The organism is Photobacterium sp. GSS17, assembly GCF_028621875.1.
Classification (GTDB): domain Bacteria; phylum Pseudomonadota; class Gammaproteobacteria; order Enterobacterales; family Vibrionaceae; genus Photobacterium; species Photobacterium ganghwense.
The window spans coordinates 518,770-576,440 of record NZ_CP117518.1; the positions used below are offsets into that span (position 1 = coordinate 518,770).

Consider the following 57,671-nt stretch of genomic DNA (forward strand, 5'->3'; position numbering starts at 1 on the left):
AAAATTCAGCGCCTCTGAAGAGAGGATTTGTTGGTATCGACTGTCGGCGGTACATCCTCGTACTTCCAAGCAGGCACTCAAGGCTCTGTCCGTATTTTCTGTAAGCATGTTTTTATCGTCTCCTTTAAACAATATCTTACGATTTTGTGTACAAAAAATAAGATACGTAAATACTTATATTGGAATTTATGTAAACAATCAAAGGTTATTTTAACAATCTTGTTTCATTTTAAAAAGGGCAAAAAATATTTTTATCAACGAGATGTAAAATTAATCGCTGCAAAGACAGGGGCTTACCGCTGTTGGGGTGAAAAAGAAATGGCGTTGTTGTTAAGAAAATGTTTTTTCGAGGGTTGCGAAATTCTGTATATCATCCATAGTACACAAAATGATTGAAAATTGTATACAATGAAATGGAGGTCTGAATGGCAAAGATGAAAGCAATCGAAGCCGCGGTTGAAGTACTGAAACGTGAAGGGGTAGATATCGCCTTTGGTGTTCCCGGTGCGGCAATTAACCCTATGTATGCGGCAATGAAAAAATTGGGGGGCATTGATCATGTTCTGGCCCGTCACGTAGAAGGGGCATCCCACATGGCGGAAGGGTATACCCGTACGTCAGCAGGCAACATCGGTGTATGTATAGGTACGTCAGGTCCGGCGGGGACAGACATGATCACCGGTCTGTATTCGGCCACGGCAGATTCTATTCCGATTTTGTGTATTACCGGCCAGGCACCACGTGCCCGACTGCACAAAGAAGATTTTCAGGCCGTGGACATTGAGTCTATCGCTCAGCCTGTCACTAAGTGGGCGACCACAGTACTGGAACCGGCTCAGGTACCGCGAGCTTTCCAGAAAGCATTCCACCTGATGCGTTCAGGCCGTCCTGGCCCGGTGCTGATTGACCTGCCGATTGATGTGCAGTTGGCGGAAATTGAGTTTGATATTGACAGTTACGAACCACTAGAAGCCTATAAGCCGCAGGCTACCCGTGCGCAGGTTGAGAAAGCCCTGACGATGTTGAGTGCTGCGGATAAACCAGTGATTGTCGCCGGTGGCGGGATCATCAACGCGGACGCATCTGATCTTTTGCAGCAATTTGCTGAAATTACAGGTGTTCCTGTTATTCCGACCCTGATGGGTTGGGGCTCGATTCCGGACGATCACGAGTTAATGGTCGGTATGGTGGGCCTGCAAACGGCACACCGTTACGGTAACGAAACACTGCTCAATGCTGATTTTGTCATGGGCATTGGCAACCGATGGGCAAACCGTCATACCGGCTCTTTGGATGTGTACACCGAAGGCCGCAAGTTTGTTCACATTGATATTGAACCCACTCAGATTGGTCGGGTGTTCTGTCCGGATCTGGGGATTGTTTCTGATGCGAAGGCCGCACTTGAATTGCTGGTGGACGTTGCTCGCGAATGGCGTGCTGCCGGGAAACTGGCTGACCGCAGTCAGTGGGTTGGGGAATGTCAGGCGCGTAAATCCACGATGCTGCGCAAAACCCATTTTACTGATACCCCGATTAAACCAATGCGCGTCTATGAGGAGATGAACAAAGTCTTTGGCCGTGATACCTGCTACGTCAGCACAATCGGTCTGTCGCAAATTGCCGCAGCCCAATTCCTGCATGTGTACAAACCGCGCCATTGGATTAACTGTGGTCAGGCTGGCCCGCTGGGCTGGACAACACCTGCAGCCTTGGGAGTGAAAGCAGCGGATCCGAGCCGTGATGTGGTGGCTATCTCCGGTGACTATGACTTCCAGTTCATGATTGAAGAACTGGCGGTAGGGGCGCAGTTCAATCTGCCGTACATCCATGTGCTGGTGAATAACTCCTACCTGGGGCTGATTCGTCAGGCTCAACGTCAGTTCGACATCGATTACTGTGTTCAGCTGGCCTTTGAGAACCAGAACGCACCAGAACTTAATGGCTATGGGGTCGATCACGTCACGGTGGTGGAAGGTCTGGGCTGTAAAGCCATTCGTGTCACCGATCCCGATCAGTTGCCGACGGCGTTTGCTGAAGCCCGTGAGCTGATGAACAAGCACCAAGTGCCGGTTGTGGTGGAAGTCATTCTGGAGCGTGTGACCAATATCGCGATGGGTGTTGAGATTAACGCCATCAATGAGTTTGAAGCGCTGGCTGATAGCATTGCAGATGCTCCAACTGCGCTGGCTCATCAGGCCGGGACGTCTGACCCATCTTGAGCAGCCTGAATATGAGTTGGATTGCAAGTTTAGAAAGTTAGAAAGGTAAGTGGCTGCGGACTCTTTGTTTGGGCAGCCGCTGCCAGGAACGGTTGTCTTAACGTTGACTGGCCAACTCAGGAAATAGCGTTCCCACGCTGACAATACCGTACTTTGCTGGTCACGATAACCGGCAAAGTACCGGACTTGCTTACACGCAGTGGCTCAGTGGTAGAGCCACAGAAATGGATACACATTTTAAGGACAGAACCATGCCAAAATTTGCTGCAAACTTATCCATGCTGTTTACCGAATATGCTTTTCTGGATCGTTTTGAAGCCGCCGCAAAAGCCGGGTTTGACGGGGTTGAATACCTGTTTCCTTACGATTTCCCGGCGGAAGAAATTAAAGCTCGACTGTCAGAATACCACTTGCAACAAGTGCTTTTTAATCTGCCTGCAGGTGACTGGGATGCCGGCGAGCGCGGGATAGCGGTTGACCCGTCTCGGGTACAAGCATTTCGCGATGGTGTACCAAAAGCGATCGCGTATGCCAAAGCGCTGGGCTGCACTCAGGTCAACTGTCTGGCCGGTATTGTGCCACAAGGTGTCAGTGCACAGGAGGCACATCGTACTTTTGTCGACAACCTGCGTTTTGCTTCTCAGGCGCTGGAAGCCGAAGGTATTCGTCTGGTGATTGAAGCCATTAATACCCGTGATATTCCGGGGTTTTTCCTGAACACAACTGAGCAGGGGAAAGCCGTGATTGCAGAGGTGGGCAGCACTAATCTTTCACTACAGTACGACATATATCACATGCAGATCATGGAAGGGGATCTGGCAACCACCCTGACTGATAACTTGGTGCAGATTGGACACGTACAGCTGGCAGATAACCCTGGTCGCCATGAACCGGGTACCGGTGAAATCAACTACCCGTTCGTGCTGAGCCACTTGGACTCGCTGGGGTATGAAGGGTGGGTCGGCTGCGAATACAAACCGAAAACGACCACGCTGGAAGGACTCAACTGGCTGAATCAGTACCGCTAGTCTGGCAATACAGCCACAGTACATCATCGGATTTCAGTGAGTTCGGAATACATTCAAGATTAAGGAGAATTAGGGATGAAAATCGCATTTATCGGTACCGGTATCATGGGTAAACCTATGGCGGAAAATCTGCAAAAAGCCGGTCATACACTGGTACTGTCGGATCACTACAGTAAGCCACCACAGGATCTGGTCGACGCGGGTGCACTGGTTTGCCGGACACCGAGCGAAGCCGCCAAGATTGCCGACGTGGTCGTTCTGATGGTGCCAAACACACCACAGGTGGAAGCGGTGCTGTTTGGTGAAAACGGCATTGAGCAGGGTATTCAGGCCAGTGGTGATGCGACCAGCAAGCTGGTCATCGACATGAGTTCGATTTCCCCAATTGCCACCAAAGAATTTGCTGCTCGCATCAAAGAAAGCGGGGCCCAGTATCTGGATGCGCCGGTATCCGGTGGCGAAGTGGGCGCGATTAACGGTACGCTGAGTATCATGGTCGGCGGTGCTCAAGCGGCGTTTGACAAAGCAGCACCTCTGTTTGACATCATGGGCCAGAACATCACGCTGGTGGGGGATAACGGCGCCGGTCAAACGTGTAAAGTCGCGAACCAGATTATTGTCGCACTGAATATTGAAGCGGTTTCGGAAGCACTGGTGTTTGCCTCTAAGGCAGGAGCGGATCCGGCTCGAGTGCGTGAAGCTCTGCTGGGTGGGTTTGCCAGTTCGAAAATTCTGGAAGTGCATGGTGATCGTATGGTTAAAGGCACCTTTAACCCAGGGTTCAAAATCGCACTGCACCAGAAAGACTTGCGCCTGGCACTGAGCGGAGCTGAAGCATTGGGTGTGTCTTTGCCGAATACAGAGACCGCACAAGTCTTGTTCGACGAGTGTGTGGCACTGGGTGGTGAAAACTGGGACCACTCAGCATTGATTAAGGCTATTGAAAAGCGTGCGGGTCATTCGATTCGCGGCTGATAGCCTGACTATGCTAAAAGGCAGTTAAGCAGGGGCATGCTAAGCTGCCTATCTCGGTGATATCAGAATTCTTACTAAACCGCGCGCTTTTGTCTCCTTTATCGCGCGTTCCCGCTGTCCTGAACGGTACGGGGTCAGGTGTCGGTGAAAACTGGCAGGACTCTGGCATGCAGGCCTGCCGCTGACTGGCAGCGGGATCTTTTCCTCACTCTCTCACGTTTTATCTGTCGACAAGGAGTTGCAGATGGATATCGATGCAAAACAGTTTTTGCGCACACTTTATGACAGTGCAGTAAAGCAGGCTTTGCCGAAAGGCAATATGGCTGCGTATCTGCCGGATACACTTTTTACGCAAGTTGGTAACAAACGCGGGCGAACCGTGGTGATTGGTGCCGGTAAAGCGGCGGCTTCTATGGCACAGGAGTTGGAACTGATCTGGCGGCAGAAGGTGCCAGCAAATCTGTCGTCTGAGGCGTCATCAAAAGCAGTGTCAAAGTTTTCAGCCGCTGCAAAGCAGAGCCATGATTCAGAGACCGTGGTCGAGTCAACGGGTGGCAAGCTGGAAGGGCTGGTTGTGACACGATATGGGCACACAGCTGCGTGTGGCATGATTGAAGTCATTGAAGCCTCACACCCGGTGCCGGATGCCATGGGGATGGCAGTCGGTGAGCGTGTGCTTGAGCTGGTGTCTGGTCTGAACGAAGAAGATACCCTGATCTGCCTGATTTCAGGTGGCGGCTCTGCCTTGTTGAGTTTACCGGCTCCGGGCATTACGCTGGCCGAAAAGCAGGCGATCAACAAATCGTTACTTCGTTCCGGTGCGGCGATTGATGAAATGAACTGTGTGCGTAAGCACTTGTCTGCCCTGAAAGGCGGTCGGGTGGCGAAGCTGGCGTATCCTGCTCAGGTGATCACGCTGGCGATTTCGGATGTTCCGGGTGATGACCTGAGCGTGATCGCTTCAGGCCCGACAGTGCCCGACAATACCACTCGCTTTGATGCACTGGCCATTCTGGAACGTTACAAGATCGACATTCCGGCTTCAGCGTTTCAGTGGCTTAATCAACCGGAGTCTGAAACGGTGAAACCGAATGACCCGTGTTGGTCACGGTGTCAGAACCATCTGATTGCGACCCCACAGCTGGCGCTGGAAGCGGCGGCGGCAGATGCTGAAGGCATGGGGATTCCGGCTTATATTCTCAGTGACAGTATGGAAGGTGAAGCCCGGGATGTCGCCAAAGTGCATGCTGCGTTAGCGCGTCAGATTGTCTCACACCAGCAACCCTTTCAGACACCGTGTGTGCTGATCTCTGGCGGCGAGACTACTGTGACCGTAAAAGGTGAAGGGCGAGGGGGACGCAACTGTGAATTTTTGCTCAGCTTACTTAACGAGTTAAAAGGGTTACATCGGGTTTATGCCATTGCCGCCGATACTGACGGTATCGATGGCGTTGAAGATAACGCTGGTGCGTGGGTAACCCCCGAAACTTGGGCGAGGGCACAGGCGCTGGAATTGAACCCGGACAGTTACCTCGACAATAACAACAGCTACGCGTTTTTCGAAAAGACGCAGAGCCTTATCTTTACCGGGCCTACGTTAACCAATGTGAACGATTTCCGTGCCATTCTGATTGTGTAACCCGTCCTTGTTGGTGAGGGAGCCACGCCAGTTAAGGGGCTATGCCAGAGTAACCTCATCCTCAGTCACTGAGTTTACGCCTGTCAAACTGGCCTGGCCCCTTCCTTCTGCCAAGTGTTTATGTCGGTGTGTTTGTCACGCAGACATCATTGATTAAAGACAGAGGCAAAGTTGACCTGAGCACCATTTTTACTTCCCTCTCGTTGGTGTTTATCGTTGATTTCTTTAGACTAAATGAATCAAGTTTCAGCCAGGACATGGCAATGACCCGGATCAGGCAAAAAAATCAGGCGCTCATCATTCAGGTCGCTAGTGAGCAGTTTGCAACACACGGTTACTCAGCGACCAAAATGGTGGATATCGCCAGGGCAGCGGATATCCCGAAAGCCAATGTTTTCTATTATTTCAGTTCGAAAGATAAGCTGTATTTTGCCGTGCTGGAAACCGTGACAAAACCTTTGCTGGCAGCGTCGCGCCCCATTGAAGAGCTGGATGACCCGGTTGAAGCTCTGACCCGTTACATTCAGACGAAGCTGATGATTTCCCGTGATCATCCCCATGCATCCCGCGTGTTTGCCAGCGAGGTGATGTCAGGCGGTCAGGCATTGCCGGATGATATTCGTGAAGAGCTGTTTCTGCAGTCTCAGATGATCATCGGAAAGTTCACCAGTTGGAGCGAACAGGGGCTGATGGATAAAGTGTCTGCTCATCACCTGATGTTTATGATCTGGTCAGCCACTCAGACATATGCTGATTTCAGCTGGCAGATTTGTAATGTGATGAACAAAAATGCACTCACTCACGACGATTACGATGACGCAGCGCAGTTTCTGACCCAATTAGTCATCAAAGGCTGCGGAGTGAAAAGCCACACTCAGGTATGAGTGCGGCTCAGTCATGCCGAGCCACAAAGAGTCTGGCTGCAAAAAATCTGGCAATACAGGAATTCAGCCATCTCTCAAGCTGAATTTTAAGTCCAGTCCGTTCTTCAGCGTTTAAAGCGACATTTGAAAACGTGACAATGGTTTCCGTGCTATCTGCGGTTTAACGTACCATGGAATACTGGTTAAAACGATAAACCGAGTGCCCTCAATGCTTGTTCACACTGCGCCGCGTTCTCAAATTGAATGGCTGTGATACCGACTGATTCTGCTCCTCTGACATTATGTGGCATATCGTCGATAAAAACGGTCTCCGACGCTGACAAGGCGTGCTGATCTAACAAGGAATGGTAGATTTCAGGCTGAGGTTTTAACAGTCCCAGCTCGGCTGAGACTGTGGCTCCGTCAAAATGTTCCCAGAAGGAATAAGTTGACTGGAGATATTCCACAATCTCGGTCACGTTATCTGTGAGCGCGTAAATACCATAGCCTGCCGCTTTAACTCGCTGGAGTAAGTCTACGGAGCCAAAAAGCAGTATCTGGGTTTGTTTTACGTAGTAAAAGAAGCGTTCACATTCTAATTCAGATAAACCAATCGTTTGTTGGTATTGCTGTTTGGCTTCAGCTTCAGTCAGCAGACCTTTATTCAGGTCTAGCCACGTATCGCTTCTGAAAATCGTGCTACCTAATTGTTCGGGAGATTCTACGTCACCAAAAGTGAGTCGCACAATCTCTTGCGGTGCCCAGCGGACAATGACATTGCCTACATCAAAGACCACGTTCTTAATGCTACTACGTTCCATTTTTACTCCTGTCTCTTAGCCTGCTTGAAAATAAGTTACCGTATTTAATGGGCCTGCATCAGATAGGTATGTCTTGATGCCGCTTTTAGGATGTATCTGGCAAATAGTATGTATCAGCCAAAGAGGGACTTGGAAGGTATGCCGTGGCATCAAAGTCATACATTGATGGTATATGCGACCAGTCTCACTAATTTCGACTTACTTTCCGATAAAGCGATAAAGCGATAAAGCGATAAACAGAATGGTTTTTTCTCTTGCTGCATCGGCGCGGTAAATTCAGGATTGGTCTCTCAGGAAAAGCAACGCTATCGTACTTTCAGCGACAATAAAAAAACCGCCCTGCAGGTTGAAGCTGTCAGGGCGGAAAGGACAAAGTCTTTATCGTGACATGGTCTTTTAATTAGACATGCTCTTTTATTGTGTTAGTAAACGCTATTGGTGAGTGCTGTTCGCCTCGGGACGGTTTTCCAATGGGCGATATACAGCAGTCATATTTGCGATTAAGAACCTTTATCGGCGAATGGTCTGTTGCGCTTTTTGCGCTAGGCGTTTGGCCGCTGCACGGTGTCGGTGCAGCAACAACTCCATGTCGACACCTCGCACAGTACCGTCCAGCACGCGCCATTCTCCTGCAACCATGACTCTGTCAGCGTGCTGCGCTCCACACAGAATCAAAGCGGCCAGCGGATCGTGGCTGCCAGAAAACCGGATGTCATCTAACAAGAACATGGCCAGGTCGGCCTGTTTGCCGACGGCAATTTCCCCGATATCGGTACGTCCCATTGCCCGCGCGGAACCGGATGTCGCCCAGCGCAGGGCATCAAAGTGGGTCACATTCGCCGAGCCGTATTGAAGACGCTGCAGATACATGGCCATTCTGACTTCTGCAATCAGGTTGGAACCGTCATTCGAGGCGGAACCATCAACGCCGAGGCCAACTTTGACGCCAGCGGCTTCCAGTTCACGATTTTTGCAGATGCCGGAGGCCAGCATCATGTTGGAGGTCGGGCAGTGACAGATTCCCACTCCGGCCTCACCCAAACGGCGGATTTCCTGTTTGTTGAAATGAATCCCGTGGGCCAGCCAGGTGCGATCGTTCAGCCAGCCCACTTCTTCTAAATAGTCCACCGGACGCAGGCCGAAGCGTTCAATACAGAAATCCTCTTCATCCAGTGTTTCGCACAGATGGGTGTGCAGCATGACCTGATACTCTTTACCCAGGTAGGCGGTTTCTTTCATCAGGTCAGTCGTAACAGAAAACGGAGAGCAAGGAGCCAGCGCAATTTGGGTCATTGCACCGTCATGGTTCTGGTGGTACTCGCGGATAAGACGGGTACTGTCATCAATAATTGCCTGCTCAGTCTGAATCGTGTGTCTTGGCGGCAGGCCGCCATCGTCTTCACCGAGACTCATCGAGCCACGAGTGAAAATAGCCCGCACCCCCAAATTTTTTGCCGCCTCAACTTGCAGGTCAATGGCATGCTCCAGCCCTGTGGGCAACAGATAATGGTGATCGGATGCGGTGGTACAGCCCGACATCATCAGTTCCACTAAGGCCAGTTCAGTAGCCACTTGCATCATTTCTTCATCAAGGTTTGCCCACACCGGGTACAGGCTTTGCAACCAGTGAAACAGCTCCTTGTTGAGAGCATCCGGGTAGGCCCGGGTCAGGGTCTGATAAAAGTGATGGTGGGCATTGACCAGTCCCGGAGTGATCACATGCTGGGAGGCATCAACCGTGTAATCGACGGGGATGGAAGGGGACTGGTTGAGGGCGAGCAGTTCAACAATTTTATCGCCTTTTACCACGATACCGCCACGGGCATCGTCAGTGTTGCCGGTGTAAACGGCGAGTGGATGTTTAATCCAGATGGTTTCCATTCATGCTATTCCTTAGCCATCTCTGCCTTTGCAGGGGAGAGGGTCTTGATGTGTTGATAGTGGTTGAAAATAGGGTTTTTGTGTTGTGTTTCAGGTGTTAAAAGTGCCGGTCACGTGCATATTATTTGTGACCGGCGGGTAGTCAGCCGCATCTGCCATCTGTGGGTGTTCATCACCGAAATCGCAGAGCGGCTGTCAGATTTAGTCTTGCTGGATGTTCAGTTGCTGAGGCTGCGGAGCCCGCGCTGATTTATTATTATCTTGTACCGGTACCGCTTCTTTTGTTGCTCCCGCTTCTTTTGCCAAACCAGGCGCAGGGTGTTCACTGTCATGCTCAGCCAGTTCAAGTTCAACCTGGGTCTGGCTCTCGACCAGCGCTTCGCGTTCCTCTTTACGAGAAGCTCTTGGCAGCAGCTGGTTCAGAATGACTGTCACGATAGTGCCCGTTGTAATTCCGGAGTGCAGGAAGTTCGACAGGTCATGCGGCAGGTGCTGCAGCAGGCGTGGCTCAAATGTCACTGCCAGGCCCGATGCCAGACCAACACAAATTACCAGCGCGTTACGTTTGGTATCTGCCGCTTTAATCAGCATGCGGATACCGGCGTAGGCAATCATGCCGAACATGATGAAGCCAACACCACCCAGCACCGGTTTCGGGATGGTCACGGCAATAGCTGCCAGTTTCGGGAACAGGCCGCCCAGAATCAGTAATCCGCCGGTCGCTGCAACCACGTAGCGACTGGCAACACCGGTGATACCTACGATACCGACATTTTGGCTGAATGATGCCAAAGGCATTGCGGTTAGCAGAGATGCCAGAGTGCTGCCCAGACCGTCGCCCAGCAGACCACGTTTCAGGTCATTACCGTCTATGCGGGTCTGGCAGTTGTTGGCCAGTGCCATGAAGTCCCCGGTGGCTTCTGCGATCACCACAATGTAGACAAGGCTCATGCTGATGATGGCTCCGGTTGAGAAAGTCAGGCCATATTTCAGTGGTTCAGGGCCACCGACCCAGGGAGTTGCCGCGATCTGCTCCAGATCCACCATGTCCAGTGACAGTGCAACCAAATAGCCACCCGCCAGACCAATCACAATGGCTGAAGCTGCCACTGCACCTTTGCAGTACACCGATACGATAACCACAATACCCAGTGAGATCGCGGCCAGGAAGAGTTTCGGCAGAGTGGCAAATTCCTGACTGACGGCAGGTGCATCACCGACCCAGTTCATGGCCACGGGCAGGATAGTTAGACCAATTAAGGTCACTACCACTCCGCTGACAACGGTGGGAAACAGCTTGCGGACTTTGTCCATGTAGAAACTGGCAAAAATCACGAAGAAGGATCCAACCAGTGCTGCCCCCATAATGCTGCCGACACCGCCGTCTTTACCAATACTGATGGCGACGCCCAGAAAACCGAAACTGGAGCCCATCACAACCGGTAATCGGATGCCTACCGGGCCGAAGCCGATACACTGGGCAATGGTCACGATGCCGGAAGCCAGTAAGGCGGCATTGATGAGTGAAACAATTTCTCCATTGGGCAGGCCAATGGAAGAGCCGACAATTAAGGGGACTGCAACGATCCCACCTATTGAGGCCAGCATATGTTGCAGAGCGAGTAAAAACGTTAATCCATAAGGTGGTCGTTCGTTTAAGGTATACAGTAGTTTCATTGACTGTTCCTCTCAGAGCCGTTTCCGTCCGGGCTCATTGTGGTTTGTAGTTTAACGACCGCTACATCCGGGGCAGGGCCATCCTTGTCTCCAACGCTGAAAAAACTCTGCTGACCGGACCAGCGTTGGCTGAAAACAAGGTGCACGAAACCGATAGAGCTGACAGGCGTTGTCCTCTATGACGGGTTATCAGTGCTCGGTGCGTGCACCTTGTGTGTGACTGTATTGCGTACTGCGTTTTATGTGCTGAGCGGCGAAATATGGACTGCCGTCTCAGGGGTGCCGCGGCTAGCCGATGTAGACCAGTTTGGCGATAAAGAGTGCTGTCAGAACGTACATTGAGACAGAAACATCCTTGTTGTGTCCGGTTGAAACTTTCAGTACGGTATAGGTGATAAAGCCCAGTGCGATTCCGTTGGCAATGGAAAATGTCAGTGGCATCATTAACGCGGTAATTGCTGCCGGGGCAGAATCAGTGAACGACTTCCAATTCACATGCTGCATACTGCCCATCATGACAAACGCCACATAGATCAGGGCTCCGGAAGTTGCATAGGCCGGAATCATGCCTGCAACGGGAGAAAGAAAGATTGCGGCAACAAACAGGGCGCCTACTACCAGAGCCGACAGGCCTGTACGTGCACCTGCCGCCACACCGGCCGCACTTTCTACATAGCTGGTGACCGGAGGGCAACCCACACAGGCACCGGCGACACTGGCAACACTGTCGGCTTTGAGCGCTTTGCTCAGTCCTTCAATTTTGCCTGTTTCGTGGTTGATCAGGTGAGCTCGCTCAGCCACCCCCATCAGGGTACCTGCGGTATCGAACATATTGACAAACAGGAATGCCAGAATCACGCTGATCATCGAGAGCTGAAATGCGCCACTGATGTCCATAGCAAGGAAGGTCGGTGCGAGACTCGGCGGTGCGGCAAAGAAGCCGTTATAGGTGACCAGCCCCAGCATCATGCCGATGAGTGTGACACTTAGAATGCCGATCAGGACGGCACCGAACACCTTACGCTCGCTCAGTACTGCGATAATCAGAAAGCCGATGGCTGCCAGCAGCGCCTCGGGGCGGGTAAAGTCGCCCAATGAGACCAGCGTCGCCGGGTTATCGACAACGATCCCTGCTGTTTTCAGACCAATCAGGCCCAGAAACAGACCCACACCGGCAGTCATGGAAAACCGCAGGCTGGGGGGAATACTGTCGATAATCCACTCCCTTACCTTATAAAAACTCATGCCGACGAATAATAGGCCGGACAGGAAAACCGCCCCCAAAGCGACCTCCCAGCTATAACCCATTTCGTTGACAACGGTAAAAGAGAAAAAGGCATTCAGTCCCATGCCCGGAGCGAGGCCAACCGGCCAGTTCGCAAACAGGCCCATCAGCAGGCAGCCCAGCGCCGCACCAATACAGGTTGCGACAAAAACGGCACCTTTATCCATCCCGGAGACGGCCATGATGTTCGGATTGACGAAAATTATGTACGCCATGGTGGCAAAAGTGGTTATGCCGCCAATCATTTCATTCTTAACACTGGTGCCGTGCGCTTTTAATCGGAAAAAGCGCTCCAGGATCCCTTCCGATCCCGATTCATTGAGTACTTCCGTTTTGCTTTCACTCATTTTCAGCAAACCTTTACTATGTTCGTTTCAGCAAATTGAATACAACCAAACTTCAATTCTCCATCTGCTGTTTTATTGTTGTGTTTGCAATGGCTGTGTTTGCAACAATTGCGTGTATTTAACGTGTAATAGTTTTTATGGATGGAAGGCCATGCCGTCGGGATGTTGTTCCTCAAACGGCGGGTTGTGAGCCACTGGCCTCTTGCTGTATCTGCTATGGATGAACAGCGGTTGCTTCAGATTTAGCTGCCCCGATAGGTTGAGAAGCTGTATGGCGAAACCAGCAGCGGCACGTGATAGTGCGCCTGCTCATCATTCAGACCAAAACGAATCACGACATCATCCAGGAAAGGGACGTTGTCAAGCGTGACCCCTTTTTGGGTGAAATAGTCAGCAACATGAAACACCAACTGATATTTACCGGCTTTAAATGCTGCGCCTTCCAGTATCGGACCGTCTGTCCGGCCGTCGGCATTGGTCGTGACGGTTTTTACCTTTTCACACTGTTCGCCATTCAGACGAAACAGTTCTACCTTAATTTCCGCGCCTGGAAAGCCACTCATTGTATCCAAAACATGTGTTGTCAGTTTGCCCATAAGCTGTAAACGCTGTGCGTTCTCCTTGTGTTTTCCTTTCCTATTTGTGTACAAGTGCCGTTGGCTCTTGCCTTGATTTGGATCTTATATGTACACAATGTACTTGGTTAGTAAAGCACACTGTTACTAAAATGTTAATTATGAATTTGCAGAATTTCCAAGACCGTGAGCCATTTAAAACTTGTGGCAATTTGCACTGTCCCGCTAAGCCACTGAAAATGGGCGTGTTGTTATAAAGATGTTTTGTTGAAACAAATTCTTTACAAGATCGAATTTTATTGTATACAATGTTTAGTACAAAATGATTGGTTCATGTATTACAGAAATACATGACTGAGCGTAAGGAGAACTTGGATGGAAACGGAATATTCAAGAGATCTGATCGGGTACGGGGCAAATCCACCTGATCCGAAATGGCCAAATCGCGCCAGAGTCGCGGTGTCATTTGTCTTGAATTATGAAGAAGGGGGCGAACGGTGCCTGCTTCATGGTGACGATGAATCGGAAGCATTCCTGTCGGAGATCCCCTCCGCACAGCCAATAAAAGGTGAGCGACATATCAGTATGGAGTCCATCTATGAATATGGCAGTCGTGCTGGCGTGTGGCGGGTGTTACGATTGTTTGAGGAATATAACATTCCTTTAACAGTGTTTGCGGTGGCAATGGCATTTGAACGTCACCCGGATGTCGCCAAAGCCATGGTCGAAGCGGGGCACGAAATCTGTAGTCATGGTTATCGCTGGATTGACTATCAGTACATGGATGAGTCAGAAGAACGCGATCACATGTTCAAAGCGATCGACATCATTCGTAAAGTGACCGGAGAACGTCCTTACGGCTGGTATACCGGCCGCACAGGGCCAAATACCCGTCGGATTATCGCGGAAGAGGGCGGTTTTTTGTATGACTCTGATGCCTATGATGATGATCTGCCTTATTGGCACACGGAAGTGGGTAAGCCACAGCTGGTTATCCCTTACACGTTAGACGTGAACGACATGCGTTTTGCAACGGTTCAGGGCTTTAACTCAGGCGAACAGTTCTTTCAGTACTTGAAAGACACCTTCGACACCCTATATGCCGAGGGAGCAACGGCGCCAAAGATGATGTCGGTCGGTTTGCATTGCCGTCTGATTGGCCGTCCGGGTCGTATCGCTTCACTGCGTCGCTTCCTGGACTATGTGAAACGTCACGATGACGTCTGGTTGTGCCGTCGCATCGACATTGCTCGCCACTGGCATGAACACCACCCTTACCGGGGTAAACCAACGAAAGGATCCGGTGCCTGACGCCGGCTCGACCAAGGAAGGAGAACCTTTTTATGACTGCATTTCGTTTCTGTAAGCCTTCTGATATGAGCCGCGAGCACTTTGTGGAAGCATTCGGCGATATCTATGAGCACAGTCCGTGGGTCGCGGAAGCCGTGTTCGAACAAGGGCTTCAGGCTGAAGACAATCAAATTGAAACCCTGCACCTGAAAATGGCGACGGTACTGCTGGGGGCTGACAAACAAGCGCAGCTTGATCTTATTAATGCGCACCCGGATTTAGCCGGACGTGCCGCAATTAATGGTGAGCTGACAGAAGCATCGACAAAAGAGCAGGCCGGGGCCGGGATTGATCAGTGTACTCCGGAAGAGTTCGATAAGTTTACGACCTATAACGATCGCTACAAAGAGCGTTTCAAGTTCCCGTTCATCATGGCAGTGAAAGGTGCAAACCGACATCAGATCCTTGATGCGTTTGAAAAGCGCCTGACCAATGACGGTGAGACAGAATTTGAAACCGCCATCAAAGAAATTAACAAAATCGCATTTTTACGTCTCTGGGATATGTAAGTCACTTCGCTGACAACCGTTCCCGGAACCCTCTCTGGCACATGCACAGGTGAAAACCTGGTGGTTGCAGGGGTAGCCAGACACACACTGAGTTGTTTATTGATTAACTACTTAATTGGAAAGGATGACAAGACATGTCCTTAGATTTTTCGCAATACGTCAATCTGGCTGATGAAAAACTGGGCGCAGAAGCGCTATTCGCAACTGATGATTTTTTCGCAGATAAAAGCCGACTCCTGCGCCGTGAAGCGCCTGAGTGGAAAGAAGGCGTATTTGACGACAACGGTAAATGGATGGATGGCTGGGAAACTCGCCGCAAGCGTTCAGAAGGTTACGATTACTGCGTTGTGAAGTTGGCTCTGTCTGGTGTGATTGCCGGTGTGGATATCGACACCTCTTTCTTTACCGGGAATTTCCCGCCTTCTGCATCGTTAGATGCTTGCTACAGCCCGGATGGTGCACCGGATGACAGCACTGAGTGGGACGAAATTGTCCCGTCACTGAGTCTTCAGGGTAACAGCCATCATCTGCAGGCAATCAACAGCGAGAAAACTTATACCCACGTTCGTCTGAATATCTATCCGGACGGTGGGGTAGCCCGCCTGCGCGTATACGGCCAGCCAGCCGTTGACTGGGATCGTATTGACCCGCAGCAGCAGGTTGATCTGGCAGCAGTGGAAAATGGTGGCCGAGCTGTGGCCTGTAGTGATGAGCACTACGGTAAAACATCGAACATTTTAGGCCCGGGCCGTGGCGAAAACATGGGGGACGGTTGGGAAACTGCACGCCGTCGTACACCGGGTAACGACTGGGTGCTGGTGGCGCTGGGTCATGCCGGTGCGATCGACCGTATTGTCGTTGATACCGCACACTTTAAGGGGAACTACCCTGACAGCTGTTCAATCCAGGCTGCTTATGTGAAGGGCGGTACTGATGAGCAAGTCGCGACCCAGAGCCTGTTCTGGCGTGAACTGTTGCCATCTCAAAAGCTGAGTGCGCATGAAATTCATGAATTCAGCAATGAGATCAATGACATTGGCCCGGTAACACACGTTCGACTGAACATCTTCCCTGATGGTGGTATCAGCCGTTTGCGTCTGTTTGGCACCAAAGCCACGACAAAAGCATAACCATCAGGAAGGAATAAAGAATGAGTAATGGATTACGCCGTTTAACGATTGAACCACTGACACAAGATGCCTTCGCACCGTTTGGCGATGTGATTGAAGTGGAAAACCGTGACTACTTCATGATCAACAATGGCTCAACCCGCCGTTATCACCAGCTGGCGCAGGCCGATGTAGCAGAGCAGGGTGGCAGGGCTATCATCAGCATTTTTCAGGCAACACCCCTGACATACCCGCTGACGATATCCATGCTTGAACGTCATCCGCTAGGTTCACAGGCGTTTATTCCATTACTCGGGCAACCATACTTAATTGTGGTTGCCCCTAAAGGAGACGACCCGCAGCTCTCCCAGAGCCGCGCGTTTCTCAGCAATGGGCGCCAGGGTGTTAACTACCACAAAGGTGTGTGGCATCACCCGGTGCTGGCACTGACCGAACAGGATCAGTTCCTTATTGTTGACCGTGCCGGTAATGGGAACAACTGCGACGAAGTCTATTTTGAAAACGAGCTGGTATCACTGCATTTAGAGGACATACCGCATTGCGACACCATCATTAAACAGCATCAAGCAAACACGGCTCAGTTGCTGTCAAGGAGTTAAAAATGGATCCACATATCACGGAATGGCTGAATTTGGCAGTACGCTGGATTCATATGATTGTCGGGATTGCATGGATAGGTGCATCCTTCTACTTCGTATGGCTGGAAAACAACCTTAACAGGGTTAATCCGAAAACCGGCCTTTCCGGAGACCTTTGGGCAATCCACGGTGGGGGGATCTACCACCTGGAAAAATACAAACTGGCACCACCCAAAATGCCGGAAAACCTTCACTGGTTTAAGTGGGAAGCCTACTTTACCTGGATATCTGGAATCTGCCTGCTGTTCATCGTTTACTACCTGAACGCGAAGATTTACCTGATTGCACCGGGTGCGGATATGGCACCATCAACTGCAATCGCAATTGGTATCGGTTCCCTGGTTGCTGGCTGGCTGGTGTATGACTTCTTGTGTGACTCGCCACTGGGTAAAAAACCAGCGCTGCTCGGACTGGTTCTGTTCCTCGGGTTAGTTGGGGCGGCATACGGCCTGGCACAGGTGTTCAGTGGCCGTGGTGCGTACATCCATGTGGGTGCAATCATCGGTACCATCATGGTGGGAAACGTATTCCGTGTCATCATGCCAGCACAGCGTGGCCTAGTGAAAGCGATTGAGGAAAACCGCGAGCCGGATCCGGAGTTGCCAGCAAAAGGTCTGTTGCGTTCGCGCCATAACAACTACCTGACGCTTCCAGTGCTGTTCATTATGATCAGTAACCACTTTCCAAGCACCTACGGCTCGGAATACAACTGGTTAATTCTGGCGGGACTGGCGGTATTCAGTGTACTGGTGCGCCATTACTTCAACACCCGACATGACGGCCAGAAATATGCCTGGACTGTGCCTGTTGCCGCGTTGGGTATGATTGCGCTGGCGTTTGTGACATCGCCATATGCCAATCAGCCAAGTGTGTCGGTAACGGCTAAAGCTGCCACCGTATCCAATGTCGTAGACTCAAACTCGGCATCAGTAACGGATTCGGCAACCCCTTCGTCGGCTGACGCGATTGCTTTTGCTGACGTGAAGGACGTTATAAACAACCGGTGTACTGAATGTCATTCAGCGACACCGACCAACGCCGCATTCAGAACTGCACCTGCCGGTGTGATTCTGGATACTGCAGAAGAAATTCAGACTAACGCACCTCGCATCGTCGCTCAGGCGGTACAAACCAAGGTGATGCCATTAGGGAACTTGACCCAGATGACAGATGATGAGCGCTCTCTCATCGGCAAATGGGTACAACAAGGCGCGTTACTGCAATGAGTCCCTTAGTGTCCACTTAGATTGCAATCAACAATCTCTTAATCGCCTGTTAGGTGTTCGCCCCGGTCCCTGTCCGGGGCTTTTTTTATGAATGATCCCCATGCTTAACACTGTATCTTCCCTGTTATAAGATATTGAGTTCATATTTTGTGGAGCAGGATGTATGACAGTTTGGGCTTTTAATGGATGTAATGAAAATAAAGAAAAAGGGTTGCTACTAGGTTCGTTGAAAGCAGGGAAATCCAGATTTGGTTGGTCTCAAGATGAAAACCACAATCTGCTGATTAAAAATAATTGGACAGATTGGCACTCGCGACAGCTATTTTTATTAGAAATAAAAGAAGATGATTGGATTGTCCATATAAATGTCCCAACTTGGGGAAGATGTGTTGCTGCAAAGGTTGTTAGCCGCTATGGTTTTGACGAAGGGCTTGAATGTTCTTGGGGAACGGATTTTAGGCATTTTTTTAGTATAGATATTGAATCAATTATTGAATTTGAACGTCGTGATCCTAATGTTTTACCAACTGTTAACTTAAATCCACGATATAGATATCACAGAATTCATGCTCAAGAAGATTTTTATACATCAATAAATAATATAAAAAGTAACAAAGTTAATCTGTCTGAAGGAGAAAACAAAGAAGAATATCATTTAAAGCAGAGTACATATTCCTATCTTAAAGAACTGACGGTATTAATACAGTCTATGAATAAAAGTAAGAATCTTGAACGATTTCTTGCTAAGGTATTTAGAAAAATGCCAAATGTCATTGATGTCGAAGAAAACGGATTCGGTTGGGGTACTGATTATGGGGCTGATCTCATTGTAACGGTTAAGTCACAATTAGTATTAAGTGATATGGAAACTAAAATGATTATTCAAATAAAGTCGTACTCAGGTGACCATACTGACTTATCAGCAATTGACCAAATTAGAACAGGTTTAGAAAAGTATAATGGGGATATCGGTCTATTAATTACGACAGGTGAAAAAACTGAAAGCTTGGAAAAAAAAGCAATGGAAGTTTCTGATAATATTGGGTGCCCAATAGATATACTATCGGGTGATGATGTTGCTAGATTTGTTATCAAGTATGCTCCCGACCTTATTTTTGATATGGGTGTTTTGGCATAACATTAATAATACTATTTTTAACTAGGAGTTTTTATGCCAGAAAGAGTGAACTATGAATATTTGCCGACTATTGCAGGGCCTTATGTGCATGCGGTAAAGCACAAGGATACCTTGTATGTGTCAGGGCTAACCGCCTTTGGTACATCAGCGCAGTCAGACCCATTAATTGCACAGAGCGAAGTGATTCTTGCTCAACTGGCTCAAATACTGAAAACCGAAAAACGCTGTAAAGAGGATTTGGTCAAGTTGACCATTTTTGTTAAGGATATTAGTCAACTCTCATTGATACGCGAACAACTTTTTGGGTTTTATGAGAGTTTCTTACCGGCTTGTTCATTGGTTGAAGTCTCTAATCTGATTCATCCGGATCTACTGATTGAAATCGAGGCGGTTGTCGCGTTGTCTTAGTGAAAATACTTATAGTCCGTCTTTTCAGTCGGGATATTCGTGGACGATATTTTTATCCCATTATTGTCGAACTGCACTTGTGAAGCAGACACCCAACAGGTTAACCCGAAACAGTTGACCAGGCATTCCTGGCTAACCGTAGATTGTGCCAAGAATGTGAATGCATCAGGCTGAGTCATTCTCTCTGCAAGGTGTTTAATTCTTCATCAAGTACAGCTGATCACATTTTTATCCTCTTAGCGGGTATAGATTAACCACTAAACTTGCAAGGATAATGAAAGGTCGCCATGCATAGAGGCTTGCTTTAAGCAGGTGCTGAGGGCTGGTTTTCGTTCTTTCATTGTTACAAACCGTGGGATAAATGCAGTAAAAGGAGTCCTGGAATGAAAAGCATCATGACGTTGATATCAATGGCTATTTTGTTGAATGTGACTTTTACCAGTGAAGCGATAGCCCAGCAGGGCATGTCATGGCACGGGAGTGGTGGATGGGGACATGGTTCTCAATATGGGATGATGTATGACCCGCAAACTATCGAGTCGATCAGCGGTGATGTAGTCTCTGTTGATAAAGTCACTCTCATGCACGGGATGCATTATGGTGTTCACCTGACGGTGAAAACCGCGGAGGGTAACGTCTCCGTCCATCTTGGTCCTGCGTGGTACATTGAAAATCAGGATGTGAAAATCACCCCCAATGATAAAGTCACGATAAAAGGTTCCCGTATTACGTTTGACGGGCAACCGGCCATGATTGCGATTGAAGTACGAAAAGGAAACGAAGTGCTGACATTGCGAGATCCTGAGGGTTATCCTGTCTGGAGTGGATGGAAGCGCCAATAGGCTTAAAATCATCTGAAGCCAGCGAAACGCCGGTTTCTGGTAATGCTCGGGGAGGCGGATAACGACAATGCTCGTCTGTTATCCGCTTCCTGAAATCGTTTCCGACTATTAGCCGGAGTTTATTTAATGTTTAACGGCTGATGACCACCCCGTTGTGAAAGCGGAAATTGTTTTTATGCGATGTTTTATCCTAAAAGCAGTTTCAAATTCGTTCATATAGAAAGCAATTTAATTTTTACCCCCATCACCACCTCCATCACCATTAAACGGTGTCAAATCCATTTCCTCTATCGTACATACGGCCTGAACGGTCGGGTGAGCAGCCATTCTCATCAGGAAAGCTGATAGGTGAGGGAAATGCATCGGAGACTTCTTAACCGGTAGCGACCATTCGGCGAGCATAAACAAGAAAAAGTCACAAGCGGTCAGGTGTTCACCAAGTAAATAGAGCTTTCCTGCTAACTGTTCATCAATGACGGTCAACGCTTCAGAAATGCGTTCATCTTGTGCGGCAATGATATTGGGAATGGTTGACTCATCATTCGTATGACGGTGCGGATAATAACGTACCATCAGTTCGGCTTGCAGGGTGTTATTGAGGTAAGCCAGCCACTGGAAGAAAAGTGGGCGTTCTGGCGTACCCAGGTGGGGAATCAATCCGTATTCAGGGTGTTGTTCGCAGAGGTGAATACAAATGGCTGGGCTTTCAAAAATGGCCATACCATTATCTATTAAGGTTGGAATACGGCCCGCCGGGTTGAGTTTAAGATAGTCAGCCGATTTCTGAGCATTGGATTTTTTATCCACCAGTAACAGCTCATACTCAAGCCCCATGTGATATAGCAAAAAGTGCGGTGCCAGGCTGGCATTGTTTGGGTAGTAATATAGCTGATACATAAAATCTCCTGTTAGATGAAGGTCACTGTAATCGAGATGAAAGTTGTCGGGTTGCCTGAATTAAATGTGCTGACAACATGCGTATATTTTGCTTAGTAAAGTCAGTTTTATTTACGCCTAAGCTGATAGCTGCAATGGCTGTATTGTTTTGGCTTAAAACCGGTGCAGCAATAAAATTAAGATCATTTTCAGACTCGCCTTCAGCGATGGCATAACCCAGTCGGTATGCCTGTTTCAGTTCTTCTATTTTGATGTTCAGTCGTTTGTTGAGATCCAGTCCTTTAGGCAATATGTGAGAAAGGTATTCTCGCTGATATTTTTCATCGCGTGTGGAGAGAATCGCTTTCCCTGCTGCCGCGTCGTGAACAGGGAATGTCGTACCTATATAGACATTAGATACTTTCGCCATCGAAGATTCGGTTTTCGCAATCACGACAATTCTGCTGCCTACTTCAATGTTCAAATACACTGACTGGTAGGTTTCATTCTTCAAAATTTCAGCAATAGGGTGAAAAATCGATATGGAATCCTGTCGGCTGAAAACGGTTGAAGCCAGCTGAAAGATGGTGGCACCCATGCAGTATTTTTTCCTAGTACTCGGGTCGAGACTAATCATGTTGTGTTGCAGAAGAGAGTCAATCAGCCTGTGTGTGGTTGAATATGCCAGGCCCGTCTCTTCTGCAATTTCAGACAAGGTTAACGAGCTTGATGAGCGTGCCAGCAGCTGCAAAACCTGGATGGCGCCATCAACAGCAGGGGCTTTAGAGCGGGTGTGTGGCATCGAGATTGTGTCCCGTAAGTTCAGATGAAGTCACAGATACTTTTCCATATATGGAAAAACAATTCTTTTACATTGTTCACATTTGACCAACTTACATAAAGCTCAATAAGATTCGTGAAAACACCTTGGAGAGACTTTATGCGAGTGGAACGTAACTTTGTAAACAATCAGTTTCAGGAAACATCCGTCAGTGATCTGATTACGGTGTACAACCCTGAGAACGAAGAGCCGATCGCTCAGGTGACGGCAGCGACATCAGCCGATGTGCTGGAAGCGGTGAACATTGCCAACCAGGCACAAAAGACCTGGCGTAAGTTGACGAGTATCCAAAGAGGGGAACACCTAAAAAAACTGGCGGATAAGTTGGCGGAGAAGGCTGACGAAATTGGTCAGATTCTCGCGCTGGAGTCAGGAAAAAGCGTAGAAGATGCAACAAACGAAACTCACTATGCTGCGGATATCACTCGCTACCATGCAGAATGGGCTCGACGTATTGAAGGCGAAATTATTCCCAGCGACACACCGGATGAAAACCTGTTGTTGCACCGTGAGCCTATTGGGGTGGTTGCTTGTCTCATTCCATTTAATTACCCGGTGTATACGCTGCTGCGTAAAATCGCGCCGGCACTCATCACAGGCAACACTGTGGTTGTCAGACCTAGCAATAATACTCCCTGCTCAGCGTTTGCCATTGCCCAGGCCATTCTGGAAGCGGAACTCCCTGCTGGGGTGGTAAACATCCTGACCATGGATCACACCACGGCAGAAACCATGTGTACACATCCTAAAGTGGGCATGATCACTTTAACAGGCAGTGTCGGGGCGGGTCGTAAAGTGCTGGAATATTCTCAGGTGAACATCGCTAAATCGTCACTTGAGCTCGGTGGGAAAACCCCGGCAATCGTTACTCCTGACGCTGATCTTGATAAGGCGGCACGTGAGATTGTGATTTCAAAAACATCAAATTGTGGACAGCTATGTACTGCCGTTGAACGTGTATATGTTCATGAATCTATTCAGGATGAGTTTATTCAGCGACTGAAACAGGAAATGGAAAGTATCTCGTTTGGTGCCCGCTCTCTGAAGCCGTCCAACATGGGGCCGTTAGTTAATGAGAATGCACGCCTGAATATTCATCAGATGGTAGAACGTGCCATCGATGATGGTGCGCATCTGCTGACGGGTGGTTATATACCTGAAGGGAAAGGGCATTTTTACCCGCCTACGATTCTGACTCAGTGCCGTCAGGATATGGAAATCGTACAGGAAGAAATCTTTGGGCCTGTGCTGCCAATTCTGACTTACAAAACTATTGATGAAGCCATTGAACTGGCCAATGACCATCAGTTTGGCCTTGCCTCACTCATCTATACCGAGAATTACCGCGATGCGATGAAAGTTGCCAATAACATCGAGGCCGGTGAGTTCTACATTAACCGGATTCCTGCCGACCCCTATCAGGGGTATCACCAGGGCTGGAAGCGCTCGGGGCTGGGCGGTGATGACGGCAAGCACGGAATGCTCGACTACACCCAGACACGGTTAGTGATCGCGAAGTACTAATCGCTAGCTTACCTCCGGAAAGGCGCACGACAGATAAAAAGACACAAAGTGCGCCTGCAAACACAAAAGGACTGAATCATGTCAAATGCAACGATAGAAAACGTTGTAGGCACTCCTACATCCAAAAAAGAACGCATTAGCCGCTACTTTCAATTTCTTCTGCTGTTACTGGCGGGCGGAGCGATTTACCCGCTGTTGTATCTGCGCCAAAACTTCGAGGTTTCTATTCTGGAGGTGTTCAATATCACCATTTCAGAGCTTGGTAGCTATTACTCCGCTCTGGGCGTGATGTACATGGTGTGCTACCTGCCTAGCGGTTGGCTGGCGGATAAGTTTTCCCCACGTTTACTTATTACCTTTTCAATGGCAGCAACAGGAGGACTTGGCCTGTGGTTTGCCACGATTCCTTCCAAAGCAGTTTTGCCTTACATCTTTTTAGGCTGGGGTCTGGCAGCCGGACTTACTTTTTGGGCATCACTGATTAAAGGGGTCAAAATGCTGGCCGGTAAAAATGAACAAGGCCGGTTCTTTGGAATCCTTGATGGGGGACGGGGTCTGGTTGAGGCAGTTTTGGCCACCATCGCCGTGGGTTTGTTTGCATATATGATTGAAACCAGTGGCGACTCCACCACTGTGGCCTTAAAGCAGGTTATTCACCTGTACGCCTATACCTGTCTGACGCTGGCGGTTGTGATCTTCCTGTTCTTCAAAAACAAAAATGAAGTCGAAGAAGTAAAAAATGTTCGCAAAGGTAATTTGCTGAGCAACCTGAAGTTTCTCGCGTCAATTCCTGAAATGTGGCTGGTGGCCGGGGTCATCTTTTGTGGCTACCAACTGTTCTGGGCAACGTACTCCTTTTCAGCCTACATGCAGCAAAGTTACGAGGTCACAGCCGTGACAGCCGGGTTTATCACTGTGGCTAAGTTATGGATGCGTCCAATTGGCGGGATAGGTGCCGGATTTCTTGGGGACAGGTACCGCATTGAAAATGTGCTTGCTGTGTCGTTAGTCGGTTCATCTTGCGGTTTGCTGCTGATGATTGTCTTACCCGGCATGCAAAGTATCTTCTTCCTTCTGTTGCTGGTGCTGTTTATTGGTGTGTTGACCTATGCAATCCGCGGTCTGTACTGGGCCATTCTGGATGGCTGTGAAGTGCCGCCACAGGTTACCGGGCTGGCTGTTGGGGTTATATCACTGATCGCATATACCCCGGATATATTCCTCCCCATGCTAAACGGCTACCTGGCAGAAAATTACAAAGGATTGACGGTTTACCACCTCTATTTTGGCTATATCGCGGTGATGGGTTTTGTTGGCGCGGTTGCCTGTATGAAATTGAAACAAATGATTGATGCAAAGCAGGGAGCTTAATTTATGAAAGTCACACATTTAGAAACCCATATTGTGGCGACGCCACCTCCTCATATTGGCGGAATGTACTGGATTTTTGTTCAAATCCGCACAGATTGCGGCATTGAAGGGATCGGTGAAGTTTACGCTGCCTCTTTCCATCCTGAAGTGATGAAGCTAGCGATTGAGGATGTCTTTGAGCGATATCTGAAAGGTCACAATCCTCACCATGTTGAACGTTTCTATCGCGAAGCCTACTCCAGTGGCTTTACGCAAAGACCTGACCTTACCATGATGGGGGTCGTGAGCGGACTGGAAATGGCGTGCTGGGACATCATAGGTAAAGCCGCCGGGAAACCTGTCTATGAACTGATTGGCGGAAAGGTCCATGACAAACTGCGTTCGTATACCTATCTCTATCCGGAGAATAAGCGTGGGGAATATGATTACAACAGCGTAGATCTGGCCGTAGAGTGTGCGATCAAAAACATGGAGCAGGGGTTCACTGCACTCAAATTTGATCCCGCAGGCCCTTACTCCGCGTACTCCGGTCATCAACTGACGTTAGAGGCCATGGATAAGTCCGCCCAATTCTGTGCCCGTATTCGTGAAGCGGTTGGCAATCAATGTGATCTGTTGTTCGGCACTCACGGCCAGATGTGCGTCTCTTCAGCGGTCAGGCTTGCAAAGCGGCTTGAGCCTTTTGACCCGCTCTGGTTTGAAGAGCCTGTGCCACCGGGTCAGCATGAGGCCATGGCTAGGGTCGCCGCCAAAACGTCGATTCCCATTGCGACCGGAGAGCGTCTGACAACGAAATATGAATTCCATGAAGTTCTGCGCAATCATTCTGCTTCAATCCTGCAAATGAATCTGGGGCGTGTGGGTGGCATTCTGGAGGCGAAGAAAATCGCCGCGTTGGCCGAGGTGCATTACGCCCAGATCGCGCCACATCTTTATAACGGTCCGGTAGGCGCCGCAGCCAGCATTCAGCTTGCGACGGCAACGCCTAACTTCCTGATTCAGGAAAGTATCATGACCTGGGGCGGTTTCCATGCCGACGTGTTGCAGGACCCCATTCGCTGGGAGAAGGGCTATATCATTCCATCAGAGAAACCGGGGTTGGGTGTTGAGCTGAATATGGATGTCGTTAAAGCCATGTCGCCGTACAAAGGGCGCGCACTGCATTTATCGATGGATTCTAAACCTTACGATGTCACCCAGGAATCCTCAACATCATGGAAAGTGAAACCGGAGTAATGAATATGGAGCAGTACGATTACATCATAGTGGGTGCAGGCTCGGCAGGCTGTATTCTTGCTAACCGACTGAGTGAATCCGGGGAGCACTCCGTTTTGCTGATTGAAGCTGGGGGGAGAGATATCAATCCTTGGTTTAAATTGCCGGTTGGTTTTGCCAAAACCTATTATCACCCTAAGTACAATTACATGTACTACAGTGAGCCAGAAGTGGAAATGGCTGGCCGGTCAATCTATGCGCCACGCGGTAAGGTACAGGGTGGCTCAGGCTCCATCAATGCCATGATCTATGTTCGTGGTCAGCGCAAAGACTATGATGACTGGGCACAACAGGGCAATCCGGGGTGGAGCTATGATGATGTTCTGCCTTATTTTAAGAAACTTGAGCAGCATCCATTGGGTGACACTGAATATCACAGCTCAACAGGGCTGATTGGTATCACACAGATGAAGCATGATGCGCATAAAATCTGCGATTATTACCTGAAAGGATGTGAAGAGCTGGGATACCCGTTAAACGATGATTTCAATGGGGCGCAGTTTGAAGGTGCTGGTATTTACGAAACCAACATTCGTAACGGTATGCGAGATTCCAGCAGTTTCGCTTACCTGGAACCGGCAAAGAAACGTTCAAACCTGACTATTTCGCATCATACCCAAACACGTAAAGTGCTTATTGATGGGCATTTGCGAGCAACGGGGGTTGAAGTAGACGTCAGCGGCGTGCGGAAAGTGTTTCATGCCCGAAAAGAAGTTATCTTGGCTGCCGGGGCGGTGGATTCTCCCAAGCTGTTGATGTTATCCGGCATTGGTGACCGCCAACAATTAGAAACTATGGGCATTAACGTTATTAAAGAATTGCCTGCAGTCGGTCAGAACCTGCAGGATCACGTGTGTGTGAGCTTCTATTACCGCGCAAACCAAAAAACGCTTAACGATGATCTGACGAGCTGGTGGGGACAAGCAAAGGCCGGGGTTCAGTATTTGCTAAATCGCAGAGGGCCGCTGGCGCTCAGTGTAAATCAGGCGGGGGGATTTTTTAAAGGTGGAGAAGATGAAGAGCATCCGAATATTCAGCTGTACTTCAATCCATTGTCTTACGAGATTCCGAAAGATCCCAATGCGAAGTTAGTCCCTGATCCATATTCAGGTTTTCTGGTAGCCTTTAACTCTTGTCGCCCAAGCAGTCGGGGAGAGATCGCGCTGAAATCGGCTAACCCGGAAGACGCTGCGGTAATAAGGCCTAAATACCTGAGCACGGAAAAAGATCGTCAAGAGGTGATTCAGGGCACCAAGCTGATTCGCAAAATAATGAGTTCGCCTGCGCTGCAATCTTTGTCCGACTCAGAAGTAAAGCCTGCCGGTTTGGTGCATGATGATGCCTCAATGATTGACTATTTTCGTGAAAATGGTGGCTCGATTTACCATTTGTGTGGGTCATGTGCCATGGGGCCAACCGAAGTTGATGCGGTGGTAAATCATGAATTGAAAGTGCATGGTATTCAGGGGCTGAGGGTTGTTGATGCGTCTATTTTCCCGAATATCACCTCCGGCAATACCAACGCTCCGGTTATGATGGTTGCGGAAAAAGGTGCTGATTTAATCTTGCAGGCATCAACGGAAGTTGTTCCTGGCCAACAAGGTGGCTGCGCAGCATGAAGGACTGTGCCTGCGAGCTGGAGTGACATCGAAAGCAATACGGATATAAAAAGCTAGGCGTATATAAAAAGCTATGCGTTATTCACGCATGGCTTTTTTAGAGACATATGGCTTTTTATGTTCGCGTGGTTTTATATTTATGTGCCTTTTATCTGTACATGGATTTGTATTGTTTTGAGGGCATAAAGGCAATTTCCCAGAAAGAGCAGAGGCTGCAATGTTCCTGCCGGGCTCTGTTGCCGAAAATGGCTCCAGAGCCTTTTGCTGTGAATGCTGGTTTGTTGCTGGGTTCCTCGCTTCCTCGCTTCTTGAGCGCAAGGCTGAAGGTGGTATCAACGTCGCGGACTCGTAGAAGTCATCAAAAATGCCCGGACAGAAAGTCCAGAAAAGCCCGGATTTTGCTGGAGACTAAATGACGGTGCTGATAAATCGCATACGTTGCGGTCAGTTGTTCGCAGGGGCTGAAGGTGTGTTTATCCAGAACCTGCACCAGCGTACCTGAAGCCAACTCTTTATCGACCGCCCAGAATGGAATCAGGGCGATACCGCCACCATGCAGAATCAGCTGTTTTTGCCCGTTGACTGAATCGACGGTCATGTAGCCGTTTACATCCAGTTTGACCGGCTTGCTGTTTATCACGAACCAGTCGTGCCAGCCTTTATAGCCATACAAAATACAGTCGTGAATTGCCAGATCATCAATGTGTTCCGGTGTTCCTCTGTGTGACAGGTAGCCGGGGCTGGCACACAGAATAAAATCGTTGTTCATCAGCTTCTTGGCGATCAAATTCGAGTCCGGAAGGTGACCGCTGCGAATCGCGATATCGACGTTTTCCTCAATCATATCTACCACGCGTTCTGTCAGTTCAATGGCCACATCAATATCCGGATACTGCTTTCGAAACAGCGGCAGCAGCGGCAGGATTTTACTCTCGCCAAAACCGACTGTGGTACTGACTTTCAGTTGACCTCTCGGGTTGTGGTGCAGATCACTGACAGCTTCCCGCGCTTCTTCGAATTCACTGACAATGCGTTTGGCATATTGGTAAAACGTTTGTCCGGCTTCGGTCAACCCGACATTGCGCGTTGTCCGATCGAGCAGTCGAACCCCCAAATCATTTTCCAGTGCAGCCAACTGACGGGAAATGGATGAAGGTTGTACATCGAACTGACGGCTGGCTTTCGAGATACTGCCGTGCTCAACCACACAGTTAAAGTACATTAGGCGGGTAAATAAACTCATGGATTCAGCTTTGCTTAAAAGACAAAAGTGTTTTGATTATAGAGATATTGTTGCGTCACAGGCAATCCATAGAATGCAGGGAGCCGTTTCCAGAAGCTGTGCCTAAAAGCTTTTCCTGAAACCATTTCCAAGAGCAATCTCCACAGGAGTAAACGATGAAAGCCATGATTCTTACCCGTCTGGGTGACGTAACTGTTTTTGAAGAGCAGGATCGCCCGGATCCGATAATTACTGACGGCCACGTGATTGTTGAAGTCAGAGCAACCAGTGTTAACCCTATCGATACGATGCTGCGCGCTTCGGAAACACCTTGGTCGCAAAATTTGCCGGAAATTTTGCACGGTGATTTTGCCGGTGTGGTGATTGAAACCAGCCCAAACAGCCGTTTCAGAGTAGGTGATGAGGTGTATGGCTGTGCTGGCGGTATCGCTGGCATGAACGGCGCTCTGGCTGAAAAAATGCTGGTGGATGAATCGCTGATTGCACTAAAACCGGCATCACTGACGATGCGAGAAGCAGCAGCTCTGCCTTTGGTGGCCATTACAGCCTGGGAAGCATTGGTAGAAAAAATGAATATTCAGCCGGGTGAAACCCTGCTGGTTCACGGTGCAACAGGCGGTGTCGGGCATATTGCGGTACAAATCGGGAAGGCTCTGGGAGCAACCGTTGCGGCCACGGTTCGTCCTCATAAATACGATCATGCACAGACGCTGGGTGCTGATTACGTGATTGATGTTACTGATACGACGGTCAGTGATTATGTTGGGTTGTGTACTGACGGAAAAGGGTTTGATGCGGTGTTCGATACCATCGCAGGCGAACATATTCAAAATAGCTTTGAAGCCGTGCGCTTTAACGGCAAAGTCGCGACGATTCTGCCGGTGAACGATACCTTACCGGTCGCGCTGAAAGGACTGAGTTTTCACAGCGTGTTGATGTTGATTCCGATGACTGAAGGCATTGAGCGATTTCGTCATGGCGAGATCTTACGTCAGATCGCAGTCTGGGTTGATCGCGGGTTGCTGAAACCATTGCTGGATGAATCCCGTTTCACGATTTGGGATGTGGCTAAAGGGCATGAACGGCTGGAGTCGAAAAAAGCTATCGGCAAAGTGGTGCTGGAAGTGTAGTGCTCGTGGTTAAACCGCGGTCTTAGAAGCCCTGTGATTTTTTACGTTCAGTGTTGTTGGCGTTCGCTGAATGAACACCAATCGTTTTCAAAGAGAGTGACGCTAAACGATTCTGAGGCAGCGGCCTATACCTATACCCAGACCTTATGAGGGAAGTGGAGGTTTTATTGGCTGGCTGGTTGCTGAAGGTGGCGCTTCGCTGGTAAGGAGACGAGAACACAGACGAAGCGCCGAGGTAAAACACGGTGCTTAGCTGGCGATTTGTTTGGTCTTTTCAGCATTGGCTGAATAGGCCAGATCGCCATAGATGTAGGTTTGGTACACGGCCTGTTCCCCGCCCAGACTCATCAGAACAAACAGCTTTTCTTCCAGAGTTTTTGTCTGCTCCATTCTAAAGCGCATTAACTGAGTGGCATGGAGGTCGAGAACAACAAAATCGGCCTCTTTACCGACCTCAAGATTGCCAACCTTATCGTCTAGGCTCAGAGCATGCGCTCCGCCCAGTGTCGCCAGATACAATGACTTGAACGGATGCAGTTTTTTCTGCTGTAACTGCATGATTTTATAGGCTTCACTCATGGTTTGCAGCAGTGAGAAGCTGGTACCGGCTCCGACATCGGTGCCCATTCCGACTTTAATCTTAAACGCTTCCATTTTTGGCAGGTTGAATAAGCCCGAACCAAGGAACAAATTAGACGTCGGACAGAAAGCGATGGCCGAATCGGTTTCAGCGAGACGTTGGCACTCACAATCTGAAAGATGGATACCGTGAGCAAACACCGCCCGCTGGTGCAGTAAGCCATAGTGATCGTAAACGTCGAGGTAACTTTCCCGTTCAGGAAATAGCTCCAGTACCCACTCAATTTCTTTTTTGTTTTCTGACAGGTGCGTGTGCAGGTAAACATCAGGGTATTCTTTAAGCAGTCTGCCGACCATGGCCAGTTGTTCATCAGTACTGGTTGGTGCAAACCGGGGCGTAACGGCATACAGCAGACGACCACGTTTATGCCATTTCTCAATTAGTGCTTTGGAGTCGGCGTAGCCTGATTCCGGCGTGTCGGTTAAATAGTCCGGCGCGTTACGGTCCATCAGCACTTTACCGGCAATCATGCGCAAGTTGCGTTTTTCGGCTTCTTCAAAAAACACATCGACGGACGATTTGTGGACGGTCCCGAATACCAGTGCTGTGGTAGTGCCGTTGCGGGCCAGTTCATCAAAAAACAGGCGGGCAACTTTCAGGGCATAGACCGGGTTTTTAAATCGGCGTTCTTCCGGAAATGTGTAGTTTTCCAGCCAGTCGAGCAGCTGTTCACCGTAAGACGCGATCATACCCGTTTGCGGGTAGTGAATGTGCGTGTCGATGAAACCAGCGGTGATCAGCTTGTTATGGTACTCGGTCACATTGAGATTGTTCTGATGCCTTGCTAATACTTCGTTGGCTTCACCTATGTCGGTGATGTGGCCGTTTTCCACCACCAGGATACCGTCATCAAAGTACTGGTAAGACGCTTCCTGCCCGACAACGGCGGGGTCAGCAAGACTGTGTAAAATACTGGCTCGATAGGCCTTACGATGGGTGTTCATATGTGTCTTTCCTTCTACTTCCTTGCATAAGGAAGGGCTAGGCGATTTTTTCTTCCAGCCCAGCGTCGTTCACTGACTCAGATTCATTGTCTGGCTGCGGGCGTTTTTGTTCAAGTGGGTGGCCCTGATAATGGGCGATCAGTTCACCGGCAACAGAAACGGCAATCTCAGCCGGATGTTTACCATTGACCATGCTGATGCCGATAGGGCAGATCATGGTGTGAATCTGTGTCTGGGTGTAGCCACGCTGAGCCAGTCGCATGTCGAATTTTTTACGTTTGGTCAGTGAGCCGATCAGGCCGAAATAGCGGCTGTCGGCTCGGTCGATAATCGCTTTTGCTAACTCAAAGTCTAGTTGGTGATTATGTGTCATGACCAGGTAGTAGCTATTGGTCGGCTGCTGGTTGACCTCACCAACCGGATCATCACTGACGACTTTTGTGACACCGTGAGGTAAGGTTTCCGGAAATTCTTCGGCGCGTGAATCTATCCATGTGATGCGAAACGGCAGGGTAGCCAGTATCGCGACTAAAGCTTTGGCGACATGCCCGGCACCAAACAGTACAAGGTGTTTTTCCTGCGTGCCGATGGGTTCGAAGCTTAGTGTCGCCATCCCGCCGCAACATTGCCCCAGCCGAGCGCCTAAATTAAAGCGCTCAATTTTCAGGGTGCTTGCATCAGCCAACAGCATTTCACGGGCCTGTTGGGTAGCGACATGCTCAAGATGGCCGCCGCCAATGGTCGCGATAACCCGATCGCGGGTTACCAGCATTTTTGTACCGGCATCCCGAGGGACGGAACCGCGATCCTCCAAGACCGTGACGATGACACAGGGCTCGCAGTTCGCTTCACATTTTGCCAGCTCGTGAATCCAGTTGTCCTTAAACATAGTGTTCCCCTTGTTGTGTCTGTTTACTGCTGTTGCTGTTGCTGTTGCTGTTGCTGTTGCTGTTGCTGTTGCTGTTGCGCGAATTTCCGGAATGAGGCTTTTTGTAACGTCACGTTATGCCCACGGTTAATCACTATCGTGATGTTCCTCCGTTACGCCGCCACGGTTTCATCCTTGTTGCTTGGCTCAGTTGCCCCCTGGCTGACAGCCTGAATAGCCATTAGCACGCGCTCTGGTGTCGCGGGGGTATTGAGTTTCGGAATCGCTCCATTGACAGCGACGGAAGCAATGGCATCTTTCAGCGCACTCCATACCGACATCCCCAGCATAAAGGGCGGTTCACCCACGGCTTTGGAGTGGAAGACGGTATCTTCCGGGTTGCTGCGGTTTTCCAGCAGATGGGTACGGAAATCGATCGGCATATCGGCAATGGCCGGAATTTTGTAACTGGCCGGGCTGTTGGTCATCAGGCGTCCGTCATGGTTCCAGACCAACTCTTCCGTGGTCAGCCAGCCAGCCCCCTGAACAAAACCACCTTCAATCTGGCCGATATCAATGGCTGGGTTGAGGGACGCCCCCACATCATGAAGAATATCGACCCTCAGGATCTTGTATTCCCCGGTCAGCGTATCGACGATCACTTCTGAGCATGATGCGCCGTAGGCGTAATAGTAAAACGGGCGGCCACGGGCTTTTTCATGGTCATAGTGAATTTTCGGGGTACGGTAGAAACCAGTGCTAGACAGCGAGACCTGATTAAAATAAGCCTGCTGAACAAAGGCCTCAAAGGTGATTATTTCATCACGAATGATCACCATGCCGTTTTTAAACGTGACTTCTTCCGGCGTCACTTTGTAGTGACTGGCAGCAAAATCAATCAGGCGCTGCTTGATGTTTTGTGCTGCATTTTGAGCCGCCTTACCGTTGAGATCCGTGCCGGATGAAGCCGCTGTCGGTGAGGTATTCGGCACCTTATCGGTGTTGGTCGCGGTGATCTGAATGCGATCAATGTCGACCTGAAATTCCTGTGCGACGATCTGTGCCACTTTGGTGTTCAGACCTTGCCCCATTTCGGTGCCGCCGTGATTCAGGTGGATACTGCCATCGGTGTAGATGTGGATCAGCGCACCGGCCTGATTCAAAAACGTCGCCGTAAATGAGATCCCAAATTTTACCGGGGTGATCGCCAGACCCTTCTTCAGGATCGGGCTGGTACGATTGAAAGCTTCAATCTCGCGGCGGCGATGATGGTAGTCACTGTTCTGTTCCAGTTGCTCGGTGATTTCCGGCAAAAAGTTGTCTTCCACGGTCTGATAATAATGGGTGACATTGCGACCTTCACCGCCGTAGTAATTGGCTTTGCGTACTTCCAGCGGATCTTTTTTCAGATAACGAGCAATTTCATCCATGATGTGTTCAATCGTCATCATGCCTTGCGGGCCGCCAAAACCACGGTACGCCGTATTCGAGGCCGTGTTGGTTTTACAACGATGGCCAGTTACTGTGGCGTTGCCTAGGTAGTAGGCGTTATCTGAGTGGAACATGGCTCGGTCAACAATGGAATTGGATAAATCCGGCGAATAACCGCAGTTGCCGGATACGGTAATTTCCGCCCCTTGAATCACACCATTGTCGTCAAAACCAATACGGTACTGGTTATAAAACGGGTGACGTTTACCTGTCATGGTCATGTCTTCGTTACGAGGCAGGCGCATTTTTGTCGGGCGTCCTGTCAGGTGGGCGATGACTGCAGCCATACAGGCCGGTGCTGCCGCTTGGGTTTCTTTCCCCCCAAAGCCGCCACCCATGCGGCGCATGTCGATGACGACCTTGTGCATGGGAACGCCGAGCACTTCGGCGACCAGTTTCTGGACTTCAGTCGGATTCTGGGTAGAGGTGTAGACAATCATTCCACCATCTTCGGTTGGCATGACACTGCTGACCTGAGTTTCAAGATAGAAATGTTCCTGACCGCCAACGTCCAGATCCCCTTCAATGACATGCTTCGCCGCGGCAATCGCGCTGGCGGCATCACCACGCTTTTGCTGATGGCTAGCGGAGACAAAATGTTTTCTGGCCAGAGCATCTTTGACATCCAAAATGGCGGGCAGGGGCTCGTATTCTACAATTGCCGCCATCGCTGCTTTACGAGCCGTCTCCATATCATTGGCGGCCACAGCCAGCACCGGCTGACCGTAGTATTCCACCGTTCCGTCCGCCAGTAGGGGATCGCCCGGTAATACGGCACCGATATCCAGCTGACCGGGAACATCTTTACTGGTAATTGCAATCGCAACGCCTTCAAACTCATAGCAAGGCGAAACATCCAGCTTTGTGATATTGGCGTGGGCATGCGTACTCAGCCGCGCGTACACGTGCAGCTGATTTGGAAATTCCAGTCGGTCGTCAATATAAATCGCTTCACCGGTTACTTGCTTCGGGGCACTGTCATGTTTCACGCTTTTCCCGACACCGGTTTTCAGATCCTGCTTCGCGATGGCGACCATTTCTTCATGGCTCATGGTGTTGTGATTCGCATTAGACATAAGACGTTACCCTTGTTTCGATATGGTTATCCTGGTTCTGCTGCTCAATGAAATACCGGCGTAGCATGTTGGCAGCTGTCAGGGTGCGGTACTCCTGGCTGGCCCGAAAATCAGACAGCGGCTGGAAATCCTGAGTCAGTGCCTGCATGGCTTTGCTGATGGTGTCATTGTTCCAGGGTTTACCTGTCAGGCTGGCCTCGCAGTGACTGGCTCGCTTGGGAATGGCGGCCATTCCACCGAAGGCAATTCTGGCGTCTGAAACCGATCCGTCCTGAATAGTGATTTGAAAGGCACCACAAACCGCAGAAATATCATCATCAAGACGTTTTGACAGCTTATAAGCACGGAACTGTGTATTGGCTGCGGGCTTAGGAATGATGATCTGTTCTATAAATTCACTGGTCTGACGGGCAGTCACTTTGTAACTGATGAAAAAATCTTCCAGCGGAATGGTTCGGGTGTTGGCGCCGCATCGCAGTTTAATATTGGCTCCCAGTGCCAGCAGTAACGGTGGTGCATCACCAATGGGGGAGGCGTTCGCAATATTGCCGCCCAGTGTGCCCTGGTTACGAACCTGCAGAGAGGCAAAGCGATGTAACAATTCACCAAAGTCACTGTAATGCGTAGCAAGAAGCTGATAAGCATCGCTGATCGGCACGTTAGCGCCAATGATCAATGCATCATCAGTTTCAGCGCAGACTTTCATGTCCTGCACCAGGTTCACGCTGATCAGCGTCTCTATTTCGCGGTGGAACTGGGTAACCTCCAGCGCTAAATCTGTGCCACCGGCAACCAGTTTTGCCTCTGGGTATTGCTGGTAAAGGCTCGCCAGTTCTTCGGTCGTGCGAGGAGAAAATGCTTTCAGTCGCCCGTCAGTCAAGGAAGCAGGCGTTGCTTGCATCGCTTTGAGCTTGGCAATGGTTTCACGCTCAAGTTCTACAAACTGATCCCGCAATGGCTGATCGGAGGACAGGGACAACGCGGCATCAACAATTGGACGGTAACCCGTACAACGGCACAGGTTGCCGGCCAGTGATTCCATGACATCGGCTTTGTCTGCGGCGGGCTTGTTCTTGCTCAGCGCAAACATTGACATGATAAAACCCGGGGTGCAGTAACCGCACTGCGAGCCGTGAAACTCAACCATAGCCTGCTGTACCGGGTGCAGGGATTTATCTTTGTTTTGCAGATCTTCTACGGTGATTAGCTGCTTGCCGTGCAGCGCTGATACAAATGTCAGGCAGGAGTTGACCGAACGGTACTCCAGCCGACCATCGACCAGTTCGCCTAACACAACGGTACAGGCGCCACAGTCACCTGAACCACAACCTTCTTTTGTACCTGTTTTCTTTTGGACGGTGCGTAGATAATTCAGCACGGTCATATTGGGAGACAAGTTCTCTTCTTGTCGGATTTCTTGATTGAGCAGAAAAGTAATCAAGAGACCTCCTTGTACATTGACTCACTAATTCGATTTTTTCTGACCTTTGGGTCAATAATTGGTCAATCTGACCTGTTGGTCAACTTTATTTTTTACAAGTTGATAACATTTGATGGTGTGGAAAAACCAAGAAATGGGCTGAATGCAGATCTTTATTGCTGATACACTCAATAGAAGTTTGAGGATGTTCTGCTGTCGCTGAGTAATTTGGATGCAATAACTGTATACAATTTTGTTTCAAATTTGTGTTGGGACACAAATCTAGCCCAGAAAATGGCGGACGAAAGTAACCAGTTTTGAGTAGGTAAAAGTTGTAAATATGAGGAAAAGACTGGATGGGAGCAAGTTGACGAGAGTTGTGTCAGGGGGGCTGATAGGATGCTGTAAAAAAACAAGCCACCAAAAAAGGTGGCTTGATTTGATAAGGGGAAATCTCAGTCTCAGCGATTTTTCAGCACATTAGAGAAAACCACATGCAGGTCGCTTGATGCTGTACGGCCATCCAGATTCAGTTTCGAGCGGATATGATCCAGGTGCTCCTGCATCAGAGCCAGTGCCTTCTCCTTGTTACCGGACTCGATGGCATTCAGCAGGGCACTGTGTTCATCTTGCGAGCAGTTCGAATGATTGCTGGTTTCATACTGGGCAATCAGCAGGGAAGTCTGAGAAACCAGGCTGCGTTGGAATGCCAGTAATGGTGCGTTCTCTGCCATTTCAGCCAGCTTGATGTGAAACTCGCCAGACAAGCGAAGACCACTGCCGTAATCACCCTGCTCAAAAGCTTTGTTTTCTTTTGCGACCAGTTTGCGGCATTCATCTATCTGAGCTTTGGTGGCGTTTTCGGCGGCCAGTTCTGTGATGGCAAGTTCCATGACTTCGCGGGCTTTGATGATTTGCCTTGCTTCATCTACTGTTGGTGAGGCTACCATTGCACCGCGGTTTGGGCGAATGACAACTACCTGCTCCAGAGACAGACGTAACAGAGCACGGCGGATGATAGTGCGGCTTACGCCAAAAATCTCAGCCAGTGCTTCTTCGCTGAGCTTGGTTGCCGGTGGCAGACGTTGTTCCAGAATGGCATCAAAGATGTGGCAATAAACGACATCATCTTGTGACTGACCGGCAGTTTTAGTTTTTGTGGCTGGTTTCATCGAACTTTTAAGGCTTCCCATCAGCGCTATAACCTTCAACCTTTTTATTTCCCTATTAAAACCATCATACTGACTTTGCTTTCACTGATGGCGACGGGTATTCAGAAGTGTGACGCATTTTACAGCCTGATGAAAAAAATCACCATTATTGTGCACAATTAAATCGGAAAGTTTTGTACACATGAAAGGCGCTAAACTAAAAATCCGTTTAACGCCTTGTGTTTGGAGGAATTGAATCAGATCTGGCGGGTTAGCTTGCCGTGCACGTGCTTTGTGCAACCACGGCGGGTTTTCGGTGCAAATCGTGCCACATCATTGGAATTACTATCATTGCCAGTGCGATATTGGATAACGGCATGGCAAGCCAGATCCCATCGATTCCCAGCATTTTGGGTAGCCAGTAGAGGAATGGGAGCTGAATCATCATATTACCGGCTGAGATAAACAATGCTTTCCCCCCTTGATTCATCGCCATAAAGTACACGGCAGACAGAACAATGAATCCATCCAGAAATAACCCGAATAAATGCAGACGAATCCCGTGTACCGTTTCAGCCATCAGCGCCGCGTCTCCGTGCGCAAACAGGTTCGCCAGTAAGTCGGGGTAAAGGTTCAGGAGGCTGACGGCGGCAATGCCTATGAATACAACGACTTTGCTGGCAAGGATGACGGTGGCCTTGATACGGTCGTGCTGCTTCGCACCCAGATAGTAGCTGACTGGTGGCTGCATACCCATCGCACTACCTTCTGCCAGCAAATAATACAGCGTGACAAGGTAACCTATGATTGCAAATGCCCCGACATGAACTGGCGTGCCATAACTCATGAATAAGGTGTTATGGATGGCCAGTACGAAGCTGAAATAGGCATACATAAACAACTGTGATACGCCAAGTTTGACAATCTGACTCGCCAGAGGCAGTTTGAAACGGCAGGCCGAGGCAGTCAATTTGAGCGGTGAGTGACGGGTAAAACAGTAGCCGACAGCGGCGATGGTAATCAGTGCCTGCGCGATGATAGTGGCAATCGCTGCGCCCTCTAGTCCCCACTGCATCACACCGATAAACACATAATCCAGTGCAATGTTCAACACGGCGCCTGTAGCCATAAGCCCGGTCGCAAGGTTAGGACGGTCCAGGTTTCTGACCAACATTGGCATCGCACCTGCCGCGATAGTGAAAATGGCGCCAGTGCTGAATACCCTTAGGTATACTTCACCCATTGCCAGCAGGTGGCCTTCAGCGCCTTGCTGAGTCATTAACCAAGTGCGGGTAATGCTGAGCAAACCGGTCATCAGCAGTCCGGCAATCACAGTCAGCACGATGCCGGAAAACAAGGCATGACGTGCCTGATGGCGGTTTTGCTCTCCGCGGAAAATCGACATCAGCGTGCCAGCGCCCATACCAATTAGGACGCCGATACCGGTCAAGATACCGATCACCGGCCAGGCAAGGTTGATGGCAGCTAAGCCTTCATAGCCGATGTAGTGGCCAACGAAGAGGCCGTCAATGATTTGATACATACCATTAACCAGCATGGCGACCATAGAAGGAATGGCAAAACGCCAGAAATTCTTGCCGATTGAGTGTTCTTGTAATTGCATATTTGTACTCGATTAGTTTCAATGCGGCCATTATGTCCATAAATCGGATTGTTCAAAGTTAGTTACCATCCGCAAATCGGATGGATAAAGCGCGCAAACTTCACTACACTCACCTCAGTCGTTTTCAAATTGATAGAGCTAAGATATTGAATGAACTGGACTCTTGACCAACTGGAAGCCTTTGTCAGTGCGGTACAGCAAGGCTCATTCACTGCTGCTGCCCGCAAGTTAGGCAAAGCGCAGTCTCGTGTCAGCACAGCAATTACCAATCTGGAGCTGGATTTAGGGTTTGATCTGTTTGATCGCAGTGCCAAGCTGCCCGTTTTAACGGTACGCGGCGAGGACATGTATGTAGAAGCTCAGGCCGTATTGGCCCAGTGTCAGCGGTTACAGTCACGGGCATTGACCATGGCGGCAGGGGAGGAGAGTGCGTTCACTATCGCGATGGACGAAGCTGTGCCGATCACTGTGTTCGAATCCCTGTTTGCGCAGCTTGGAGAGAGTTTTCCTCTACTGAAACTAACGGTGATAAATGGTTCCCAACAGGACATTGCACAGTGGGTTGCGGAGAAAAAAGCCGACATCGGAGTGGTGTTCCATCAGTCTGCGTTACCGGATGGCCTGGAATTCACCTCTATTGGCCAGTTTAAACATGCGCTGGTGGTGGCCCCGCATCATCCGCTGGCGAAAAATCCAGCCCCTACAATTAGTGAGTTGACCGACTATCGCCAGTTGGTGATCCGAGATCGTATGGGACGAAGTCAGGGTAAGCCACTATCGGCGAATTACTGGCATATCGATAGCTACTATCTGATTTCCTCGATGGTGATTCGAGGCATTGGATGGGCTTTGGTGCCTGAACATGTGATTCGGGAGGACTGGTATGCGCCTTATCTGGTTGAGCTGTCAACGGAAGCGATTCCTGAGCCTCTGATGGTAGAGATGGGAGTGGTCAAACGTCGAGACAAAGGTGAGGGACGGGTGATGAACTGGTTGTACACAGAACTGGCACGCTTGTTTCAGCAAAATGGGCGCTAAGTGTACTTATTTGCTTTAGGTCCACTTAAGACTGAGCAACAGTATCTGCGAGCAATCCACAGAGTGAAGCTGCTGGGTAAAAACGGTGTCAAGTTATGTGATTCTGCCCAGGCAGAGGATAGATCGTCACGCGCATTATTGGTACTGTGATTAAAAAAGAATAAAAGAGTCATCTGGTTATGCCTGAAACATCACAAGAACAACTACAAACGATTGTATCTGATCTGCCGCTGATTCTTGCGGGCCCGGTGTTACGTAAAGTGACACCGCAGGAATTAACGCTGTGGCTGGCCGTTTCTTCCCCACTGGATGGCACGTTTACACTTCACCGTGCCAGTGAAGAGGAAGCCTGTTTTGAAGCGGATCTGGCATCCGGACATCATGTTCGAATCGGGCAACATGCCTGGATATATCAGGTAACGTTTCACGGCGAATTCCCGGCGAACACGCCACTGGAATATGATTTGCTGACGCAATCTGGTTCACTGGCGAAATTACAACCTTCTTTGTTTTATGGTACAGAGCAACGGGTTTCTTTCATCATCAAACCGCGGGCAGATTATATTCTGCATGGCTCCTGCCGAAACCCTCATTATCCAAGTAAAGACAGCTTGGTGGCAGCGGATACCCAACTGGAAAGCCAGGCTATTGAAGAACGTCCATCACTGCTGATGCTCAGTGGCGATCAGATTTATGCCGATCACGTGGCAGGCGCCATGCTGGATGCAATCCAGCAAGTCATTGAACGGTTGGGGCTCTATGATGAGACGTTTGAGAAAGCCAGAATTCAGAGTGCCTCCGAGTTGTACCAGCATCCGTATAACTTTTATCTGCGTGACAAAATTCTGCCGCATTATTTCGAAGGCGGAGAAGAAATTATTGATAAGTTGCCAGCGCTTGGCCGCTGGCTGCGACGCCGGGTGCCGGTTTTCAGCTCGCGCGAATCAGGGAACCACCTGATCTCGCTGAGTGAATTCATGGCGATGTATCTGTTAGTTTGGTCGCCGGTTTTATGGCGATGTGTTAATCCGCTGCGCCTGCAAGAATCCCAGTTCAACTGGGGTGGAGAAACGTTGCCGGCCCAATGGCAGCAGCTCTGGATGAAAGAAACCCCGGAAATTACCGCGTTTGTTGAAGGCTTGCCGCAGGTGCAACGACTGCTGGCGCATTTGCCGACATATATGATTTTCGATGATCACGACATTACTGATGACTGGAACCTGACAGTGGGTTGGGAACAGGCAGCATACAGCGATCCATTTTCCCGCCGTATTATCGGGAATGGCCTGGTCAGTTACTGGTTATGTCAGGGATGGGGGAACGCACCTGAGAAGTTTGATGAGACTTTTCTGACTCACGCTATGCGTTATTTTGATGAGCCTGACAGTGATAATCAGGATAGCTTCATTGATTATCTTTATCGCTTTGAAGGCTGGCACTATACCGTTGCCACGACGCCGAAAATGGTGGTGCTGGATACCCGCACCCGACGCTGGCGCTCTGAGTCAACAATGAATAAACCCTCGGGGCTGATGGATTGGGAAGCGCTGCTGGAATTTCATCAGGAGTTGATCGATGAGTCGGCGGTGATTGTGGTATCGGCGGCGCCGATGTTTGGGGTGAAATTCATCGAGACGTTACAGCGTCTGATGACCTGGCTGGGGCGTCCGCTAATCGTGGATGCGGAAAACTGGATGGCGCATCCGGGGTCGGCCAATACCATGATCAGCATATTTACGCATCCAAAAACGCCGACGAATTTTGTGATTTTGTCCGGAGATGTTCATTACTCGTTTGCCTATGACGTGAAGCTGCGTTTTCGAAAAAGTAGCCCGAACATCTATCAGATTACCGCCAGCGGCATTAAGAATGAATTTCCTGAACGACTGTTACGTATCTGCGACTTTCTGGATCGGATTCTGTACAGCCCGCGGTCGCCACTGAACTGGTTCACCAAACGTAAGCGATTGAAAATATACAAACGCGATCCGGATCTGGATAACGATCATCGCCTTATCAACCGCAGCGCCATCGGAGAAATTCGCCTGGATGACAAGGGGAAACCGATTGATATTGCGATCTTAACCGCAGAAGGGAAGCGAGTTTCTTTCCCCCCCATTAACCGACGAGGTAAAGCTGGCCTATAGTTCTAGGATTGCAAACCAAAAAACGAGGTGAATGATGGCTTTAGGGATGAAAAAGGCAATATGCGGGTTAGCCGTGGCTGGTTTGATGCTGGCGGGCAGTGTACCTGCGTTTGCAGGCTGGAATCTGGATGGCAGCAAATCCAGCGTTGGCTTCTCTTCCGTTAAAAATGACGCGGTGTTTGAGCAACACGGATTCCGTAACCTGAGCGGTTCCATTTCTGACGATGGCGAAGTAAAACTGACCATTGACCTGAACAGTGTTGATACCAATATTCAGATCCGCGATGAGAGGATGAAAAAAGAGCTGTTCGACACTGAAAAATTCCCTTTCACGACAGCTATGGCGAAAGTCGACGTCGCCAAGCTGAAAGCATTGGCGCCGGGTAAAACAGAAGTGACCGATGTTGAATTTGCGTTAGATCTGCATGGCAAAAATGAACGCCTGATCGCATCAGTACAAATTACCGGTTTGGAAAATGGAGGTTTACTGGTTTCGACGATTAAACCTGTGGAAGTAAAAGCAGGGGCATTTGGGCTGGATGTCGGTGTGGACAAACTACGTGATATTGCCAAACTGAATTCCATCTTGCTTTCAGTTCCTGTGAATGCAAACTTAGTATTTCTCTCTGAGTAACAGTAGAATAGCGAAACAACCTTAAGTGCCGGCACGATGCCGGCCTTATTGCTTTTGGCGTTGCTGATTTTAGCAGCTTGAGTTGTGTGAATAGACAACCGTGGATTGATTCTGACGGTTGTCTTGGCTCATAGCACTTGATACTAAGAACTGTCACCGCCGCGAATTTTTACATGCTTGGCGTGATCCATGCCTGAGGCTTTTTTGCTGTAGTTTTAGCCGAAGTGATAGCTGTCGTTTTCCAGATTTGAGGCTACCTGTGCATGGATGAATCTTCCAAGATGCTGATGTTTAGAATATTTAAATTATCCAGAGCCTGGATTATTTAGCACTGTGATTAGTAAACAAGGATGCCCAATGAAAACAGTAGTCGTTGAAAATACACCTGTCACCCCCGGTAAAATTATTTGTGTCGGTCGAAACTATGTCGCTCACATCCATGAGCTTGGCAATGATATCCCCGATGAAATGGTGCTGTTTTCCAAACCAAATTCTGCAATAACAAATCAACTTGCCGCTTCTCATAATGGCGATGAGTTACATTACGAAGCTGAGCTGGCTTACCTCTATCAGGATGGTGTTTTTTCTGCGGTTGCCGTGGGGCTGGATCTGACTAAGCGAGAAGTGCAGAACAAGCTTAAGGAAAAGGGGCTGCCGTGGGATCGTTGCAAGGCATTTGACGGCGCGGCTCTGTTCAGTCCGTTTGTTTCTATCAGTCCCGCAGTGAGTGATGCATTGCAGGAAACGCCATTGGGCCTGACGCTTCATATTGATGGTGAACTCACGCAAAGTGGTACAACAGACCTCATGATTTACAAACCTGACGTCGTTCTGGCTGAGATACAGAAATTCATGACGCTGGAAAATGGCGATATCGTTATGACGGGGACTCCGGCAGGGGTGGGGAAAATTAATGCTGGCGCAGTGTTCAGTGCAGCAGTGGTATGTGGTGACCACATACTGACATCTGTGGAATGGACTGCGGCAGCGTAACCTGACCAAATCATTAAGTAACGACAATTTAAAGAAGGTATCCCGTGAGTAGTGAGCATTTTCAAGGGAAATACGAAGTTGAATTAAAATACCGACTGGCATCCAAGTCCGCTTTTCTGGCACAGCTGAAACAGATGCCACATGAAGTGATGCTGGAAGAAAATGTTGAATCGGATACCTTTTTTGATACACCTTCCCGGACTTATGCCAAATAGGGAAAGTCGGTGTCTATCCGTAGCATGTCGCCTTCCGGTATTCAGCTATGGATTGTTAAGGGGCCTGAGCCGGATCGCTGTGAAGCGGTCAATATTACCGATGCCAATAAAGCCTGCAGTATGCTCCTGACGATGGGGCTTGCTCCTGTGCTACAGACCAGTAAAACACGCAGTATTTATTTTGTGGGGGAGTTTCATATTACAGTAGACAGTCTTACAGGTATTGGCGACTTTGCGGAGTTTGCCATTATGACTGACGATGAAGCCAAACTGGATAGTTACCGTGAACAGCTGACGACGATGGCTGCGCAATTCGGTTTGCAGGAAAGTGATCGGGAATGCCGTTCTTATCGAGACATGCAAGCCTGAGCCCTATCAGGCTAATTCTACATATTTCAGCCTATATGTTGCCTATGTTAAGGCTCCATGTTACGGCACTAAGTTGAGGCTCTGTGTTGAGGCTCTGTGTTGAGGCTGAAGCACTGTGTTAAGACACTAAGTGACATTCCGCATACTAAGGCTTAAAGATGTCTTTTCTGATATGATCAGACCGATTGAAAACAACATGCAAAAGTAGTGACTCACATGTTTGATAAAGAGCAAATAGTAAAACTGGCTAATGTAAAAATGCCGTTTGGAAAGTACAGCGGGCGTGTCATCATCGATCTGCCTGAAGAGTATCTGCTTTGGTTCGATAAAAAAGGCTGGCCGAGCGGTGAGTTGGGTGACTTATTAAAGCTGTGTTTAGCGTTGAAAATTGAAGGGCTAGACAGCGTCGTGAAACCTTTGAAGCGGATGTGACCTACATCGGTAACCTTAATTTTTCCCACTATACAATGTGTTTTTCTTCAAAAGAGTAAGACTGTCTGGCTGACTCCTTTTTGCCCCAAAGTGAGTCGCGACCGCCTCCATAGTGAATAGTAGAGTTCTGATTATAAAAAACATTAACTCATGCTAGCTAAAGGAAATACCTGACCCGATAGTTCTTCTCTAGTCAATCTTCTGTTTGGCTCATTATCGCTAACACCCTCGCGCTAAATAGCATAAGATACTCGGCCTTTACCCAGTACTGAGCCACTCATCGTAATGACAGATAAAACACAGCAAGCGACATTTGCCGACCTTGGCCTGATTCCAACCTTAGTCGAGCGACTAGAAGTGTTAGAATATAGCCAACCAACACCTATTCAATCTCATGCCATCCCGTATGTGCTTGGCGGCAGGGATATGGTAGGCGGAGCCAATACGGGCTCAGGTAAAACCGCCGCTTTCTCGCTGCCAATTTTGCAGAAAATTCTTCAGCAAGGTGAATCAAATGCTCGTCGTGGCAACTTCGTTTCTCATTTGATTTTGGTTCCTACTCGTGAGCTGGCATCGCAGGTAGCCTACAACGTTAAATCCTACTCATATCATCTTAGAGATATAATCAAAACGGTTGCCGTATTTGGTGGCGTATCCGTGAACCCGCAAATGCAGGCGCTGCGTGGTGGCTGTGACATCATTGTTGCAACGCCGGGACGACTACTTGATCTGGTATCGAGTAACGCGATTAAGTTAGACCAAGTAAAAACGCTCGTGCTTGATGAAGCTGATCGTATGTTGAGCCTAGGATTTACCGAAGAACTCAATAAGATTCTTGCTTTACTGCCTGAGAAGAAACAGACGCTGCTATTCTCTGCCACTTTCCCTGAGAAAGTCACGACTTTGGCTAAGCACTTACTTAACGATCCTGTTGAAGTTCAGCTACAGAGTGCAGAAGCCAGCACTTTGGTGCAGCGCGTGTTTAGTGTCAATAAAGGTGAGAAGACGGCGGTACTCGCGCACCTAATCAAACAGCATCAATGGCGACAGACTTTAATTTTTGTGAATGCTAAAAATGCCTGTAACCACCTAGCTCAGAAACTGTCAAAACGAGGCATCACTGCTGAAGTTTTCCATGGTGACAAAGGGCAAGGCGCTCGTACTCGCGTTCTTGAGGGTTTTAAGTCTGGTGAGATTCAAGTACTGATTGCTACCGATATCGCAGCACGCGGTCTTGATATTGAAAAATTGCCAGTGGTGATTAACTTCGATCTTCCGCGTAGTCCTGCTGATTATATGCATCGAATCGGACGCAGTGGCCGTGCGGGTGAAGTGGGTCTGGGTCTATCTCTTATCGATTACGATGACTACCACCACTTTAAAGTGATAGAAAAGAAAAATAAGTTCCAGCTTGAACGCGAGCAGGTAGAAGGCTTTGAAGTGGAAGACGACCAAAGTGAAGCCTACTTTTTACCGATGAAGCCGCGTGCAAAGCCGGCAGGAACGGGTAAAAAGAAGAAAAAGCGTAATCAGTAGAAGACGTAACCTACAAGTTAGTCGAATTACGAGAGTTTCTTGGGCGGAGATTAACCAGTTGGTCACTCGCTGCCGTTGATCCGTTTAAAGAACAATAGAGCCTTGCTGGATCCGTCAGCAGGGCTCTATTGCTTTCTAAGGAAGTGTACTAGCGACGTGTCGGACGGCCACGAGATGAGCGTTTTTTAAATGAGGATGCTGCTTTAGCTTGTGACTTAAGAATAGAGTCAACGGTTAGCGGCATCGGCTCTTTAGGTTCAAGACCATGAGGAAAAGTTCGAGCTCTCGGTGGTAAGTTGTATTCTTCTTCGCTCGCGCGTGGCATGCGCTTAAAGCGATAAAGGTAAAAGTTTTCTAATTTTTCTCTCGCCCATTCGGTTTTCTTTAAATACTTCACGCTACTTGCAATCGAGGGTTTAGTGTTAAAGCAATTAAAGCGCATGGCTGTATCTAGAATGTCCCAGCCATAAAAATCCACCAACTCTTGCAACATAGTCTCTAGCTTTAACCCGTGCAGTGGGTTGTTTTGTTGCAGTTCGATTCTCTCTTCGTCAGTCATCATTTTAGGGGCCTTACTCATCAAAGGGCGGAGTTTAGCAAAGTATACAGTGCAGAGATATCTATAGTTAGGCCGCGATGGTTTGAATAGAAACGCCAGAAGAAATTTGCTTTCTTTGGGCTCAGAAAGAAAGGGTTCCCGGAAGGTGAGCTGGGTTTACTGATGGTACTGGCACTTAAGATTGAAGGGCTTGACAGTGTCGTCAAATCGCTGAAACGTTGAGTGTGATATTTCATCTTTCTGGCCATTTGTTATCGTTAAGAAGAAACTTGCACGTAGAGTCACACTGACTCAACAACTGATAGATTGAAAGGGGGCTGAAAGTACTGAATTTATTTCAGGATCGATGGGTCTTCCGCATGATGCACATCTTTCAGCATTTTTTGAAAAGACGGGCATTGTAAATGGTTTTCTTCAGGGCATTCAGCAACATGCCGTAACCCTAACTGAATTTTGGTTAATTGGCGGATTGTTTGTTCGAGTGCATTGGCTTTATTCAGTAGTACGGCGCGATCAATATCCAGATGGCCGTCATCAGTGAACATTTCACTGATCTCTTCCAGTGTCAGGCCTCCCATTCTTCCGAGTGAAATAAGCGATAGCTGCTGAATCACTTTGGGGTGATATTGTCTTCGTAATCCTTTTCTGCCAACTGCCCGGATTAATCCACGGGATTCGTAATAACGCAAAGCTGAGGGTTTTAATCCTGTCTGCTTGGTGACTTCACCAATATCGAGCCATTCCATACTTGACCTCAATCTGACTTTAAGTTGTACGATGCAACTGTAGCAGGATATGCACATGATCCCAATGATTAGATCTAATTGAATAGATCGTGACAGTTTCGCTGAGAATCGGGTGAGAGGTATGGCTGCAGAATCAATCTTACAACGGTAACACTGTATCAAAGGAGCAGGGAATGGTTATATCTGGGGTGAATGAATTCATTGTTCAGGCTGTGATTCTGGGTGTGGGCGCGACAGTGGTGATGGATGCATGGGCGTTGTTTCAGCGTCATGTGCTGGGCGTTCCGACGCTGAACTATGCAATGGTCGGGCGGTGGCTGGGGAGAATGACCTATGGTGAATTTGCGCATGCTTCGATTGCTGACGCGTCAGATGTGAAAGGTGAAACCGTACTCGGATGGGGAGCCCATTATCTGATTGGCATTTTGTTCGCCGCAATTTTGATTGCAGTGGTCGGCGAAAAATGGCTATCGGCCCCTACATTGTGGCCGGCTGTGATGGCTGGCGTTATCAGCGTGTCGGCTCCTTTTTTGATTATGCAGCCCGCATTTGGATTAGGGGTAGCGGCTGCGAAGATGCCATCTCCCTTAAAAGCCAGAATTAGAAGTGTTATCACCCATGTTATATATGGCTGGGGTCTGTATCTGACAGCATTGCTGATGCAATATGTATCTGATAGTTTCTAATACTGTTCCTGCAGCCGGATAAAGCTGTGGGCTTAAGCTGGCTGCCAGCAGGAATATGAATGGATTAAAAAGAACTGCTCATAAACAAAGGGAGAAAGTATGGTGATTCGCGCATTACAGCCTGCAGACTTTGACGCGTTGTATGCTATTTATTCAGATTTGGAGGTTGTCGCGAATAATCGTTTTTTACCTTACATCTCTCGCAATCGTTTTGAAGCCATGTTTACAGATGATCAGTACAATTTTGTCTGTTGTACTGATGATGGTGAAATACTCGGTCATCTGGCTATCATCGGATCAAATAAGCCAAGGATCAGACATGTTGTGTCTTTTGGAATCGCGGTGTCTAAACGCAGTAGGGGGCAAGGTGTAGGGCGACAACTCATGCAACACCTTATCGATTATTGTGATAACTGGCTGAATGTGAGGCGTATTGAACTGGAAGTTCATGCCAATAATGAAGCTGCTTTAGGACTGTATAACACCTTTGGTTTTGAGCTTGAAGGTGCGAAAAAACAGGCCGTGTTCGTCAATGGCCAGTTTATCGATATATTGTTGATGGCCAGGCTCAATGGTCGCTCTTAATAGCGTTACGCTTTCAATTACAACAAGGACTGTTTTCATGAATATCATTGCTCTTTCTTCCGTTGATGGTTACGAAAATCAACTACGGGAGTTATTACAGGACTGTGTCGGCAGCGGTGCATCTGTGGGTTTTATTGCGCCAATAGCACAGGCTGAAGCAAACAGCTACTGGCAGGATGTTCAGGGCGAATTAGCGAATGGTACAAGAAAACTCTGGGTGGCAATAGAAAATGGTATGGTAGTGGGCGCAGTTCAGCTGGGGTTGTGTTCCAAAGCGAATGGTTCTCATCGTGGTGAAGTAGAAAAGTTGATGGTGCATACTTCAGCGCGAGGAAAAGGGATTAGCAAAAAGCTAATGGCGTCACTGGAAGAGGTGGCGGTATCGCTTGAACTGCTACTATTGGTGCTGGATACCCGACTTGGTGATATCGCTTCCACACTATATCGCCAGCTTGGGTATATCGAAGCAGGTCAGATACCGGACTTTGCGCGAAGCTCTGACGGACAACTCGACGCGACGGTGCTATTTTATAAGCAAATTAATGGTATGAAGCGTTAAATGGTTTGTAAATGGCGTGATTGGGGTAGTCATTCCAGTTATCAATTTCCACTAGCAGCCATCATTCATTCTGTTGTTGGCTTTCATTTTGATACCTATACCATCTTACCTAAACTCTGGAGAGAGACATGATAACGGGAAATGATCTGCTGTATCTGCAACGCTGTATATCCTTAGCTAAGGAAGCCTTGGACGCCGGAGATGAACCGTTTGGCTCTTTGCTGGTGGCAGAAGATGGCACCATTTTATTTGAAGATCGTAACCGTGTGGCCGGGGGCGATCGTACCCAGCATCCTGAGTTTGCTATTGCTCGCTGGGCAGCAGCAAACATGTCGCCTGAAGCGCGAGAAAAAGCGACAGTATATACCTCCGGTGAACACTGCCCGATGTGTGCGGCAGCACATGGCTGGGTAGGGCTGGGACGTATTGTCTATGTCAGTTCATCGGCACAGTTATCGACATGGCTGCAGGAGTGGAATGTCCCCTCAGCGCCTGTAAAAGCATTACCCATTCAGGATGTAGTACCAGGTGCTCAAGTGGAAGGCCCAGTACTGGAATTAGCGGATGATATCCAGGAACTGCATCGTCGTTTTTACCAGGTTTAATTTATTTGAAAGAAAGAGAGTGCATGAGGCGCCAAAATGATGGCGCTTTTTTTGTGAAACGATTTCTATGATTAATGTGATAGTTCGTGACAGGTCACAAAAATGAAAACTGGTTAAAGCATTTTTGGGTAGTTAAACGTGCCGGCAAGTAAGCCAGTTCTCGGTCAAAAAATGTGGTTTTAGATAATCAGTTTAAAAATAAAGGTGTCAATAAGGATAAATCATGTTTATAACTGGATTTAAAGCATAGCCATATTGTAGTAGACGCATTTTAAATCCCAAGAGTCATTAAATCTCAACACGTTCCTTTTATATAAAATTCCCATAAGGAATCATTTGTTCATCTATATTGTTATTTAGATGTATAGATGACAGGGAATGTCCGATGTTTGGTCTATTGAAACGCAATACGGTTTCTCAGGAAACACTTTTATCCGTTACCCATCTTTACCATGAATCTCATCAGTTATTGACTGCAATTACAGACTCATTTGCCTCTATTGAATTTACCCCATCCGGTCAGATCCTTTTGGCTAATCCACTTTTTCAGAGCGTGATGGAATACTCGATTGATGAGATAGAAGGTAAACACCACCGTATGTTTTGTACTGAGCATACCCGGAATAGCCAGGAATACAGAGAGTTCTGGCACCAATTGGCGTCGGGTGTCCCGATTAATGGATTATTCCAACGGGTAACAAAAAGTGGTCGGGAAGTCTGGCTAGAAGCCAGTTATTGCCCGGTGCATGATCAGGAAGGACGGGTGTGTAAGATCATCAAGGTGGCGACCGATGTCACCGAGCGGGTTATGGCCCATCACCATTTAGAAAGCCAGGTGAAAGCGGTTTCTCGATCGATGGCTATCATTGAGTTCGACCTGTCCGGCAATATTCTGTTTGCCAACGAAAATTTTCTCGGGGCCGTTGGATACCGCCTGGAAGAAATACAGGGACATCATCACCGTATGTTCGTTTCACCGGAATATGCTCAGTCTAGGGAGTATCAGCAATTTTGGGCAAAACTGAATCAAGGGCAGTTCCTGGGCGGCAAATTTGAACGGGTGAATAAAGCGGGGGATCGTCTTTGGCTAGAGGCAACTTATAACCCGATTTTTGATACTAATGGCCAATTATACAGAGTGATCAAATTTGCCACGGATATCACCCAGTCGGTCTTGCTGGAGCAGGAAAATAATCAACTGGCTTACGAGTTATCCGTAAAAACCTGCCAGCTGTCGGCCGAAGGTTGTGAGTCGGGGCATCAGGCAATTGCGAAAATGTCCGAAATGGTTGCTGGCCTGAATGCAACTTCAGACGTGATTTCGCAACTGGAGGCTCAGTCCCAGATTATCACCAGTATGGTAGACACTATTTCGGCGATTGCTAATCAAACCAATTTATTAGCGCTTAATGCGGCAATTGAGGCGGCTAGAGCTGGAGATCAGGGAAGAGGCTTCGCAGTGGTTGCCGATGAAGTGAGACAGTTGGCGGCTCGTACCAATGAATCTACCGTCAGAATTGAAGATGTTGTTAGGCAAAACAGCCAAGTGACCTCTCAAGCCGTGGATTCTATGTCGACAATCATTGCCAGTGCCCGAAGCAGTATGGAAAGGGTTAAGGCGGCGAATGAGGCGATTCAGGATATTGAAAAGAGTATCAATGACGTTGTGGCAGCGATTCAACGATTGTCGGCGACAGGCTAGCAAAGCATGGTTGTTTGAGTCCTGATCTTCCGCAGGTTTTTATCTGACTCGCGTTCAATTATCTTGATAGTCCGTTAACGACTGCTACTGAGTCAGACACGCCCAACTGCTTTGACGAGGTTGGGCGTGTCCGTATTGCCATGCAGTTTGGGCTTGCTGCTGCGTCAAAAGCTGCGCCAAAAATCGTAGTGGATAAATGCCGCGGCTATAAATCAAACGGCCAAAATGTCACATTTAAGAGTCGGCGGTTGAGTATATCGATCCGTCCAGATCCATCTGGGTCAGCAACAAACGGGTATCAAACTCAAGTTGGTGGTAGTGCGGTTCCATATGGCAACAAAGCTGATAAAACGCCTTGTTGTGTTCTTTCTCACGAATGTGAGCCAGCTCATGTACCACGATCATACGAAGCATTGGCTCAGGCGCTTGTTTAAACAAGGTCGAAACCCGAATTTCATTTTTCGCTTTTACTTTATTGCCATGCACGCGAGAGACAAAGCTGTGTAATCCTAAAGCATGATTAACAACATGAATTTTGCTGTCGTAGGCCACTTTACTGATGGGGGCAGATTTTCGAAGGTACTGATTTTTGAGTGCCATAACAAAATCATACAGCGATTTCTCAGATTGAACCTGATGTGCTTCAGGGTATTTATTCAACAGGTAAGCCTTTAGCTTATCATTTCGAATAAGGGTGCTGATCTGGTCAGTTAGATGTGAAGGATAACCCTGTAAATATTTCAGTTCGTGCATGGGAGAATACCAGAAGCAGATCAAAGCGGTGATTCTAGCCAGAGCGCAGTGCGACTGCAATGGATTAAGGACGGTGGCCAGTAGCCATTTAATTGTTAGTGCAATAAATTCAGAACGATGGACGTTGTCAGAACTGAGAGTTCTCGCCCATACTTATAAGCAGAAGCAATCGAAAATGCTGATTAGTCAGAGCTTTGTACCAATAAGGAGCGCACTATGTATTTACGGCTGCCACCCCCTTTAGTTTTACTGCTGTCGGTTTTTGGCATGTATTTGCTGGCACAATTAATGCCTTTGTACGAATTTCACTTTGCCGGGCAGCGTATGCTGATGCTAATGTTCTGTTTGGCGGGGACGCTTATTGGACTGGCTGCAGTCATGTCTTTTGCCAGAGCGAAAACAACGGTTAACCCACATAAACCCGCAAAAACATCAGCCCTTGTCACAACGGGTATTTACCGGATCTCTCGCAACCCAATGTACCTGGCTCTACTGTGTCTTCTCATGGCGGCTTTCATTTACTTTTCAGCCCTATCAGCGGTGCTGATGATCGGCGTGTTTGTTATGTACATGAACCACTTCCAGATTGCGCAGGAAGAAACAGTCCTGAAAGCCATGTTTGGTGAGCGGTATGAGAAATACTGCCATCGTGTAAGACGCTGGTGTTAAACATGCTGGTTTAACTTCACAGTCATTTAAACTTGTTGCACATGTTTTTATCCTGAAGAGTTTTCTCAATCACGTAACAACATAATTTTTAAGAGCAAAGTAAAATATAGGTCTAAGATTATTGTATGTGATATGCGTTCCATATCTTTTTATAAAGGAGTACGGTATGGGGTTCAAAAGCACTTTCCACCAAAATGTCTTACCAATATTTAAGCTGCCTTTAGCTTGTCTGTTTGCATCGACAGAAGATGTGGTGTTTGTTAGAACAGTTAACAGCGCTGATGATTCCACACGATATCATTGGAGCAAATGTTTGTTTGAACAAACGCAGATGGAGATTATTGCCCTTAAACAAGCAGTTAAAAGAGCAGGTTATCAGCTCTCTGAAATTGCCAGAACGGAAGTGATTCTTTCCAAGTCGGTAGAAGATGATCAACTCGCCGAACTTTATGAGTTGCTCGAAAGTCTACCTGGTGAAGTCGAAATTCATTATGAAGAGCCTGGGTTATTTACCGGAAAATCTGAACTGGCACCATCCCAACTCATTGCTATTGAGGCAATGGTCATTCATTAAAATGAATTCATATATTTAGGCGTGGTTTTATTGCATGATGAAACCACGCTGACATGATATTTCCCTGCATTGAATGGTTTCTTTTCCCGCCAAATGAATCTTTTCTGACATGATTTTCCACTTGTTTTGATTTTTTGCACTTGCACTTGCACTTGCACTTGCATCCACGCCCTGCAATATGGTTGTGCTTATTCGAAATGTGCAGGGGCAGTTTGCGTTCATAAAGGCACTGACGATAGGCGTCGTCGGTCTACACTTGTTTGATAAAGGCAAAAAAGAGGGAATTACAATGAGCTATTTACATGGTGTGCATGTTGAAATTGAACAAAATGAGAACCAAATTTTCATGGAAATGAAAGCAATCGGCACGCTGACCCATGAAGATTATGAAAAAATCACCCCATTATTGGAAACAGCCCTGGAAGGCACAACGGATCCTGTCGTTAATGTTTTCTTCGATGGGACAGAATTTGAAGGCTGGGATCTGCATGCTGCGTGGGACGACCTTAAACTCGGGCTGCGCCATGGGAGAAAATTTAACAAAATAGCGTTCTATGGTAATGAACGGTGGCAATCGATTATGTCCAAAGTCGGAAGCTGGTTTATCAGTGGTGAAGTGCGCTATTTCGAAGATTCTATTGAAGCCATTAACTGGCTTCGGGAAGCAGATAAATCTGCAAGCTGATTCACTATAGCCTTGTATCCTTGAACTGAATGTCTTGGAACCGAGTGTATAGTATTGAATATTAGATTGATTTAATATAACCACTCAAAAAATAATAAGGCAAAAACCCGTTTGCCTTGCGTTGAAGGTGTGGTGGACATGAGAAAAAGAATAACCCTTGCCGGATTCATCCTTTCGCTGTTTCCGGCGACGGTATGGTGTGAAAATGCGAGTCAGGGATTGACAGACATTCAGCCTGCTTCAGATCTGCGGTATTTTGTTGGTTTGCGTGCTGGTGCCAGTCAAATGGGTAATGATGATAAAGCGACCCTTGTGAATGGCGGGCTTTTTACTTCTGATGACAGTAGTTATGCAGGCTTTGGTGGTCTGGACTTTGGAGTGTACAGCCAAAAGTGGAACACTCGCATGTATTACAGTTATGAATACCACACCTCGACGACAGAGTTTGAAGGGGATGATGCGTACGACATTAATGCCCATCTACACATGCTGAGTGCTGATCGTATATTCCGGACTGATTCAAGTATCCAGCCGTTTGTGGGACTTCATTTTGGTTATGCGTTTGCAAAATCGGATTCTCGCTTTAATGATAAATATGAAAACGATGGATTCGTTTTTGGTTTTCAGGCAGGGGTAGACTGGAGAATTTCTGATAGTGTTGCTGTTGAACTGGGGCTGCGACATAGTGTGTTACCGTCAGATCGCACCAACTGGTCAGCAGAAGACAGCCAGGGTCAACCTGTTAACGTCGAAACGCAACTCACTGGGGTTTCTTCGGCGTATCTGGGCGCAAGTTACCGATTTTAAGCCGCTGGTTTACTCAGAAAAATAGCTGCGTATAATGCCTTGCCGCAACCAGAACCAATAAGGACTTCACTTTGAAGCTATTTGTAAGAGATCTAACCGTTATCGATGCCTCGTACCTGTGTGAGCAGCGCGGAATGGTAGGAGAGAGCTGGATTCTTGATGTGGTCATGTCGGGCGAACTGAATGAAATGAGCATGGTGCTTGATTTCAGCCGCGTGAAAAAACGTATCAAGCAGCTTGTTGATGAATTTGTTGACCATCGACTGATTGTGCCTCGTCAAAGTGCGGCGATTCGCATTGCTGAAAGCCAATTGGGCTATTCAACGGTTGACCTGTTACGCGGCGAAAAGAGTATTTACCTGAACTGTCCTGATGAGGCGTACTGCTTTATTGATGCCAATGAAGTCACGATTGAGTCGGTTACTCAGCACATTTATGATGTGCTCAAAGGTCAATTACCGGAAAATGTACAGGGTCTCGAACTGACATTGCGACATGAAGCGATTCCCGGGGCGTTCTATCATTACAGCCATGGTTTGAAAAAGCACGATGGTAACTGTCAGCGCATTGCCCATGGTCACCGCTCTCCGATTGAGTTGTTGGTTGATGGTGAGCGTGATGCATCATTGGAACAGCAGTGGGCTGAGCGTTGGCATGACATTTATCTGGGTACTCAGGAAGATTGCTGTTCGTTGAATGAACTTGATCTGAGTCCGGAAGCAAAAGCCGCGAAAGAAGAAAGTCATTTTGCTTTTCGCTACACCGCACCTCAGGGTGAGTTCCAACTGGCCATTGCTCGTTGTGAAACGGAAATGATTCCGACTGATACAACGGTTGAGTTACTGGCACAATACATTGCCGAGCAGGTTAGTCTGCAAGTCAATGAAAGTAGTGTACTGGACGTTGTGGCATATGAAGGTGTAGGCAAAGGTGCGATGGCTTCAATGCCCGGACGTAAAAGCGCGTAATTCGGGTTGTCGCCCAAGGTGGATGTTCAGAAGCTTACTTGTCTTTGGGTTCCGACTACAAACGCACACAGCTCAACGATAGTTTTCTAAAGCCCCTGTTTCAAGACAGGGGCTTTTTCTTGCCTTACGTTTTTTGGCAACTCTTAAACTCGGCTGTTTTTAGTATGACAGTTTGCTGCTTTTCAACGGTGGTTCAGGCTTAACGGGCGAGCATCAGAGTAGATTCTCAATAGGCAGAATACCGGAGAACCATGCCGCGATCCGTAGCCACATGCTGGCATCAGGCTCGGTTGAGTATTGCTTGCCGGTCGCATCATCAAACCAGACGATCTCGCCACTTTCATTCAGTTCAAGGCGATAGGTAAACTGCGGCATATGTTGCTCTATACCCTGGTACACGTCATCAGCAAAGGCAGGAGATTGCACCAGTACACCCATTTCGGTGTTGAGGTAGGCAGAGCGCGGGTCAAAGTTAAACGATCCGACAAATACATCCTGTTTATCAATGATGAATGTTTTGGCATGCAGACTGTTTCGGGAACTCCCCAACCATGATCGTTCTCGCTTATGCAGGCGGTCAGCTTTGACTTCGTACAGTCGGATGTTGGCTTCCAAGAGCGATTTTCTGTATTTTGCGTACCAGCCGTGTACGGCAAAGACATCGTTAGATGCCAGCGAATTGGTAATGATGGTGAGCGTAATGCCTTTATTAGCCGCTCGGGTTAATGCATTGGTTCCCTTTCGCGTTGGCACAAAGTAAGGGGA

The 57,671-nt window shown here is 48.4% G+C and carries 53 protein-coding genes and 2 pseudogenes (2 of these 55 only partly in view); 36 read left to right on the forward strand and 19 right to left on the reverse strand.

Annotated elements, in window-relative coordinates; genetic code table 11:
- On the reverse strand, positions 1-108 hold the beginning of the coding sequence (aceB, locus tag PGW97_RS18720) for a malate synthase A (protein WP_273860413.1). 1,518 nt of this gene lie to the left of the window's left edge; 108 of the gene's 1,626 nt are visible here — the first part of the coding sequence; it begins with the start codon at positions 106-108; its stop codon lies off the left edge, out of view.
- Between the two features lie 317 nt (positions 109-425).
- On the opposite strand from aceB, the gene gcl reads away from it, so the two are divergent.
- The 5 genes from gcl (at position 426) to PGW97_RS18745 (ending at position 6,745) form a co-directional block, all read left to right on the forward strand.
- Positions 426-2,219, forward strand: coding sequence for a glyoxylate carboligase (gcl, locus tag PGW97_RS18725; RefSeq protein ID WP_217392574.1), 1,794 nt, complete (start codon positions 426-428; stop codon positions 2,217-2,219).
- A gap of 251 nt (positions 2,220-2,470) precedes the next feature.
- Complete coding sequence (gene hyi, locus PGW97_RS18730) at positions 2,471-3,247, forward strand: hydroxypyruvate isomerase (protein ID WP_273860414.1); 777 nt, start codon at positions 2,471-2,473, stop codon at positions 3,245-3,247.
- Positions 3,248-3,322: 75 nt separating this feature from the next.
- Entirely contained in the window at positions 3,323-4,222 is a 900-nt protein-coding gene (locus PGW97_RS18735) for a 2-hydroxy-3-oxopropionate reductase (RefSeq protein WP_047884562.1), read from the forward strand.
- 244 nt (positions 4,223-4,466) lie between these two features.
- Entirely contained in the window at positions 4,467-5,861 is a 1,395-nt protein-coding gene (locus PGW97_RS18740) for a glycerate kinase type-2 family protein (protein ID WP_273860415.1), read from the forward strand.
- Positions 5,862-6,124: 263 nt separating this feature from the next.
- On the forward strand, positions 6,125-6,745 hold the full coding sequence (locus PGW97_RS18745) for a TetR/AcrR family transcriptional regulator (RefSeq protein ID WP_047884560.1): 621 nt from the start codon (positions 6,125-6,127) through the stop codon (positions 6,743-6,745).
- Positions 6,746-6,927: 182 nt separating this feature from the next.
- Here the strand turns inward: PGW97_RS18745 and PGW97_RS18750 are convergent, their stop codons facing one another.
- From PGW97_RS18750 to uraH, 5 genes are all read right to left on the reverse strand, one after another.
- Positions 6,928-7,545: an HAD family hydrolase gene (locus tag PGW97_RS18750; RefSeq protein ID WP_273860416.1), complete on the reverse strand. Its 618-nt coding sequence runs from the start codon at positions 7,543-7,545 to the stop codon at positions 6,928-6,930.
- A 510-nt stretch (positions 7,546-8,055) separates the two neighbouring features.
- Positions 8,056-9,426 (reverse strand): 8-oxoguanine deaminase, encoded by a 1,371-nt coding sequence (locus PGW97_RS18755; RefSeq protein WP_273860417.1) that lies wholly within the window; start codon positions 9,424-9,426, stop codon positions 8,056-8,058.
- A 201-nt stretch (positions 9,427-9,627) separates the two neighbouring features.
- Positions 9,628-11,103: a nucleobase:cation symporter-2 family protein gene (locus PGW97_RS18760; RefSeq protein ID WP_273860418.1), complete on the reverse strand. Its 1,476-nt coding sequence runs from the start codon at positions 11,101-11,103 to the stop codon at positions 9,628-9,630.
- A gap of 288 nt (positions 11,104-11,391) precedes the next feature.
- Positions 11,392-12,735, reverse strand: a complete 1,344-nt coding sequence (locus PGW97_RS18765; RefSeq protein WP_273860419.1) for an NCS2 family permease — start codon at positions 12,733-12,735, stop codon at positions 11,392-11,394.
- A gap of 242 nt (positions 12,736-12,977) precedes the next feature.
- Positions 12,978-13,331 carry a hydroxyisourate hydrolase gene (gene uraH / locus PGW97_RS18770; protein ID WP_273860420.1) on the reverse strand — a complete coding sequence of 118 codons (354 nt, stop codon included), beginning with the start codon at positions 13,329-13,331 and terminating at the stop codon, positions 12,978-12,980.
- 354 nt (positions 13,332-13,685) lie between these two features.
- Here uraH and puuE point away from each other — a divergent pair, with 354 nt between their 5' ends.
- The 8 genes from puuE to PGW97_RS18810 all read left to right on the forward strand — a co-directional run bounded on the left by puuE (position 13,686) and on the right by PGW97_RS18810 (position 20,551).
- Positions 13,686-14,621, forward strand: a complete 936-nt coding sequence (puuE, locus tag PGW97_RS18775; protein ID WP_047884554.1) for an allantoinase PuuE — start codon at positions 13,686-13,688, stop codon at positions 14,619-14,621.
- A 32-nt stretch (positions 14,622-14,653) separates the two neighbouring features.
- A complete protein-coding gene (uraD, locus tag PGW97_RS18780; protein WP_207104067.1) occupies positions 14,654-15,169 on the forward strand; it encodes a 2-oxo-4-hydroxy-4-carboxy-5-ureidoimidazoline decarboxylase in 516 nt (171 codons plus the stop codon).
- A 134-nt stretch (positions 15,170-15,303) separates the two neighbouring features.
- Entirely contained in the window at positions 15,304-16,299 is a 996-nt protein-coding gene (gene alc, locus PGW97_RS18785; protein WP_273860421.1) for an allantoicase, read from the forward strand.
- Positions 16,300-16,319: 20 nt separating this feature from the next.
- Positions 16,320-16,898 carry an ureidoglycolate lyase gene (locus PGW97_RS18790; protein WP_047884551.1) on the forward strand — a complete coding sequence of 193 codons (579 nt, stop codon included), beginning with the start codon at positions 16,320-16,322 and terminating at the stop codon, positions 16,896-16,898.
- A gap of 2 nt (positions 16,899-16,900) precedes the next feature.
- Positions 16,901-18,163 carry a urate hydroxylase PuuD gene (locus tag PGW97_RS18795; RefSeq protein WP_273860422.1) on the forward strand — a complete coding sequence of 421 codons (1,263 nt, stop codon included), beginning with the start codon at positions 16,901-16,903 and terminating at the stop codon, positions 18,161-18,163.
- Positions 18,164-18,326: 163 nt separating this feature from the next.
- A complete protein-coding gene (locus PGW97_RS18800) occupies positions 18,327-19,301 on the forward strand; it encodes a restriction endonuclease (protein ID WP_047884549.1) in 975 nt (324 codons plus the stop codon).
- A gap of 33 nt (positions 19,302-19,334) precedes the next feature.
- Positions 19,335-19,709: a RidA family protein gene (locus PGW97_RS18805; RefSeq protein WP_047884548.1), complete on the forward strand. Its 375-nt coding sequence runs from the start codon at positions 19,335-19,337 to the stop codon at positions 19,707-19,709.
- 383 nt (positions 19,710-20,092) lie between these two features.
- The gene (locus tag PGW97_RS18810) at positions 20,093-20,551 is read left to right on the forward strand and encodes a hypothetical protein (protein WP_273860424.1); all 459 of its coding nucleotides are present in this window, start codon (positions 20,093-20,095) and stop codon (positions 20,549-20,551) included.
- Positions 20,552-20,779: 228 nt separating this feature from the next.
- On the opposite strand, the gene PGW97_RS18815 is transcribed toward PGW97_RS18810, so the two are convergent.
- Positions 20,780-21,448: a glutathione S-transferase family protein gene (locus PGW97_RS18815; protein ID WP_273860425.1), complete on the reverse strand. Its 669-nt coding sequence runs from the start codon at positions 21,446-21,448 to the stop codon at positions 20,780-20,782.
- A 22-nt stretch (positions 21,449-21,470) separates the two neighbouring features.
- A complete protein-coding gene (locus tag PGW97_RS18820) occupies positions 21,471-22,229 on the reverse strand; it encodes an IclR family transcriptional regulator (RefSeq protein ID WP_217392584.1) in 759 nt (252 codons plus the stop codon).
- Positions 22,230-22,367: 138 nt separating this feature from the next.
- On the opposite strand from PGW97_RS18820, the gene aldA reads away from it, so the two are divergent.
- The 4 genes from aldA to PGW97_RS18840 all read left to right on the forward strand — a co-directional run bounded on the left by aldA (position 22,368) and on the right by PGW97_RS18840 (position 28,057).
- Entirely contained in the window at positions 22,368-23,792 is a 1,425-nt protein-coding gene (gene aldA / locus PGW97_RS18825) for an aldehyde dehydrogenase (RefSeq protein WP_273860426.1), read from the forward strand.
- Positions 23,793-23,870: 78 nt separating this feature from the next.
- The gene (locus PGW97_RS18830) at positions 23,871-25,163 is read left to right on the forward strand and encodes an MFS transporter (RefSeq protein WP_273860427.1); all 1,293 of its coding nucleotides are present in this window, start codon (positions 23,871-23,873) and stop codon (positions 25,161-25,163) included.
- A 3-nt stretch (positions 25,164-25,166) separates the two neighbouring features.
- Positions 25,167-26,399 (forward strand): mandelate racemase/muconate lactonizing enzyme family protein, encoded by a 1,233-nt coding sequence (locus PGW97_RS18835; protein WP_273860428.1) that lies wholly within the window; start codon positions 25,167-25,169, stop codon positions 26,397-26,399.
- A complete protein-coding gene (locus PGW97_RS18840) occupies positions 26,378-28,057 on the forward strand; it encodes a GMC family oxidoreductase (RefSeq protein ID WP_273860429.1) in 1,680 nt (559 codons plus the stop codon). Before PGW97_RS18835 ends, PGW97_RS18840 begins: the two co-directional genes overlap by 22 nt.
- 358 nt (positions 28,058-28,415) lie before the next feature.
- Here PGW97_RS18840 and PGW97_RS18845 read toward each other — a convergent pair whose 3' ends face one another.
- A complete protein-coding gene (locus tag PGW97_RS18845) occupies positions 28,416-29,300 on the reverse strand; it encodes a LysR family transcriptional regulator (protein ID WP_273860430.1) in 885 nt (294 codons plus the stop codon).
- Between the two features lie 155 nt (positions 29,301-29,455).
- Between PGW97_RS18845 and PGW97_RS18850 the strand changes: the two genes are divergently transcribed.
- Positions 29,456-30,430, forward strand: a complete 975-nt coding sequence (locus PGW97_RS18850; protein ID WP_047884540.1) for a zinc-dependent alcohol dehydrogenase family protein — start codon at positions 29,456-29,458, stop codon at positions 30,428-30,430.
- Positions 30,431-30,679: 249 nt separating this feature from the next.
- On the opposite strand, the gene guaD is transcribed toward PGW97_RS18850, so the two are convergent.
- The 6 genes from guaD to PGW97_RS18880 all read right to left on the reverse strand — a co-directional run bounded on the left by guaD (position 30,680) and on the right by PGW97_RS18880 (position 39,644).
- Complete coding sequence (guaD, locus tag PGW97_RS18855; RefSeq protein WP_273860431.1) at positions 30,680-32,014, reverse strand: guanine deaminase; 1,335 nt, start codon at positions 32,012-32,014, stop codon at positions 30,680-30,682.
- 37 nt (positions 32,015-32,051) lie between these two features.
- Positions 32,052-32,903, reverse strand: coding sequence for a xanthine dehydrogenase accessory protein XdhC (gene xdhC / locus PGW97_RS18860; protein ID WP_273860432.1), 852 nt, complete (start codon positions 32,901-32,903; stop codon positions 32,052-32,054).
- Positions 32,904-33,055: 152 nt separating this feature from the next.
- Complete coding sequence (xdhB, locus tag PGW97_RS18865; RefSeq protein ID WP_273860433.1) at positions 33,056-35,449, reverse strand: xanthine dehydrogenase molybdopterin binding subunit; 2,394 nt, start codon at positions 35,447-35,449, stop codon at positions 33,056-33,058.
- Positions 35,442-36,833: a xanthine dehydrogenase small subunit gene (xdhA, locus tag PGW97_RS18870; protein ID WP_273860616.1), complete on the reverse strand. Its 1,392-nt coding sequence runs from the start codon at positions 36,831-36,833 to the stop codon at positions 35,442-35,444. Before xdhA ends, xdhB begins: the two co-directional genes overlap by 8 nt.
- Before the next feature lie 497 nt (positions 36,834-37,330).
- A complete protein-coding gene (locus PGW97_RS18875) occupies positions 37,331-38,062 on the reverse strand; it encodes a GntR family transcriptional regulator (protein WP_273860434.1) in 732 nt (243 codons plus the stop codon).
- Between the two features lie 229 nt (positions 38,063-38,291).
- Complete coding sequence (locus PGW97_RS18880; protein WP_273860435.1) at positions 38,292-39,644, reverse strand: MATE family efflux transporter; 1,353 nt, start codon at positions 39,642-39,644, stop codon at positions 38,292-38,294.
- A 150-nt stretch (positions 39,645-39,794) separates the two neighbouring features.
- On the opposite strand from PGW97_RS18880, the gene PGW97_RS18885 reads away from it, so the two are divergent.
- From PGW97_RS18885 to PGW97_RS18915, 7 genes and pseudogenes are all read left to right on the forward strand, one after another.
- Positions 39,795-40,682 carry a LysR family transcriptional regulator gene (locus PGW97_RS18885; protein WP_047884533.1) on the forward strand — a complete coding sequence of 296 codons (888 nt, stop codon included), beginning with the start codon at positions 39,795-39,797 and terminating at the stop codon, positions 40,680-40,682.
- 179 nt (positions 40,683-40,861) lie between these two features.
- A complete protein-coding gene (locus tag PGW97_RS18890; RefSeq protein WP_273860436.1) occupies positions 40,862-42,829 on the forward strand; it encodes an alkaline phosphatase D family protein in 1,968 nt (655 codons plus the stop codon).
- Positions 42,830-42,875: 46 nt separating this feature from the next.
- Positions 42,876-43,463, forward strand: a complete 588-nt coding sequence (locus PGW97_RS18895; RefSeq protein ID WP_273860437.1) for a YceI family protein — start codon at positions 42,876-42,878, stop codon at positions 43,461-43,463.
- Positions 43,464-43,820: 357 nt separating this feature from the next.
- Positions 43,821-44,456 (forward strand): fumarylacetoacetate hydrolase family protein, encoded by a 636-nt coding sequence (locus PGW97_RS18900; RefSeq protein ID WP_273860438.1) that lies wholly within the window; start codon positions 43,821-43,823, stop codon positions 44,454-44,456.
- 44 nt (positions 44,457-44,500) lie between these two features.
- Positions 44,501-45,040: pseudogene (gene cyaB, locus PGW97_RS18905) on the forward strand (class IV adenylate cyclase).
- Between the two features lie 216 nt (positions 45,041-45,256).
- Complete coding sequence (locus tag PGW97_RS18910) at positions 45,257-45,472, forward strand: DUF3820 family protein (protein WP_047884528.1); 216 nt, start codon at positions 45,257-45,259, stop codon at positions 45,470-45,472.
- A gap of 285 nt (positions 45,473-45,757) precedes the next feature.
- The gene (locus PGW97_RS18915; protein ID WP_273860439.1) at positions 45,758-47,008 is read left to right on the forward strand and encodes a DEAD/DEAH box helicase; all 1,251 of its coding nucleotides are present in this window, start codon (positions 45,758-45,760) and stop codon (positions 47,006-47,008) included.
- Positions 47,009-47,156: 148 nt separating this feature from the next.
- Here PGW97_RS18915 and PGW97_RS18920 read toward each other — a convergent pair whose 3' ends face one another.
- The gene (locus tag PGW97_RS18920) at positions 47,157-47,570 is read right to left on the reverse strand and encodes a VF530 family DNA-binding protein (protein WP_180795645.1); all 414 of its coding nucleotides are present in this window, start codon (positions 47,568-47,570) and stop codon (positions 47,157-47,159) included.
- A 123-nt stretch (positions 47,571-47,693) separates the two neighbouring features.
- Here PGW97_RS18920 and PGW97_RS18925 point away from each other — a divergent pair.
- Positions 47,694-47,789, forward strand: a pseudogene (locus tag PGW97_RS18925) (putative quorum-sensing-regulated virulence factor); the annotation flags it as partial.
- A 110-nt stretch (positions 47,790-47,899) separates the two neighbouring features.
- On the opposite strand, the gene PGW97_RS18930 reads toward PGW97_RS18925, so the two are convergent.
- Entirely contained in the window at positions 47,900-48,313 is a 414-nt protein-coding gene (locus PGW97_RS18930) for a helix-turn-helix domain-containing protein (protein ID WP_273860440.1), read from the reverse strand.
- Between the two features lie 173 nt (positions 48,314-48,486).
- Between PGW97_RS18930 and PGW97_RS18935 the strand changes: the two genes are divergently transcribed.
- The 5 genes from PGW97_RS18935 (at position 48,487) to PGW97_RS18955 (ending at position 52,450) form a co-directional block, all read left to right on the forward strand.
- Positions 48,487-48,999, forward strand: coding sequence for a DUF2938 domain-containing protein (locus PGW97_RS18935; RefSeq protein ID WP_273860441.1), 513 nt, complete (start codon positions 48,487-48,489; stop codon positions 48,997-48,999).
- A 99-nt stretch (positions 49,000-49,098) separates the two neighbouring features.
- Complete coding sequence (locus tag PGW97_RS18940; RefSeq protein WP_273860442.1) at positions 49,099-49,584, forward strand: GNAT family N-acetyltransferase; 486 nt, start codon at positions 49,099-49,101, stop codon at positions 49,582-49,584.
- Between the two features lie 37 nt (positions 49,585-49,621).
- Positions 49,622-50,143: a GNAT family N-acetyltransferase gene (locus tag PGW97_RS18945; protein WP_273860443.1), complete on the forward strand. Its 522-nt coding sequence runs from the start codon at positions 49,622-49,624 to the stop codon at positions 50,141-50,143.
- Between the two features lie 128 nt (positions 50,144-50,271).
- Complete coding sequence (locus tag PGW97_RS18950; protein ID WP_047884521.1) at positions 50,272-50,748, forward strand: nucleoside deaminase; 477 nt, start codon at positions 50,272-50,274, stop codon at positions 50,746-50,748.
- Between the two features lie 385 nt (positions 50,749-51,133).
- Positions 51,134-52,450 carry a methyl-accepting chemotaxis protein gene (locus PGW97_RS18955; RefSeq protein ID WP_273860444.1) on the forward strand — a complete coding sequence of 439 codons (1,317 nt, stop codon included), beginning with the start codon at positions 51,134-51,136 and terminating at the stop codon, positions 52,448-52,450.
- A 234-nt stretch (positions 52,451-52,684) separates the two neighbouring features.
- Here the strand turns inward: PGW97_RS18955 and PGW97_RS18960 are convergent, their stop codons facing one another.
- Positions 52,685-53,203 (reverse strand): M48 metallopeptidase family protein, encoded by a 519-nt coding sequence (locus PGW97_RS18960; RefSeq protein WP_217394225.1) that lies wholly within the window; start codon positions 53,201-53,203, stop codon positions 52,685-52,687.
- Positions 53,204-53,419: 216 nt separating this feature from the next.
- On the opposite strand from PGW97_RS18960, the gene PGW97_RS18965 reads away from it, so the two are divergent.
- From PGW97_RS18965 to PGW97_RS18985, 5 genes are all read left to right on the forward strand, one after another.
- Positions 53,420-53,872 (forward strand): methyltransferase family protein, encoded by a 453-nt coding sequence (locus PGW97_RS18965; protein WP_047884518.1) that lies wholly within the window; start codon positions 53,420-53,422, stop codon positions 53,870-53,872.
- 166 nt (positions 53,873-54,038) lie between these two features.
- Complete coding sequence (locus PGW97_RS18970; protein ID WP_217394229.1) at positions 54,039-54,446, forward strand: hypothetical protein; 408 nt, start codon at positions 54,039-54,041, stop codon at positions 54,444-54,446.
- A gap of 289 nt (positions 54,447-54,735) precedes the next feature.
- On the forward strand, positions 54,736-55,131 hold the full coding sequence (locus PGW97_RS18975; RefSeq protein ID WP_047884517.1) for an STAS/SEC14 domain-containing protein: 396 nt from the start codon (positions 54,736-54,738) through the stop codon (positions 55,129-55,131).
- A gap of 138 nt (positions 55,132-55,269) precedes the next feature.
- Positions 55,270-55,938 carry an outer membrane beta-barrel protein gene (locus PGW97_RS18980; protein WP_273860617.1) on the forward strand — a complete coding sequence of 223 codons (669 nt, stop codon included), beginning with the start codon at positions 55,270-55,272 and terminating at the stop codon, positions 55,936-55,938.
- A 71-nt stretch (positions 55,939-56,009) separates the two neighbouring features.
- A complete protein-coding gene (locus tag PGW97_RS18985; protein ID WP_273860445.1) occupies positions 56,010-56,906 on the forward strand; it encodes a 6-pyruvoyl trahydropterin synthase family protein in 897 nt (298 codons plus the stop codon).
- Positions 56,907-57,119: 213 nt separating this feature from the next.
- Here PGW97_RS18985 and PGW97_RS18990 read toward each other — a convergent pair whose 3' ends face one another.
- Positions 57,120-57,671 carry the final stretch of a phospholipase D family protein gene (locus tag PGW97_RS18990; protein WP_273860446.1) on the reverse strand. 762 nt of this gene lie beyond the right edge of the window, so 552 of the gene's 1,314 nt are visible here — the last part of the coding sequence; its start codon lies off the right edge, out of view — the gene reads right to left on this strand; it ends in the stop codon at positions 57,120-57,122.

What these genes read in the sequence shown, in the direction of transcription:
- PGW97_RS18960 (WP_217394225.1), bottom strand. Translation starts at nt 53,203, where the DNA reads ATGCACGAACTGAAATATTTACAGGGTTATCCTTCACATCTAACTGAC.
- PGW97_RS18835 (WP_273860428.1), top strand. Translation starts at nt 25,167, where the DNA reads ATGAAAGTCACACATTTAGAAACCCATATTGTGGCGACGCCACCTCCT.
- PGW97_RS18795 (WP_273860422.1), top strand. Translation starts at nt 16,901, where the DNA reads ATGGATCCACATATCACGGAATGGCTGAATTTGGCAGTACGCTGGATT.
- uraH (WP_273860420.1), bottom strand. Translation starts at nt 13,331, where the DNA reads ATGGGCAAACTGACAACACATGTTTTGGATACAATGAGTGGCTTTCCA.
- gcl (WP_217392574.1), top strand. Translation starts at nt 426, where the DNA reads ATGGCAAAGATGAAAGCAATCGAAGCCGCGGTTGAAGTACTGAAACGT.
- PGW97_RS18875 (WP_273860434.1), bottom strand. Translation starts at nt 38,062, where the DNA reads ATGGGAAGCCTTAAAAGTTCGATGAAACCAGCCACAAAAACTAAAACT.
- PGW97_RS18975 (WP_047884517.1), top strand. Translation starts at nt 54,736, where the DNA reads ATGAGCTATTTACATGGTGTGCATGTTGAAATTGAACAAAATGAGAAC.
- PGW97_RS18880 (WP_273860435.1), bottom strand. Translation starts at nt 39,644, where the DNA reads ATGCAATTACAAGAACACTCAATCGGCAAGAATTTCTGGCGTTTTGCC.
- PGW97_RS18980 (WP_273860617.1), top strand. Translation starts at nt 55,270, where the DNA reads ATGAGAAAAAGAATAACCCTTGCCGGATTCATCCTTTCGCTGTTTCCG.
- PGW97_RS18940 (WP_273860442.1), top strand. Translation starts at nt 49,099, where the DNA reads ATGGTGATTCGCGCATTACAGCCTGCAGACTTTGACGCGTTGTATGCT.
- PGW97_RS18755 (WP_273860417.1), bottom strand. Translation starts at nt 9,426, where the DNA reads ATGGAAACCATCTGGATTAAACATCCACTCGCCGTTTACACCGGCAAC.
- xdhB (WP_273860433.1), bottom strand. Translation starts at nt 35,449, where the DNA reads ATGTCTAATGCGAATCACAACACCATGAGCCATGAAGAAATGGTCGCC.
- PGW97_RS18815 (WP_273860425.1), bottom strand. Translation starts at nt 21,448, where the DNA reads ATGTATCAGCTATATTACTACCCAAACAATGCCAGCCTGGCACCGCAC.
- PGW97_RS18810 (WP_273860424.1), top strand. Translation starts at nt 20,093, where the DNA reads ATGAAAAGCATCATGACGTTGATATCAATGGCTATTTTGTTGAATGTG.
- PGW97_RS18970 (WP_217394229.1), top strand. Translation starts at nt 54,039, where the DNA reads ATGGGGTTCAAAAGCACTTTCCACCAAAATGTCTTACCAATATTTAAG.
- uraD (WP_207104067.1), top strand. Translation starts at nt 14,654, where the DNA reads ATGACTGCATTTCGTTTCTGTAAGCCTTCTGATATGAGCCGCGAGCAC.
- PGW97_RS18900 (WP_273860438.1), top strand. Translation starts at nt 43,821, where the DNA reads ATGAAAACAGTAGTCGTTGAAAATACACCTGTCACCCCCGGTAAAATT.
- PGW97_RS18760 (WP_273860418.1), bottom strand. Translation starts at nt 11,103, where the DNA reads ATGAAACTACTGTATACCTTAAACGAACGACCACCTTATGGATTAACG.
- PGW97_RS18800 (WP_047884549.1), top strand. Translation starts at nt 18,327, where the DNA reads ATGACAGTTTGGGCTTTTAATGGATGTAATGAAAATAAAGAAAAAGGG.
- hyi (WP_273860414.1), top strand. Translation starts at nt 2,471, where the DNA reads ATGCCAAAATTTGCTGCAAACTTATCCATGCTGTTTACCGAATATGCT.
- xdhA (WP_273860616.1), bottom strand. Translation starts at nt 36,833, where the DNA reads ATGACCGTGCTGAATTATCTACGCACCGTCCAAAAGAAAACAGGTACA.
- PGW97_RS18750 (WP_273860416.1), bottom strand. Translation starts at nt 7,545, where the DNA reads ATGGAACGTAGTAGCATTAAGAACGTGGTCTTTGATGTAGGCAATGTC.
- PGW97_RS18765 (WP_273860419.1), bottom strand. Translation starts at nt 12,735, where the DNA reads ATGAGTGAAAGCAAAACGGAAGTACTCAATGAATCGGGATCGGAAGGG.
- PGW97_RS18935 (WP_273860441.1), top strand. Translation starts at nt 48,487, where the DNA reads ATGGTTATATCTGGGGTGAATGAATTCATTGTTCAGGCTGTGATTCTG.
- guaD (WP_273860431.1), bottom strand. Translation starts at nt 32,014, where the DNA reads ATGAACACCCATCGTAAGGCCTATCGAGCCAGTATTTTACACAGTCTT.
- alc (WP_273860421.1), top strand. Translation starts at nt 15,304, where the DNA reads ATGTCCTTAGATTTTTCGCAATACGTCAATCTGGCTGATGAAAAACTG.
- PGW97_RS18790 (WP_047884551.1), top strand. Translation starts at nt 16,320, where the DNA reads ATGAGTAATGGATTACGCCGTTTAACGATTGAACCACTGACACAAGAT.
- PGW97_RS18735 (WP_047884562.1), top strand. Translation starts at nt 3,323, where the DNA reads ATGAAAATCGCATTTATCGGTACCGGTATCATGGGTAAACCTATGGCG.
- PGW97_RS18885 (WP_047884533.1), top strand. Translation starts at nt 39,795, where the DNA reads ATGAACTGGACTCTTGACCAACTGGAAGCCTTTGTCAGTGCGGTACAG.
- aldA (WP_273860426.1), top strand. Translation starts at nt 22,368, where the DNA reads ATGCGAGTGGAACGTAACTTTGTAAACAATCAGTTTCAGGAAACATCC.
- PGW97_RS18945 (WP_273860443.1), top strand. Translation starts at nt 49,622, where the DNA reads ATGAATATCATTGCTCTTTCTTCCGTTGATGGTTACGAAAATCAACTA.
- PGW97_RS18840 (WP_273860429.1), top strand. Translation starts at nt 26,378, where the DNA reads ATGGAAAGTGAAACCGGAGTAATGAATATGGAGCAGTACGATTACATC.
- PGW97_RS18890 (WP_273860436.1), top strand. Translation starts at nt 40,862, where the DNA reads ATGCCTGAAACATCACAAGAACAACTACAAACGATTGTATCTGATCTG.
- PGW97_RS18745 (WP_047884560.1), top strand. Translation starts at nt 6,125, where the DNA reads ATGACCCGGATCAGGCAAAAAAATCAGGCGCTCATCATTCAGGTCGCT.
- PGW97_RS18830 (WP_273860427.1), top strand. Translation starts at nt 23,871, where the DNA reads ATGTCAAATGCAACGATAGAAAACGTTGTAGGCACTCCTACATCCAAA.
- PGW97_RS18950 (WP_047884521.1), top strand. Translation starts at nt 50,272, where the DNA reads ATGATAACGGGAAATGATCTGCTGTATCTGCAACGCTGTATATCCTTA.
- PGW97_RS18740 (WP_273860415.1), top strand. Translation starts at nt 4,467, where the DNA reads ATGGATATCGATGCAAAACAGTTTTTGCGCACACTTTATGACAGTGCA.
- PGW97_RS18910 (WP_047884528.1), top strand. Translation starts at nt 45,257, where the DNA reads ATGTTTGATAAAGAGCAAATAGTAAAACTGGCTAATGTAAAAATGCCG.
- PGW97_RS18920 (WP_180795645.1), bottom strand. Translation starts at nt 47,570, where the DNA reads ATGATGACTGACGAAGAGAGAATCGAACTGCAACAAAACAACCCACTG.
- PGW97_RS18850 (WP_047884540.1), top strand. Translation starts at nt 29,456, where the DNA reads ATGAAAGCCATGATTCTTACCCGTCTGGGTGACGTAACTGTTTTTGAA.
- PGW97_RS18805 (WP_047884548.1), top strand. Translation starts at nt 19,335, where the DNA reads ATGCCAGAAAGAGTGAACTATGAATATTTGCCGACTATTGCAGGGCCT.
- PGW97_RS18845 (WP_273860430.1), bottom strand. Translation starts at nt 29,300, where the DNA reads ATGAGTTTATTTACCCGCCTAATGTACTTTAACTGTGTGGTTGAGCAC.
- PGW97_RS18965 (WP_047884518.1), top strand. Translation starts at nt 53,420, where the DNA reads ATGTATTTACGGCTGCCACCCCCTTTAGTTTTACTGCTGTCGGTTTTT.
- PGW97_RS18930 (WP_273860440.1), bottom strand. Translation starts at nt 48,313, where the DNA reads ATGGAATGGCTCGATATTGGTGAAGTCACCAAGCAGACAGGATTAAAA.
- PGW97_RS18820 (WP_217392584.1), bottom strand. Translation starts at nt 22,229, where the DNA reads ATGCCACACACCCGCTCTAAAGCCCCTGCTGTTGATGGCGCCATCCAG.
- xdhC (WP_273860432.1), bottom strand. Translation starts at nt 32,903, where the DNA reads ATGTTTAAGGACAACTGGATTCACGAGCTGGCAAAATGTGAAGCGAAC.
- PGW97_RS18895 (WP_273860437.1), top strand. Translation starts at nt 42,876, where the DNA reads ATGAAAAAGGCAATATGCGGGTTAGCCGTGGCTGGTTTGATGCTGGCG.
- PGW97_RS18955 (WP_273860444.1), top strand. Translation starts at nt 51,134, where the DNA reads ATGTTTGGTCTATTGAAACGCAATACGGTTTCTCAGGAAACACTTTTA.
- puuE (WP_047884554.1), top strand. Translation starts at nt 13,686, where the DNA reads ATGGAAACGGAATATTCAAGAGATCTGATCGGGTACGGGGCAAATCCA.
- PGW97_RS18915 (WP_273860439.1), top strand. Translation starts at nt 45,758, where the DNA reads ATGACAGATAAAACACAGCAAGCGACATTTGCCGACCTTGGCCTGATT.